Origin of the sequence: uncultured Arthrobacter sp. (assembly GCF_902805515.1) — a bacterium.
Classification (GTDB): Bacteria; Actinomycetota; Actinomycetes; order Actinomycetales; family Micrococcaceae; genus Arthrobacter_D.
In genome coordinates this window covers 1-54,398 of the sequence record NZ_CADCTE010000016.1, presented here as the reverse complement: position 1 = coordinate 54,398, position 54,398 = coordinate 1, and the positions used below count along the sequence as shown (strand labels likewise).

Genomic DNA, 54,398 nt, shown 5'->3' with positions numbered 1-54,398 from the left:
GGTAGAGGAGGTTGCAGCCCCCTGTCGTCATCATGTCGCCGACGATGTGCACGACGACGCCGAGCCCGACGGCGATCGGAAACCAGAACTGCTCCTCGGGTGCGAAGGCGGTGACGAAGGCACCGGCGGCCAGGCCCACCGCCCAGGGGAACTTGCGCATGGTATCCGGGATGATCTTCAGCGCCTTGGCGGCGAAGGAGACAAGCAGGACGGTCAGCACGCCCGCTCCGGGATAGACGGTCCCATACGCTGCGGTTTCCGCGGTCCACATGCCTGCCAGCAAGGCCACGCCCACGAAAGCCAGGACGCCGAGCAGGGAGTGGGTGCCGCGGCGGTGCCCGCCGGCGATCCTCCCGATGCCGGTGCAGACGAAGTTCGACACCGGGGGCAGTGAGTTGGCGATCGTCGCGCTGCGGTGGTCCGCGTCCGGGAGCAGTGCGGCCCCGGCGGTCACCAGGGCGCCCGTCACGACGCCGATGGGGCTGACGTCGAACAGGCCGAACCCGAGGCTGAGGGATCCGGGCGGAACCGGAAGCGGCCCGGCCACCTCGATCCGGGTGGTGACAGCGACCCAGGCGGCTGCGCCGCAGGCTGCGTGGTGGGCTCCCATCATGGTGAGCGGTCCCTTTCTGGAGAAACTTCGCCGTGCCGCAGATCTGCGGGCCGGGCGATTGAGCCTCACCATCGTTGCCGCTGCCACTGTCATTGTGCCCGGCATGGCCATTGCCGGTCGAAGAGCGGGCTGGCATTCTTGAGGGAACCGCGGCCGCCAGCAGCACACGGGAGGAACCGAGGATGCCGCTCTATCTGTCGAAATTCAACTACACCCCCGAATCCTGGGCCCGGCTCATCGGCAACCCGGAGGACCGGCGGGAGGCCGCCCGGACCTACATCGAATCGGTTGGAGGAAGCCTCCACGGCTTCTGGTACGCCTTCGGATCGCACGACGGCTACACCCTCTGGGAGGCACCGGACAATGTGTCGATGGCAGCGGTTGCCATGGCCCTCAGCGGAGGCGGCGCCCTCAGTTCACTGGACACGACAGTGCTTCTGACGGTCGACGAAACCCTCACCGCCCTGCGCAGGGCCGGCGAGGTCCGATACCGCCCGCCCGGCGCCTGAACTCCTGGGAACGCCCTCTGGAACGCACGCCCGGAAGTGAAGGGCCAGCGACGCATTGATCGAACTGCACACGGACCAGGAAACCGCCGAAATGGCCGCCGCCGGGGAATTCGTCTCTTCCGGGACGGGGACCTGCTGAGCCTCGACTTCGCGGCCAACGCAAACGGGTGGGTCGCTGACTCCGCCGTCAGCATGGTGGTCGGCACGGCCGACGCCGGTGACCTTGAGCTGATCGAGGTCACCGAGCGCGCGCTGGAGGCCGGGATCGCCGCCGCCGTCCCCGGTAATAAGACCGGGGACATCTCCTACGCGATCGGGAGCATCGCGCGGGAGGCGGGCCTGACGGTCAATCTTGAGTTCGGCGGGCACGGTGTCGGACGGACGATGCACGGCGACCCGCACATCCCCAACGCGGGCCGGCCTGGCCGGGGCTTCCCGCTCAAGCCGGGCCTGGTGCTGGCCATCGAACCCTGGTTCATGCGCGGAACGGACAGGCTCCGCGTCGACCCCGATGGGTGGACGCTGCGCAGCGCCGATGGAAGCCGCGGCGCCCACTCGGAGCACACGATCGCCGTCACCAGCGACCAGCCCATCGTGCTCACCCGGAACCGAGCCACCGGTGGGCAGGCAGCCTGAGACGCAGAGCTACCGCTCCTGCAGCACCGACAGCACGTTTCCCGACGGGTCCTTGAACCAGGCGATGAAGGGGCCGCCCTCCCGCATGACACCGGCGTCGTCCTGGGTCATGCCGTCGTAACGTTCGAAGCGCACACCCCGTTCGGTGAGGGCGCCGACGGCGGCGTCGATGTCGTCCACTTCAAAATTCAGGACCGTGTAGCTCGCCGGAGTCGAGTCGGGTTGCTCGTACACGAGGGTGTCCCGTCCTCCGGCGAGGTGAAGCCACATCAGGCCGTTCTCCTCCGACGTCCTGAGCCCGAGGGTGTCACCGTAGAACCGCCTGGCATCCTCAAGGCTGCGGACCGCCAGGCCGCTGAAGGCCTTGGTATCAGCGAACATGGTTCATCTCCTCCTCATCTGGGCCGCTGCACCGCGGCCGGTAGCCCCAGAATGGCACTGTGCGCGCCCGTGCAACAGGGGATACCGCGCAGCCTTCGGACCACCGCGGCCCGCACGGGGACGGCGTCCGCCAAAATTCTGGCCGTTGCTTGTTGCCAAGGAGCCGCCAAGGGAGTGAAGTAGGTCCCATATTCAAGCCGGAGTCCGGCCGCTGGACGGTGTCGGAACCGCGCACCCGCTAGGGAGGTCACCATGAGCACGACTTCTGAACCAGTAACCGAGCCGGCCCGCGAGGGGGAGGAACCGGCGCTTAAGCGGGTCCTCGGGCCAAAACTCCTGCTCCTGTTCATCGTCGGGGACATTCTGGGTGCCGGCGTCTATGCCGTGACCGGCACCATGGCCGGGACGGTCGGCGGCATCGTGTGGCTCCCGTTCCTCCTGGCCTTCGTCGTCGCGACGATGACCGCGTTCTCCTACCTCGAGCTGGTCACGCAGTACCCCCAGGCGGCGGGGGCGGCGCTCTACTGCCACAAGGCATTCGGGATCCATTTCATCACCTTCCTCGTCGCTTTCGCCGTCGTCTGTTCCGGCATCACCAGCGCCTCGACCTCCGCGAACGTCCTCGCCCAGAACTTCTTTGGCGGGCTCGAGATCAACGGGTGGATGGACGTGCCGGGTCAAGGCGTCATCACGGCGGTCGCCATCGGCTTCATGCTGCTGCTCGCGCTGATCAACCTGCGCGGGGTGGGGGAGAGCGTCAAGTTCAATGTGGTGCTCACCGTGGTGGAGATGACCGCCCTGTGCATCGTGATCGGGGTCGGCTTCTTCGTCATCGCCCAGGGCGGAGGGAACCTCGAACAGATCACCGTTTTCAATGACTACGAGGACAAGGGCCTGTTCCTTGCGGTCACGGCAGCCACCTCCATCGCCTTCTTCGCGATGGTCGGCTTCGAGGATTCGGTGAACATGGTCGAGGAGGTCAAGAATCCGGAGCGGATCTTCCCGCGGACCATGCTGACCGGCCTGGGCATCGCGGTGATCCTCTACATGCTGGTGGCGGTCTCCGTCGTGACGGTGCTTACCCCCACGGAGCTCGAGGGGATCCGGGAGGCCGAAGGCGCCGCGCTTCTCGAGGTGGTGGAGAAAGGCTCCCCGGACTTCCCGATCGACAACATCTTCCCGTTCCTTGCCGTCTTCGCCGTGGCGAACACCGCCCTGATCAATATGCTGATGGCCAGCCGGCTCATCTACGGCATGGCCCGCCAGAACGTCCTGCCGCGGCCCCTGGGCAAGGTGCTCCCGGGACGCCGCACCCCGTGGGCCGGCATCTTGTTCTCCACGGTTCTCGCCCTGGGGCTGATCCTGTACGTCACCAGCGACCCGGACAGCAACGTCGTCGCGAACCTCTCCGGAACCACCGCGTTCCTGCTGCTGTGCGTCTTCACCGTCGTGAACGTGGCCTGCGTGATCCTGCGGCGCAAGCGGGACCCCAACCGCAAGGTGTTCTTCACCTCGCCGGGCCCGCTGCCTCTGATTGCTGCAGTGCTGTGTGCCTTCCTCGCCGGACCCTGGGTCGGCCGTGACGTGATCCAGTACCAGATCGCCGGCGGATTGCTGGCGATCGGCGTGGTGCTGTGGGCTATCACCTGGTTCGTCAACAAGAGGACGAACGCCGCCGTGGACCGGCAGGAGTAACCTTCCGCACGGACCTGCAGACCGTAGACCCGGCAAGCGTCTGATTTGACTCTCGATCGGACAGAATGCAGGGTTTTAGGTCTGTCATGTTCGTCACAAATCGCGCAGGCGGCGAGTGCCCGGCACCACCCGCCTGCTGAAGGAAACCTCTCCATGCCCGAACCCACAGCCAACGCTGCGCCCGTATCCGCGCCTGCCACCGCAGGCTCAAGCAGCAACCAACCCCACCTCTCGCGGGCCCTGAGCAACCGCCACATCCAGCTGCTCGCCATCGGCGGGGCGATCGGCACCGGTCTCTTCATGGGATCAGGAAAGACCATCTCCCTCGCCGGTCCCTCGATCATCTTCGTCTACATGATCATCGGCTTCATGCTGTTCTTCGTCATGCGCGCCATGGGCGAGATCCTGCTGTCCAACCTCAGCTACAAGTCCTTCAGCGACTTCGCCGGCGACCTGCTCGGCCCCTGGGCCGGGTTCTTCACCGGCTGGTCCTACTGGTTCTTCTGGGTGGTCACCGGCGTCGCCGACATTGTGGCAATCGCCAGCTACGTCGATGTGCTTGCCCCCGGAACGCCGCTGTGGATTCCCGCACTGATCACCCCGGTGGTCCTGGTGCTCCTGAACCTTCCGACGGTGAAGGCCTTCGGCGAGGCGGAATTCTGGTTCGCCATCATCAAGGTCGTCGCGATCGTGGCACTCATCGTCACCGGTGCAATCATGATCCTCACCAACTTCACCTCGCCCAGCGGCCAGGAGGCCAGCCTGGCCAACATCTGGAACGACGGCGGCATGTTCCCGCACGGGATCTTCGGCTTCGTCCTCGGTTTCCAGATCGCCATCTTCGCCTTCGCGGGCATTGAACTCGTCGGCACCGCGGCCGCCGAAACGAAGAACCCAGAGAAGAACCTGCCCCGGGCGATCAACTCCATTCCGGTCCGCGTGCTCCTGTTCTACGTGGGAGCGCTCGTGGTCATCATGGCCGTCAACCCGTGGCGCAACATCGACCCGGCCACCAGCCCGTTCATCGGCATGTTCTCCCTCGCCGGCCTCGGCATTGCGGCAGTGGTGATCAACCTCGTGGTCCTGACCTCCGCCGCCTCCAGCGCCAACTCCGGAATCTACTCCACGTCGCGCATGGTCTACGGGCTCGCCCAGGACGGCAACGCGCCGAAGGCCTTCGGCCGGCTCAGCCCGCGCAAGGTCCCGCAGAACGCGCTGCTGTTCTCCTGCATCTTCCTCCTGGCCGGACTCGTCCTGCTCTACTCAGGCGATTCGGTGATTGAGGCGTTCACCGTCGTCACCTCGGTGGCCTCGGTGCTGACCATGTTTGTCTGGTCGATGATCCTCATCAGCTACATCGTGTTCCGCCGCCGCCGCGCCGCGCTGCACGAAGCATCGGCCTTCAAGATGCCCGGATCGGCGTTCATGCCCTACGTGGTGCTGGCATTCTTCGGCTTCATGCTCGTCGCCCTGGCCCAGGCGGCCGACACGCGGCTGGCCCTCGTCGTCGCGCCCGTCTGGTTCCTGATCCTCGGTGTCGCCTGGTACTTCAACCGGCAGACCCCGGTGCAGCAGGCACGGATCGAGGAGCACAAGGCAGTACGGGCCGCCGAGCTCGAAGGCCTCTCCCGCTAGGCCCCCAGGCGCCCGCGCCGGTCACCGGCAAGGCACCGCGCACACGAAGGACCGCTCCGGCTCTGGGGCGGTCCTTCGTCGTTTCCGGCAGCCGGCGGGGTGCCACTGTTGAACCCCGAACGGGCCTAGACGACGAGGAACACCGCCAGCGCCGCCATGAGAACGGCGATCGCCCCGTCCAGGACGCGCCAGGCGCTGCGGCGGCGGAAGACGGGTGCGAGGAACCGGGCGCCCACGCCGAGGGCCGAGAACCACACGATGCTGCCCAGGCCCGCACCCGCGGCGAACCACCACCGTCCGTCGGCGCCGTGGGAGCTCGCCAACGACCCGAGAAGAAGCACCGTATCCAGATAGACGTGCGGGTTAAGCCAGGTGAGCGCCAGGCACGTTCCCAGGGCGGCCTTCCAGGTGCGTTTCTCCTGCGCGCCGGCGACGTCGAGATGCTCCCCGCGGATGGCCCGGACGGCGGCAAGGACCGCGTAGCCAAGCAGGAATGCCGCACCGGCCCACCGGACGACCTCGAGAAGCAGCGGGGCCCGCTCGATGGCCACGCCGAGCCCGCCCACGCCCAGCACGATGAGGACCAGATCCGACAGGGCGCAGACGGCGACCACCAGCGCGACATGGGAGCGTTGGAGCCCCTGCCGCAGGACGAAGGCGTTCTGGGCGCCGATGGCAATGATGAGGGACAGGCCGGCGGTCAGGCCGGCCGCAACAGGAAGGATCACCCTTCTACGGTAGGCACCGCTCGAAGATTAGAACAGCTCATCTTTCTAAAGGATGATAAGAAGAGCTAATGAAGGAAATCGACCCGCATCAGGCGCGCACGCTGGCCGCCATTATCTCGACCGGCAGCTTCGAGGGGGCCGCGGCCGCCCTGTCCGTGACGGCGTCTGCGGTGAGTCAGCGCATCCGGGCCCTCGAAACCGCCATCGGGCGGCCGGTGCTCCGGCGGACCCGTCCCGTCGAACTGACCGACGCCGGCCAGGCCGTGGTGCGCTTTGCCCGGCAGCTCGAACTGCTCTCCGCCGATGTCCTCACCGAGCTGGGATCAGACGACACGGCCACGGGCCGCGGGCTCACGATCGTCATCAACGCCGATTCCCTCAACACCTGGGCTCTGCCTGCCCTGGCGCCACTGGCCCGGACCCTGCAGCTTGAGGTGCTCCGGGAGGACCAGGAACACTCGCTCGAGCTGCTGCGCAACGGTGCAGCCGCTGCCGCCATCACCTCCACCGGCGTCCCGATCCAAGGCTGCTCCGCCCGGCCGCTGGGCGTGATGCGCTACCTCCCGGTGTGCACCGCGGAGTTCCGGCAGGAGTGGTTCGCGGACGGAGTGACTTCCGGGGCACTCACCCGCGCCCCGGTGGTCGTCTTCGACCGGAAGGACGATCTGCAGGACCAGTACCTGCGGGGCCGGGGCATTCAGCCCGGGAGCACGCCCCGCCACTACATTCCGGCTGCCCATGAATTCGGGGAGGCCATCGCCCTGGGCATGGGGTGGGGGCTGCTTCCGGAACTGGAGCTGGCCCGCGATCCCCGCCGGCGGGCCCTTGCCGCCTTCGACGGCGGGGCATTCGTCGACGTTCCCCTGCATTGGCAGCAGTGGCGTCACGGCTCGGCGGCGCTCGATGAGGTGGCTGCGGCCATCCGCGGCGCGGCAGCGGTCCTCCGCTAAGGGGGACGGCCGGGGAGGGCTGAAGATTCCTGCGTCCACCCGCTTGTGCGAGCACGCACCCGCAGTGCGCCGTGGTGCGGGCGGTGCTTGGGATCTCCCGGGGGGCGGCGGAGGATGGATCGGAGACCACAAAGTCTGGACACCGAAAGCTGGTGCAGGCAGGCTGGGCCACGCAGCCGGGACGACCTGGACCACCGAGGCCCGGACCACCGGAGCCCGGACAACAGACGAGAGGGAGCAGCAGATGGCGCGCATCACCGTACTTGGGGGAACCGGCTATACAGGAAGCGCCGTCGCCGGGGAGGCGCAGCGGCGCGGCCACGACGTCGTCGTAGTGAGCCGGAACCGGCCGGCGGACCCGCTTCCGGGGGTCACTTATACTCCTGGATCGGTGCTTAACCCGGATTTCCTCGAAACGGTCGTGGCCGGAAGTGATGTCGTCTTCGAGAGCGTGGCCCCCCGCGGAGAGATGGCGGGCCAGGAGGAAGGTCTGGTGGAGGGCCTGATCGCACTGACCGCCGGAACCGGGATCCGCCTCGGCGTCATGGGAGGCGCTTCCTCGCTCCTTGTCGCACCGGAGGGGCCCCGGCTCTACGACGTCAGCACGGTGCCCGAGCCCGTGCGCCTGGAGGTGGAGACCGGCATCGCGCTCCTTGAGATGCTCAAGAATTCGCCGGAAAACGTCGACTGGTTCTACGTCAGTCCTCCGGTGAGCTTCGGCGCCTGGGCCCCCGCGGAGGAAAAGGGCAGCTACCGTCTCAGTGACGACGTCCTGCTCGCCGACGCGGAGGGGAAATCGACAATCTCCGCGGCCGACCTCGCCCTGGCGGTCCTCGACGAGATCGAGGAGCCCCGGTACCGCCGCCGCCGCTTCCACGCCGCCCACTGATCCGGCGGCCCCCCGGGGCGGGCGCCGCCCGGGCCAGCCGGACCGCCCCAGGACCACCCCGTCAGGCGGTATCGACTAGGTGCCGCTGGGCCAGGTTTCCAACTCGCCGGAGCGGTCCGCTCCCGTCTTGGAGGGTTCCTGCAGCGGTGCCAGCGCCGTCGTCTCATCGAGCCACAGGAAGGCGTCATACCGTCGGTTGAGCACGGTCGGCACGTAGTTTCCCCACCGCTCCGCATGGGGGTGGTAGACCACACCGATGGCTCGGTGGCCCCTGAAGTCCGCGGCCCATTCGGCTTCCCCGCCATCGAAAACGAAAAGGGCCGAACTGCCTGCCCCCAGGACATTGTGGAGGAGGCGTTCGACGCTTCCCTTCCGCGCCGCCGGCAGAGTCATTGATCGGACGGGTGCGCCCCACCGTGAGGCGGCGAGCACGTGTCCGGAGTGGGTGCCGAAACCGACGAGCACCACGTCCTCCGGGGCATGGGCCTCGCGGACCAGCTGGCCGACGTTGACCATGCCTGCGTCGGCCATGTCCGTCCAGCGGGCATCACCGATGTGGGTGTTGTGCTCCCACACGATGGCCCTGGCATCGGGGCCGTGATGCTTCATCAGTTCCTCGAGCGTCTCCACCATGTGCCGGTCCCGCACGTTCCAGGAATCGGGTCCGCCCTTCACCATCACCCGGTAGTAGGCCTCCGCCCCCGCTGCGGACCGGGCGTTCTGTTCGGCATTGAAGCGGCTGGACCGGTCGCCTCCGCCGTCGTCGGCGATGGAGGAACGGAGTTCAGCCAGCAGTCTCAGGACCTCGGGCTCGCACCCATCGGGAACCCATTGCGCGGCGCGGGCATAGGACTGGGGATCTTCGGCGTAGGGCTCAAGGCAGCGGAAGGCCTCATGTGCGGCCCCGACGTGCTGCGGGTGGTGCTCCTCAAGGTATTCAAGGGCCGCCCGAAGCGACTCCCACAGGCTGTAGACATCGAGACCGTAGAAACCGACCCGCCGGTCCGGCTCACGGGCGGCATTTCCATTCCGCAGCCACCGGGCGAAGTCCGCCACCTCGTCATTGGCCCACATCCAGGTCGGCCAGCGGTCGAAGCCCCTCAGGGCCTCACGCGGATCCTCCGGCGCCTCCTGCGCGCAGGTCACAGAGCGCTGGACGGCGTAACAGTCCGGCCAGTCGCCCTCCACTGCGACGAAGGAGAATCCCTTTTCCTCGATCAGGCGCCGGGAGAGCGCCGCCCGCCAGGCATAAAACTCGTGGGTGCCGTGCGACGCTTCACCAATAAGGACGTACCGGGCATCGCCGATGCGCTCCAGCAGCGGGTCAAGGTCGGTCTCCGAGGACAGCGGCCGCGCCGCTGCCCGGATCGATGCTGCCTCTTCATCCATGGATCTCACCTTCCCGGTAAGGGCTCTTCAAGGGTGTGCCCGGGGCTCCGACGCTACCGACCCTAGCCCTCGCGCCCACCACGTGTGCCCTTGTTTTTCCCTTGCACACCGGCTGGAGAGGGCCTAACCCGAGGGCCCCCAACTACGCGATGCGGAGCACAGGAATCCGACCACCTGCCCGCGCACGCAGTTTCCGAAATCTGCTGGCAGCGCAGGGCGCCGATGGCTACCGTGGTGGCCACGGGCGGCCGGATCCGCCGGCCACACCCCGGACTTCCGCAGAAGGAGCAGACCCATGAGCACCATTGCCGCAATGCTTGAGACGTACCCCAAGGACCTGGGAGGTATCGACCGGGACCGGCTCATCGAATGCATCACTGCGTGCTTCGAATGCGCCCAGACCTGTACCGCGTGTGCCGACGCGTGCCTGAGCGAGGACTCCGTGGCGCACCTCACCAAGTGCATCCGCACGGACCTCGACTGCGCCGATATCTGTGCAGCCACCGGCAAGGTGCTGTCCCGCCACACCGCCTACGACGCCAACCTCACCCGGGCGGTACTGGCCGCCTGCGAGGCGGCCTGCCGCACGTGCGCCGACGAATGCGAAACCCACGCCTCGATGCACGAACACTGCAGGATCTGCGCCGAGGCCTGCCGACGGTGCGAGAACGCCTGCCGGGAACTGGCCGCAGCCCTTGGCTGACCCGCTCAGGCGAAGCCGAAGATGGGCGGGAAGGCCAGGACCACGACGGCCGCCCACAGCGCATACACCGGCAGATATCGGGTCTGCCAGCGCTCCAGGGCGGTGAACGGGCGGCGTCCGCGCAGGAATCCGACCGTCAGCCACCCGGTCCGGGCAAGCTGGATCAGCAGCAGCAGGTTCAGCCCGAGCGCCGCGATCTTATTGGGACTGAAGCCGAACTCCGCAATGCGCGTCAGCATCGCCGTCAGCATCACGGCGTCGACGGCGAGGGCTGCGGCGACAAGCACCAGCTGCAGCACGTCGAACACGCCGGGGGGCGCCAGCGAGTTACGGGCCGAGATCGCGTAGAGCAGCAGGCAGAGCACCAGCACGAGGATCGCATCCATGAGGATCAGCAGCCCGCGGTCGACTTCCGCGAGTCCGCCGACGGCGGCGAGCACGGCCAGCACCGCCAGCAGCATGGCGATTGTCAGGGGGGTGAAGACCCGGGTGAGGACCGGGGCGATGTTCTCCACGACGTTCTGCTTGGCCTCAACGAGCCAGGCCGCCACGACAAGCGCCCCGGGCACGGCGAACGGCAGAATCCAGTTCTCGAGGACCGGTTCAAGGTCGGCGCCAACCAGCTGCAGGACGGCGAAGGTGAGCCCGGTCAGGACGGCCCCGCCGAGGGCCAGCAGGGTGAAGTAGATGACGAGCTCGCCGGTGAACCGGGCGAAGTCCATACGCCGGCCATCCGAGCGCCACCTGCCGCCGACGTAGGCGATTCCGGCCAGCAGCCACAGCACCACCGGGGCGTGGAGCACGGCCAGCATTTCGGTTGAGCCACCGGAGGCGAACGGGTAGGCGTTGAGGACGACGGCCAGGACGGCGAAGGGGACGAGGATGCCCACCACCACCCGGGCGTTCAGCCGCCGCTTCCACGCGAAGTATCCGGTGAGGAACGGCAGGACGAGCAGCCCGAGGTTGCGGGCCAGCACTCCGCCACCCTCGATCCACGTGAGGCCGGCCTTGACGGCGAGGCCGGCGCCGACGGCGAGCGCGAGCACGATGGCCAGTTCGCGCCACGGCGGTGCCCCGGCGTCCGCCGGATCCTCGGGCATCAGGACGAGCTGCTTCCACAGCCGGTCGGAGTGTTCCCGGGCGAATTCGCGGGAGACGGCATCGAGGTTTCCCAGGCGCTTGATGGCCACCAGGAAGGCCTCCTCGTCGTCCAGTCCGGTGGCCTGCCGGTCGGCAACCTGTTCCCTCAGGTGGTCCTCCAGCTCATCGACGTCGGCGGGGGAGATGGCCTGGCGCCGCTGGACGTAGCCGCGCCACCTGTCGATCTGGGCCTCAAGTTCCGCGTGCTCCATCACGCCCACCCCTGCACGACGGCGGGCGGGCGTTGCGCGGTGTGCCAGACCTGGCGAAGGGCCTCCGCCACGACCGTCCACTGCTCCTGCCGGTCGGCGAACGCCTCCCGGCCCGCGGGGGTGATGGCGTAGTGCTTGCGGCGGCGTCCGGCCTCCGAGGTGCCCCATGAGGATGAGACGTAGCCGAGGCGTTCCAGCCGGTGCAGCAGGGGATAGAGCATCCCGTCGGTCCACTGCATGCCCCCGCCGGACAGCTCGCCCACGCGTTTCAGGATCGCGTACCCGTACAGGTCGCCGTCCGACAGAATCCCCAGCACCAGTGGGGTTGCCGAAGCGGCGACCAGGTCCTTGTCGATGCGCACTGCGCCTCCATACCTAGAAGTAAAGGGTATCGAACCATAGCAGTGCTAGGTATGACAAGTTCCGGGAGCCGCTCCTAGCCCCCAGCACCGTCCGGAGGCAGCGCCTCGACGACGGCGCCTTCCTGCGGCAGGCCGGCATCGCGGATCCGGGAGGAGCCCGGTCCGCGGGGCCATTCCCGGAAGCGGGCGAAGGCCATCGGAAGACCGCGGGCGGTGGAGGCGTCCGGGCCGTCCATCACCTGGAGGTGGAGGTGCGGCTGGGTCGAGTTGCCCGAGTTCCCGCAGGCGGCGAGGTGCTGACCGGCGGAGACCTCCTCGCCGGGGGCCACGTCGATGGATCCGGCCCGCAGATGCGCCAGGGCGACGAAGGCCGGCGCGTGCCCCAGGCGGATCACGACGTGGTTGCCCGCCACCGGGGCCACGCCCTGGCGCAGGCGCGCAGGCTGGCCCAGCGCATAGGGCAGGAGTGCAAGCTGCGAGCGCCGGGCGGCGTGGTCCGGTTCGCCGTCGTGGACTCCGACGACGACGCCACCGGCAGGGGCGAGCACCGGCTGGCCCCAGGCGACGAACCGGTCGGGGGGTTCGGTGGCGGCGAAGGTCCGCCAGTCGCTGGAGAATGCAGTCCGGTGGCGGGAGTCGACGCCGACGAAGTCGATGGCGTACCGCCCGCCCAGCAGGTCCGTACCGTGGCTGGGCACCCGCCGTGCGGGACTGTTTTGTGCCAGCCACCTTCCGTCAAAGGGCAGGCGGAGCAGTACCGGCTCACCCTGGCCGCCCGGCGGATTCCGCTCCATGGACGGCAGTCTATGTCCACCGTGCCGCCGACGCCCGTCCTGATCCGGCGCGACCTTCCCGGCTGCCGGTCTCAGCTCCCGCCGGAGCCCTCCGTGACGGGGGAGTAGGCGCTGCCGGTCCGGGTCCTTTCAAGGAGTTCGGCATCCACCAGGTAGCGGCGCAGCGTGACGTGGTCGGAGGTGTACCCCTCAAGGCGCTCGTTGACCTCCCTCTCTGACAGCTCCTCCCCGGGAGTGAACGCCTTCCCGGCGATCCACCGCAGCAGGTCGTGGCGCTGGCGCTTGTTCGCCGGGTACTGGTCGATCCTGCCGGCCACGAGGAAACGCTCGATGCCCTCCCTGCGTGCGGTGCCTCCGGAGGCCTCGAGGAGCGCCCGGAAGATCGAGGGGTTGGGGGACCAGCCGTCCTCCCGGACCGCAAGACCGGCGGCAGCGAGCTGGTCCAGCGCCTTGGTGCGCTTCGCCCCGGGCACCGCAATGCCCCTTCGGCGAGCGTCCTCAAGCACCAGTTCGGCAAACACAATGCGGACTTTTTCATTGGCCAGGGCGGCCAGGACCTGTTGCCAGCTGTTCACTGTGGATGACCCGTTCCTGGAGTGATCTTCCCGCCCGGCGGTCCGGTGCGGCATCGCCGGGCGGTTCCCGGCGCGGTGCGTCCCGTTAAATGTCCGGCGGCCCGGGAGGAAAGTAAAGCGGCACGCCGCACGTAGGGACTCCTGCCATTGCCCGCGCCGTGCGGCAAGGGAAATCGCGTCCGCCCGGCGCCCGGACCTGCGGGCTGCGGCGTGCGAGGCTGGGAAAGGGCCGGCCCCGGTGGGAGGCCGGGGTGAGCTGCCGGGCGGCGCGGGATCGACGCAGGCCCCGGAGGGAGGACAGAGGATTGCCAACCGATGCCAAAGAGCGCCTGCCGCTGCGCCGGGACCGTTCGATGTGGGCGGGAGTGATGATCGGGGTGGGGGTGATGGCCGCCGTGGACGAAATCGTCTTTCACCAGCTGCTGGCCTGGCATCACTTCTACGACCGGGCCGGAGGCACAGTCGGCCTGGTGTCGGACGGGGTGCTGCACGCCCTTGAACTGTTCCTGCTCATCGCCGGATTCTTTCTGCTGGCCTCCACACTCCGCCGTGGAACGGCGTCGGCCGGCGCCGCCCTGGCCGGGCTGTTCCTTGGCGCCGGCGGGTTTCAGCTGTTCGATGGGCTCATCAACCACAAGGTGCTCCGGTTTCATCAGATCCGGTATGGCGTGGACGTGCTTCCCTACGACCTGGTCTGGAACGCGGCGGCCCTGGCCCTGCTGCTGTTCGGCGCCGTCCTTGCCGGAGTCATTGCCCGCCGGCGCCGGAGGACCGGAAGCGGCACGAGGGCGGCCCGGCCCGATGCATGAGCACTCCGGCGCGGGTCCCGGCTTCCTGCTGCTTGGAGCCCTCCCGTTCCTGGCCGCGCTGGCGCTCTATCTGGCAGCGGCCGCCGGAGCCCGGCGCGCGGGACGGCCCTGGCCGGTGTACCGCAGCGTGCTCTGGTCGGTGGGGGTAGGCGCGGCCGCCCTCGGTTTCCTCAACCCGGCCGCAGGTCCGACCACAGGGAGCTTTCCGGCCCATATGGGCTCCCATCTTCTGGTGGGCATGGCAGCCCCGCTCCTGCTGGTTCTGGCCGCACCGGTCACGCTGGCCCTGCGGGCGCTCGCCGTCGGGCGCGCCCGCCGGCTGTCCGGCCTCCTCAGATCTCCGCCCCTGCGCGTACTTGCCCATCCGGTTTCGGCCGGCGTCCTGAACACCGGCGGGCTCTGGCTTCTGTACACCACGCCGGCTGCGGCTCTCCTCGGCTCCGGGGCCGGGCATGCGGCGGTTCAGCTTCATTTCCTCCTGGCGGGGTGCCTTTTCACCAACGCGCTCATCGGCGTCGACCCGAACCCGCACCGGGCCGGGTTCCCCCTGCGGACGGCGGTGCTCCTCGCCGCGCTCGCCGGGCACGGCGTCCTCGCGAAATACCTCTACGCGTATCCACCGCCGGGGGTTCCCACAAGCCAGGCCGAAACCGGGGCCTACCTGATGTACTACGGCGGCGCACTGGTCGAGGCGGCACTGATTACCGTGTTCTGCGCCCAGGAGTATGTCCGCAAGCACCGTGACGGGCTCGGGACTGCCGGCGGTCCGGTCAGCTCCAGGGTGTCCGGCGGCGCGGCTGCGGCACGCCGTCCAGCAGCAGATCTACCCGTTCTTCGAAGAAGCAGACGAGCCCCTGAAGATCAGCGGTTTCGATGAACGGCTCGGCATAGGTCCAGGCGAGGTCGGGGTAGGTCCGTTCGGGCAGCTCGGCGTTCAAGTAGCGGGCCCGGCCCTTGTACGGGCAGATCGAGCGGGTGTCACTGGGGACAAGCGGCACCCGGACGGCGTCTGCCGGGAAGTAGTAGCGGGCAGCATCGTCTCGAACACCAGCATCGGGCGCTTCGTCGAGGCGAGCGTGTGCCCGTCGAGCCGCAGTTCGACCTCAAGGGAACTGCGGCGCCGGTCGACCCGCCAGTAGGGATCCCGCGGATGCCCGATGATCTCCTCATCCTCTTCAAGCCACGCGTCGAGCGAGTCGAAGGAAAAGAGAACGTAATCCCGCAGGTCCGCATCGTCCGGGCGGAATGCCTCGGCGGCTGCGGCGCTTCCGGGCATCCGCCCCGTCAGCGGAACGCCGGCACCGGCGTGGACCCGGAACGGGACGGTGGGACTCAGCACCGGAGCGCTCGTGGCGACGTCGGGAAGTTCAATCTTCGCCTCGGGGCCCGACACAGCCGGAGCGGGGGCCTCCGGCACCAGCTCGCAGGCAACATCCCCCACCGGGACTGCATAGGTGGGAAGGACACGCCGTGGTTCCCAGACGAGCAACGCCTTCCGGCTGTCGAAGAGGGTCTGGCCATCGAGCATCCCCCGGATGCGCTTGGCGGTCGGTTCATACCGCAGCTCGCCCAAGTGCCGGCCCAGCAGGTCCCGAACGCGTACGCCCATCCTCTTTCGCCACCCTCCGCGATGATGGTTTCGAGCCCGGGATACCGGAGACCGGACCGCAAACCAAGCCTACGCCGGTTCCTCCCGGTGCGCCCCGATGGGGCGTTCGCTTCCCGGCGGGCTCAGGGGCACGCGCCGGAAGCGAGGGTGATCCCGAAGTCGTACGTCAGCGTGTAGCTGCGGAATCCGGTGGAGTAGGTAATCCGGGCACCTTCGGTGACGCCGCCGCCCCCGCCGGCGCCGTCGGTGACCGCCAGGATGAGGTTCCCGGTGGCCCCGGCAGGAATTTCGCTGCCCACGGCCGGCTCGGCCGCGGCCCACCACCGGCGATGCTGATCATCGCGTGGAACTGTCGACCCGGCACCGAAGGTGGCACCAGCGCCCTCCGGCACCATCAGCAGGTGTGCCTCGACGAGGTCGAGGCCCTGCGGCTCCTGCAGTTCGACCTTCTCCAGCGTCACGGGGTGCCGCGAACTGTTGACCAGGAAAATCTGGCCCGCCGCCGCAGAGCCCTGGTCCGGCTTCGGCATGCAAACGCCTGCACCCGAGTTATGGGTCCTTCCCAGCGGTCCGGGATCAAGCAGCAAGGCGGCGGTCAGTCCCGCAGCGGCAAGCCCCACTGCCGGGAGGACCCGTCGGAACAGGGCTTTTCGGGACAGGGCCTTTCGGAAGGGCGGAGGAGGGGGCGCCGGTGCAGCGCCCGAGGCCCCGCCAGCCGTTGGAGCCGTGCCTGTCCCGTGCCCTGCGCTCATGGCTTCCCCTCGTGCCCGGATGAGTCGGCGGTACGCGCCGGACGGCCACCGGACCGCCCGGTGTGCCGAAGCATAACGGCACGGGCGCCGAAAGCCTACGGCCCGGGCCGTCGGCCACGAGCTCCCGCCGTGGGGAGCGGGTATCGTGTGGCGGGTGGAGATGCCAATCCGTCCAGTCCTCCCCGCAGGGACCGCCTCCGGCAGCCGGCCGGGCGGCGCAGGCGCGGGGGCACCGCCGGCGTCCGATGGCCGCCGGATGCTCCTGGCCCGCCGGATCCGTTTCCTGGTGGCGGCCACCATCACCTACAACGCGATTGAAGCGGTGGTGGCGCTCGGCGCCGGGACCGTCGCCTCCTCCGGAGCGCTGCTGGCGTTTGGGCTCGACTCGGTGGTCGAGGTGCTCTCCGCAGCGGCCGTAGCCTGGCAGTTCGCCGGACCCGACCCCGACGCCCGCGAACCGAAGGCGCTGCGGTTCATCGCGTTCTCCTTCTTCGCATTGGCCGCCTTCGTCACGGTTGACGCGGTGCGCGCGTTCGCCGGCGGCAGCGAAGCCCAGCACTCACCGGTCGGCATCACCCTGGCCGTGGCGAGCCTCGTCGTGATGCCGTTCCTGTCCCTGGCGCAGCGCCGGGCCGGACGCGAGCTCGGGTCCCGCTCCGCCGTGGCGGACTCGAAACAGACCCTGCTGTGCACCTACCTTTCCGCGGTCCTGCTTGGAGGCCTGCTGCTCAACTCCACGCTGGGTTGGTCCTGGGCCGATCCGGTCGCCGCGCTGATCATCGCCGCGGTTGCAGTTAGAGAGGGCCGGGAGGCGTGGAAGGGGGACACCTGCTGCGCGGCCCCGATGGCATCGGCGGCGGCACCGGCGGCGGCACCGGTGGCGGAACCGGCGGCCCCCACGGCCGGCGGCCCGCGGGAGGGGCCGGTCCCGGCAGCCACCGACGCCCCGTCGTGCTCCTGCTGCCCCGACGAGCGGGCGGAACCCTCCACATGAACGCCATCGGTCCCGGTTCGTCCGGAGTCTGGTGTTTCCGCGATGACGTGGACACCGTCCTCGCGCTGGCCCGGTCTGGTTTCGACTGGGTGGCCCTCGACGCCCAGCACGGCAGGTTCGACCGGCGCTCGCTGATCGCCAACGGGCGCGCCCTGACCGCTGTCGGTCTCGCTTTCGCGGTCCGCACCGCGGGCCCCGACCCGGCCGGCATCGGTCTTGCCCTCGATGCCGGCGCCTCCACAGTGATCGTTCCCCAGGTCGACACCTCCGACGAGGCACGCCGGGTCGTGGACGCGGGCAGGTATCCGCCAGGGGGCTCCCGCAGCTGGGGGCCGCTGGCACCGCTGTGGGGCCACGAGGCAATACCGCCTGCTGCGGCTGCTCCCCAGCTCGGCGTCATGATCGAATCCGCAGCGGCGCTGGAAAACGTCCGTGTGATCGCCGAGGTGCCCGGCGTCGACCTCCTGTTCGTCGGGCCGTTCGACCTTGCCCTGTCCCTGGGCACCACCGTTGACGCCCTGCTGGCCGAAGAGGACGGGCCCCTGGCCGAAATCGCCGCCGCGTCGTCCGCGGCCGGGAAGGCGGCAGGCATCTTCGCCGGCGATCCGGAGCGCGCCCGTATCCTGCGCGCCCGCGGTTTCGACCGGATAGTGGTCGCGACGGACTCCGGCGTCATCGCGGCAGGGGCACGCGCGATCCTCGGCGGCCCCTGACCGGACAACCCTGACCCGACCACTCTGGCTGGACCGTTCTGGCCGGACCGGCTTGGCTGGACCGGCTTGACCGGACCGCACTGACCGGATCACACCTCGGCAGCGGGCCCGGATCCCACTGCGGCAGCGGGCCCGGATCTCAGCAGGGGGCCCGGAGCGCAGGGGCACGTTCTCAACCGGAGGGTACGCCCTCAACCGGTGCTCGCCGCACTGCCACTGGCCGAAGCCATGTGGCTGGCGAATGGCACCCTCAGGTGCAGTAGAACCAGCCGGGCGGCCGCCACCCGGAGGGGACCTCATGTCCGCGGGCCGTCCCGCAGCGCGTACACGTGTAGAAGGCCTGTGCCGGCTCGGTGCCTCCGTCCGTCGCCTTTGCGGCCGGCAGATAGGAGGAATAGGTCAGGAAGTTATCCGTGCCGCACTGTGGGCAGGACGGAACCCACGCCTGCGGCGTCGGGCTTTGTCGGGTTGGGCTTTGTTGGGTGGGGCTTTGTTGAGTTGGCGCGGGCCGGGTACGGGGCGCGGTGAGTGCGCCGTTGGAGGAGGGCATGGAAGCGGCGTCCGATCCTATGGTTTTCGGTTCTGCGGATCCGGGAAGCCAGGACCCGCACTGGAGTGTCGACCAGCGGTCCGGTATGAGACCGGACCGGTCCCCTGGATCAGTATCGCCTTCCCGGGCGACAATCAGGAGGGCCATTGGTCCCGATTCGCCGTCTTCCGGATGGTGCCGCCTGACACCAGTTTGAGGGGATCGGTGACCTTAGGCCCTAGGCGGTGATGCGCGACAGAGTCACCCTGTGAGGACGGGCCACCGAGGACGGAAAGTCCGCTGCGGAAGGAGCAGTCATGGAGCGTGGGGTTCGGGGACGTGTTGTGGTGGGCCTTGATGGCTCCGCCCAGTCAGTGAAAGCGTTGCGTCTTGCCGCGCGGATCGCTCCCGCCCTGGACGCCGACATTACGACCGTGGGCGCCTGGGAGTACCCGGAAGAGTACGCCGGCTACGTCCCGCTGGGCAGCGACAACTTCGCCGAAGTGACGAAAAAACGGATGGACGACGCCATCGCCGAGGCCTTCGGAGAGGAGGTCCCCGCTCAGCTTGAGCGGAAGGTGGTGTTCGGGCGGCCGTCGAAGGTCCTGGTGCGGGAGGGCAGGGATGCCGACCTGCTGATCGTCGGGCGCCGTGGACACGGCGGCTTCCGGGGCCTTCTTCTGGGCTCGGTCAGCGCCGCCTGTGTCTCGCATGCGGCGTGTCCGGTGCTGGTTGTCCACGAAGAATCCGAGTAACGCTCCCGCCCCGGCGGCCGGGGAGGCCTCGCTGAGGTCCGTGGCCGGCAGCCCGGGGGCGCCCTACAGTTCGTCGAAGGGGTTGGGGAAGGCCGCGGTCGGGGCGCCGGTGATGGCCTGGCGGTTGGAGGAGGGCAGGTGGCCATTCTCGTCGCGCACCCCGTAGGCCGCGGCCGCCTCTGCAGCGACCAGGGCAAGGCCGCTGAGGCGCAGGATGTGCGGGTCGGCGGCCAGCGCGGCAACGGTCCGCCCGACGAACAGCGGAGTCTCCCGGTTGGTCTCGTGCTCGAAGTACTGAAGGTTGGCGACCACGCTCTCGGTGAGGACCAGCCCCGGATAGAGGGCGATCGAGGCGACGCCGTGATCACGAAGGTCGACGGCCATGTCGGCGGCCAGGCGGTCGATCGCCGCGTGGGCGACGCCGTAGGGAACCGGAGGGACGAAGACCTGCCCTGCGAAGGAGGAAAGGGTGACGATCAGGCCCCTCCCGGCGCGCACCATCAGCGCCGCGGCGAGGGACGAGGCGGCGTAGTGGGCCCGCAGGCCCGCCCGGTGCATCGAATCCCAGAGGCCGAGCGGCTGTTCCCAGAACGGGCCTGGATTGAACTCGCTGCCGTCGGTGAACCGCTCGTACCCGCCCCAGGCGGTGTTGGCGAGGACGTCAAGCCGGCCCTGCTCCGACTCGATGCGGGCGAACGCCTCAGAAAGCTGGTCGGCGTCGGTGACATCCAGGCGCAGCGGGATGCCGGTGCCACCGGCCTCGGTGACGAGCCGGGCCGTTTCGGCAATGGTCCCGGGCATCCGCGAGGGCGCGGTTCCCTCCTCGGTGGTGCGCCCGCCGACGTAGACGGTGGCACCGGCCTCACCGAAGGCGCGGGCGATGCCGCGCCCCACGCCGCGGCTGGCCCCAGTGACGAAGACGATCTGCCGGTCGGTGCTGATCATGGGGCTCCCTCGTCGGTGGTGCTGGCTACCGCACCAGCATGGCGCACCTCCCTCCGGCGGCCAACCCGCCCGGGTCAGGGCCCGGTGTTGGGGGCGGTCCCGGCCACCGGTGTGCCGCCGGAGAGGACGGTGGCGAGGTCGAAGCGCACGGGTTCCTCAAGCTGGCCGAAGGTGCAGGAGGCCGGATCCCGGTCCGGGCGCCAGCGGTTGAACTGGGCGGTGTGGCGGAACCGCGCGCCCTCCATGTGGTCGTAACGGACCTCGAGGACCCGCTCGGGGCGCAGGGGAGTGAAGGACAGGTCCCGGCCGGCGGCCCAGCGGCTGCCTTCGGCGTTGAAAGGAGTTCGGATTCCGTCGTCCTCCCGGGCGGCGGCCCAGGGATGCTCCTCCGGCGAGGTGACCAGGGGCTGAAGTTCCCGGAACAGCTCACGGCGGCGTGCGGCCGTGAAGGCGCCGACCACCCCAACGGCCATCAGGTCACCCTCGTCGGTGTAGAGCCCCAGAAGCAGGGAACCGATGCCTTCGGCGTCGGCCTTGTGGGTGCGGTAGCCGGCCACCACGCAGTCGGCGGTGCGCTCGTGCTTGACCTTGAACATCGAACGCTTGTTCGGCTCGTAGGGCCCGTCGAGCGGCTTGGCGACGACCCCGTCCAGGCCGGCACCCTCGAACTGGGCGAACCACTCCGCGGCCACGGCGGAGTCGGTGGAGGCGGGCGTGAGGTGCACCGGCGGACGGGCGGCGGCAAGGTGCTTCTCGAGCAGCGCCCGGCGTTCCCGGAAGGGCCTGCCCGTGAGGTCCTCGTCATCGAGGGCGAGCAGGTCGAACGCGACGAAGTGGGCGGGGGTCTCGCCGGAAAGCAGGGCGACGCGGCTTGCCGCGGGATGGATGCGCTGCTGGAGCGCTTCGAAGTCGAGCCGCGCCCCGCGAACGACGATCAGTTCACCGTCGAGGACGCAGCGCGCCGGGAGGCTGGCCCGGACCGCCTCGACCACCTCGGGGAAGTACCGGGTCATCGGGTTGCCGTTGCGGGAGCCGATCTCAACCTCGTCTCCGTCGCGGAAGACGATGGAGCGGAACCCGTCCCACTTCGGCTCGTACAACAGCCCGCCCTCGGGGATTCGAGCAACCGACTTGGCGAGCATCGGGGTCACGGGCGGCATCACGGGTAGCTGCATGCTGATCGTTCTCCTCGGAAGACGGTGGCGGGGCTGGGGTTCAGCGGTTGGGGTCAGGGGCTCAGGTCCGGAGCCCGGAAGGTGTCGCAGGCGTTGATGTCACCGGTGCGGTAGCCCTCGAGGAACCAGGCCTGGCGCTGCTCACTGGAGCCGTGCGTCCACACCTCGGGGTTGACCTGGCCGGTCGCGGCCTCCTGGATCCGGTCATCGCCAACGGCCGATGCCGCCGACAGTGCATCGCGCAGGTCCTCGGTGGTGAATTCCCGCAGGAACGGTTCGCCCGTCTCCGGGTCGGGGGTGCTGGAGGCGTGTGCGGCCCGCAGCCCCGCGTAGCAGTCGGCCTGCAGTTCGACCCGGACGGCGTCGGACTCCGGCCCCTGGGGGTCCTGCCGGCCGGCCTCGAGGGTGTTGGTGAGGTTCTGGAGGTGGTGCCCGAACTCGTGGGCGATCACATACTCCTGCGCCAGGGGCCCGCCGGAGGATCCGAACCGGGTGACGAGGTCGTCGAAGAACGCGGTGTCGTAGTAGGTCTGCTGGTCCACGGGGCAGTAGAAGGGCCCGACGGCGCTGGTGGCGCCGCCGCACCCGGTGTCCGTCTGACCGCTGAACAGGGCCACCCCGGGTGCGCTGTACTCGACGCCGTACTGGTCCAGGTAGGGCAGCCAGAAACTGTCGAGGCTTTCAGCGGTGGCGAGGATGCGGCAGTCGAGGCGTTCATTGGCGTCGGCACCGGTCTGGCACGAGGTGATCGTCTCCGGCGCGCCGGCGCCGCTGCCCTGGCCGGTCCCGTCGTCGAGGCCGAGCTGGCCCCCCACCTCGGGTCCGAACAGGAGGGAGAGGATCAGGACCAGCCCGCCGCCGAGGCCGCCGGCCACGGCCAGGCCGCGGCCGCGGCCGCGCCGGTCGCTGACGCGCGAAGGGTCGAGGCGGACGTTGTCGTTGAAACTCATGGAACCAACCATAAGCCAACTGATGATTCTATGGACGGAGTTGTGCGGCGGCCGCGCCGCAGGGAAACGGCATTGTGCCAGTGCAGCTCCGTTGCACCAAGGGAAATTTAGCTTCGGTCCGACGGCTTGCGGCCCAGCGGGCGCCACGGACAATAAGGGTTACCGCCCTGCGGTCTCCCGGCTCGAGGGAGCCCTGCGTGCGCCGCCGACCCGAAGGAGATCCCCGTGAACCTGCTGCACTCGATGGTCGAAGCCCTTGAGAAGTTCAAGCCCCTCGATACCGTCGCAGCGCCGGTCGCCTCGGCCGTTGAGAAGACCCTGAGGCCGCGCCTCCTGCGCAACGCCCTGAGCGGCACCGCCCTGGGGCACCGGCTGCACCCGGTGCTGACCGACATCCCCACCGGGGCCTGGACCATGGCGACGCTGCTCGACCTGGTGGGCGGCCGGGACTCGGAGCACTCTGCGGACCTCCTCGTGGGGGTGGGTATCGCCTCAGCCGTGCCGACGGCGCTCACCGGAGCAAACGACTGGGCGGACACCGTTGGCAAGGACAGTCGAGTGGGGCTGGTCCACGCTATCGGGAACAGCACCGCCCTGACCCTCTACAGCCTCTCGGCCGTGGCCCGGCGCCGGGGCAGCCGCACCGCCGGCACCCTGCTGGGTGTCGGCGGGTGCGGGGCCCTGTTGTTCAGCGCCTACCTGGGCGGACACCTGAGCTATGCGCGCGGCGTGAACGTCAACCGCACCGCCTGGCGGGAAGGCCCGGAGGCGTGGACGCCTGTGCTGACCGACGGGGAGCTGGCCGACGGCGAGCGCCGGGTGGTGGAGGCCGACGGCGTCTCGATCCTGCTGTACCGCGACGGCGGAACCGTCCGCGCCATGGACAGCGTGTGCAGCCACCTTGGCGGACCGCTCGAGGAGGGCGAGATCGCCGATGGCTGCGTCACCTGTCCCTGGCACGGCAGTACCTTTCGGTTCGACGACGGAACCGTGGTCCGCGGCCCGGCGAGCAACCCGCAGCCCGTGTACGAGGCGCGGGTCGACGACGGCATGATCACCGTCCGCCGGGCCGCTGCGGAGGAGAGCATCAGCTCCTCCTAGGCCGGAGCCTAGTGCGCCGGCACGGCCGAGGGGTCCGGCGCGTTCTCGGGTTTGCGCACGAAGATGGCCGCGATCACTGCGGCCAGGGAGATGACGGCTCCCCAGATGAAGGCCACCTGGATGCCGCCGTCCAGGGCCGCGGTCTCCGACTGCCCCGCGGCCGCCAGGTTGCCCGCGACGATGGTGGTCACCGAGATGAACAGTGCCGTGCCGACGGCGCCGGCGATCTGCTGCACGGTGCCGAAGACGGCGCTGGCGTGCGAGTACAGGTTCGGCTTTACCGAGCCGAGCGCCGAGGTCAGCAGCGGCGTCAGCATCAGGGCCAGGCCCAGGCTCCAGACGATGTGGGCGATCAGCACGAGGTAGATCGGCGTGGATTCCGAGGCGAAGCTCAGGGCCACGAAGGAGACCCCGATCAGCAGCGCCCCCGGCACCAGCAGGACGCGCGGTCCACGGCGGTCGAAGACCCGTCCCGTCCACGGTCCGAGGACACCGATCAGGACGCCACCGGGAAGCAGCAGCAGACCCGCGACCAGCGGCGACTCACCCAGCACGCTCTGGACGTAGATCGGCAGGAGGATGATCGTCCCGAACAGGCCCATGAAGGCGAGGAACGTGGTCAGGATTGCGAGGGTGAAGTTGCGTGAGGTGAACGTGCGGAGGTCGAGCAGTGCGCGGTCGGCGCGCTGGAGCCGGAGCTGGCGCGTGATGAACAGCGCCAGGAAGACGATGCCGGCCGCCAGGGGGAGCCAGGCGGGAACCGCGGCTTCGGCGCCGGCCTCACCGAGCCGGCTGAAGCCGTAGACGATGCCGCCGAAGGCCAGGGCCGAGAGGATCACCGACAGGACGTCGATTGCACTCTTGCGGGGGGAGGTGACGTTCGTCATCTTGGTGGCGCCCAGGAAAAGGGAGACCAGCGCGATGGGCAGGACGAGCCAGAACATCCAGCGCCAGTCCAGGACGCTGAGGATGGCGCCCGCGGCGGTGGGCCCGACGGCGGGGGCCACGGAGATCACGATCGAAATGTTCCCCATCGTGCGCCCACGGGAGGCGGCCGGTACCAGGGTCATGACGGTGGTCATGAGCAGGGGCAGCATGATTGCGGTGCCGCTGGCCTGGATCACCCGGCCGGCCACGAGGGTGGCGAAGCCCGGCGCGAGGGCGGCGAGCAGCGTGCCGGCGCTGAACAGCGACATGGCGACCAGGAACAGTGGCCGGGTGTTGAAGCGCTGCAGGAGGAAGCCCGTGATCGGGATTACGACTGCCATCGTCAGGAGGAACGCGGTGCTGAGCCACTGGCCGGCGCTGACGGTGATGCCGAGGTCCTGGACCAGGCGCGGAATCGCGACGCCGGTGATCGTTTCGTTGAGGATGACGACGAACGCCGAGACGATGAGGAGGCGGATGACCAGGCGGTCCTTCGCCGACACCCCGGGCTCGGCCGGCAACGGTGCCGGTTTTGCCGAAGGTGGATCTTGGGACACCTGTGGTGACGTGCTGCGAGGCATGAGTTCTCTTTCTTCTAAGACGGCGCCTACTTTTGCTTCTGCCGCGCATACCGCGGCGGCCCCTGTACTCCCGGGCGGGAGCGCCGGCACAAGGCTGGGCCTATTTTTCGACAACCCCGCAATCCGCCGCTCTATTCCGGCAACGGCAGATCGGTTCCCGGCCACAGTCGCCGGAAACGGGGCCGGCACCCGTGTCCCGGTCCGGGCCGGACGGGGGTGCCCGCAGCCTGCACTAGCATGGTGCGGGTGCGCCGGAGCACCGCCCAGCGCTTTCCACCTGCAGATCGCCGAAGGAGCAGCGCATGTCCGGCTCGTACTACCGCTCGTTGGGGGAGGGCCGGTACGAGTCGACCGTCCACGCCCAGGGAGCCTGGAATCCCGGGGAGCAGCACATGGCGCCCGTGGCGGGACTGCTCGTGCAAAACCTGCTCGACTGCGAACCCCGCCCGGACCTGCAGCTGGCCCGGGTGGGCTTCGACATCCTGGGCATGATTCCCGGCGGCGAGTTCGAGATCTCCACCCGGGTCCTTCGGCCCGGACGCACGATCGAGCTGCTCGAGGCCGAGCTGCGCGCCCAGGGCCGCACGGCGGTCACCGCGAGGGCCTGGCGGCTGGCGCGGACCGACACCGCCGAGGTCGCCGCCCTCGAGGATGCCGACATGCCCGGGCCGGACGAGGCGGGTCCCTACGACGGCATGACGCAGTGGCCCGGCGGCTTCATCGAATCCCTCGAGTTCCGCGTGGTGCCCGGCCACCGCCCGGGCCGTGGCCGCATCTGGCTGCGGACACCGCTGGAGCTCGTTGATGACGGGCCGACGCCGGACCTCGTGCGCCTGTGCGGAATGGTGGATGCGGCCAACGGGATCGCGGCCAGGGTCCGGCCGGGCACGGGCAGCTGGATGTTTCCCAACGTCGACCTCCAATTACACTTCCACCGCCCGCCATCCGGGTCCTGGCTGGGCCTGGACACGAGGGTGACGTTCGGGGCGGACGGGGTGGGGCTCACCTCCAGTGTCCTGCACGATCTGGATGGGCCCTTCGGCCGGTCCGAGCAGATCCTCACGGTCCGCCCGCTGTGATTCCGGAATGGTCAGTGATTCCGGAATGGTCAGTGATTCCGGAATGGTCAGTGCCGTCCGGTCGTTGGGACAAGTGGGCCGGAACGGTCCGTGCGCACCAAACGCAAAGGAACAGGAACTATGCCAAAGGCAGTCTGGAACAACCAGGTCATCGCGGAATCCGCAACTACGGTTCTGGTCGAGGGTAACCACTACTTCCCGAAGGACTCCGTCAAGGAGGAGTTCTTCCGGCCGAGCCCCACACAGACCACCTGCCCGTGGAAGGGCCAGGCCCACTACGTCACCCTCGAGGCGGACGGCAAGCAGAGCGTCGACGCCGGATGGTTCTACCCGCAGCCCAAGGACGCGGCCCAGAACATCAAGGACCACTACGCGTTCTGGCGCGACGTCGTCGTCACTGACTAAGGTCGGAAGCAGCGGGAACGCCCGGACCCAGCCCGGGCGCCACCGCGCCACCGCACCACCGCACCACCTGCTCCGCCCCGGCCCCCGGGCCGGGGCGGTGGCATGGTGCCGCCCCGCAGGAGAAGTGCAACGGAAGGGATCGCATGGAGTACCGGAAACTTGGCAGCAGCGGCACCTCGGTATCGTCGCTGGCCCTTGGCACGATGACTTTCGGGGCGGAAGCCGACGAGGCGGAGTCCCACCGCATCCTCGACGCCTACGCCTCCGCCGGCGGAAACCTGATCGACACCGCGGACGTCTACACCGCCGGCACGTCCGAGGAAATCATCGGGCGGTGGCTGGCTCGAAATCCGGCCGGGCGTGACTCAATGGTGATCGCCTCCAAGGGCCGGTTCCCCATGGGCAAGGGGGTCAATGACCTCGGCCTGTCCCGCCGGCACCTGCGCCGGGCACTCGACGCCTCACTGACCCGCCTCGGCGTTGACCACCTCGACCTCTACCAGGTGCACTCCTGGGACCCCCACACGCCGCTCGAGGAAACCCTCGGATTCCTCGACGAAGCGGTGCGCAGCGGCAAAATCTCCTACTACGGCTTCTCCAACTACACCGGGTGGCAGCTGACGAAGGCCGTGATGCTCGCACGGGCCGCCGGGTACAGCGCGCCGGTCACGCTCCAGCCGCAGTACAGCCTGCTGGTGCGCGAGATCGAAGCCGAGATCGTCCCGGCCACCCTTGACGCCGGCATGGGCCTGCTCCCGTGGTCACCGCTCGGCGGCGGCTGGCTGAGCGGAAAGTACTCGCGGGACACCCCGCCCACGGGAGCCACCCGGCTGGGAGAGAATCCCAAGCGCGGGATGGAGGCCTGGGAGCAGCGCAACGCCCAGGAGCGCACGTGGCGGATTATTGACGCCGTCTCAGAGACCGCGAAGGCCCGCGGCGTCAGTGCCTCGCAGGTGGCCCTGGCCTGGGTGGCGCGCCAGCCGGCCGTCACCTCGGTCATCCTTGGGGCGCGGACGGTGGACCAGCTGAACGATAACCTCGCCTCCGCCGGGCTGGAGCTGACCCCGGAGGAAGCCGGCCGGCTCGACGCCGTGAGCGCCCCCCGGTTCAGCGACTACCCCTACGGCGGACCGGCGCTGGAACAGCGCAGCCGGACGCTCGACGGAGGGCGCTGAGCCGAGCGCAGCGGGTCCGCCCGCTGCGCCGGCCGGTGCCTACCGGTGCCTACCGCCGACCGGTGCCTACCGCGGCCGGACCCGACCGGTGCCTACCGCGGCCGGACCCGGCCGGTGCCTACCGCGGCCCGGCCGTACTCGGTCCGCCGGCCAGCAGCGTGCGGGCGACCGCCGCCAGGGGCGCCCGGCTCTCGCGCGCCAGGGAGATCAGCCGCAGCAGCGACTCGTCTTCGGTCAGGTGCAGGCGGGCCATCAGGACCCCCCGCGCCATGGCGACGGCGTCCCGGCTGCGCAGGGCGGCCGCGAGCCCGGCGCTGATCCGCTGCGGCGTCTCGGTCGTCTGGATATGGCCGAGCAGGGCCGCGGCGGACGCGGCGAACCGGGTCAGCAGGGCCGCGGTGCCGGCGTCGAACGCGGCAGGGGCTGCCGAGTACACCTTCAGGGCACCGATGGTGGTGCGGCCGCGCTGCAGGGGGACGCTCACGCAGGACCGGATCGGGATCCCCGCGGCGGCGGCACTCCACCGCGGCCAGCGCGGCTCCGTCTGGGTGTCGTCGACCTGAACGGGTGTTGCCTCCGCCCAGGCGGTGAGGCAGGGGCCTTCGTTCAGCCGGTATTGCAGGGCGTCGACCCGTGCCACCAGCGGGTCGGTATAGCCGGTGCTGGTGGGGGTGCCGGCGGCGATCAGGGTCACACCGGCGCCCATGGCGCCGGGGATGGTGTCGCGGGCCGCCTCGGCCAGGAGGTCGACCGCGTGGCTGGCCGTTTCCCGGGTCAGGAGCAGGCCCTTGACCCGCCCGAAAACGACTTCAAATTCGTTCAGCGTGGGTTCTGGTGCCACGGTTTGCCTCGCGTCATGGTGCCGGGCGCTGTGCCCGGCTTGAGAGGCCCTCTGCTGAACCTTCGGATCTGCGGAGTTCTCCGCGGACCGGTACCTTCATCCTAGTTCCCCCGCCGCGGCGTTCTCAATAAACTTCTCCAGCGCCCATCCCCGCGCCGGGCTGAACCGCGGCTCAGCCGAGGACGGCCAGTGCGCGGGGGGCGGCCTCGACCAGAACCTTCGTCTCGGCCGGGGCAGACTTGACCTCGCCGTCGAGCTGGTATGGCATCGGCTTAACGGTGGTGAACTCGTACCTGCTGACGCTGGGCTGCTTTCCGAGCCCCTTGGAGGCTGCACGCAGTGCCGTCAGCAGCACCTTCCACTTGGCCATATGGGGAAAGACCACCACTTCAAACTGTCCGTCGGACGGGTGGTCCTCTGCCTCGCTCAGGGTTGCATACTTCGCCATCTCCGGGATGTTCGCCAGCACGAGGCTGTCGAACCTGCGGTGGACCCCGTCGGTCTGGCGGATCTCGAAGGGCTTGAACTTCGCGAAGGTACGCACCGCGGTCACCATTTCCTTGAGGGCGCCCTTGCTTCCCTTTTCAAGGTCGATCGCCACCACGGGCGTGAGCCCGAAACCGATGTAGGAGTGGGCGTAGTTCGTCTCGGCCTCCGCTCCATCGCCAATCGTGATTTTCAGGAGGTCGAGGCGCCGCACCTCGCCCTCGGCGATCGCCTCGGGAAGGGGTTTGGTCGCGGTGGTGCGGCGGTGGTCGTTGGCGTTTCCCGCGGCCAGAACGGCGCAGACGACGTCGCTGCTGCCGCTCTGCATCACCCCGTTGACCACCTCGTTGTACCCGCCGTCGCCGCTGACCGAGATCACCAGGGCGTTGCCCCGCCGAGCGGCCTCGCGGGCGAGTTCAACGGCGTGACCGGCGCGCTCGGTGGGCCGCAGGGTGATCTCCGGAGAGTAGGACAGGAGCCGGGTCAGGTCGTCGTGGAGCCCGTTGGCGAGCCGTGGCGCGTCCCCGGTGCTGTTGGGGTTGAAGATGATCGAAACGGAATCGAAGGTGCGCGCTGAGTCCATGAAGTGCCCCCGGTGGAGTTCGGTGCTGCGGAACGGTTCCGGTGCGCCGCCGGCACTGCACCGGGGCGGCCCGGACCTTACAACTCCAAGACTGTCATATAGATTGGGCGCGGGCCCGCTGCCGGGCGCAGGCGGCCCCGAGGCGGGTCGACCAGCCCGCTGGAGAGCCGGAGCGCAGGTGGACGAGGCGGAACGAACGAACGGACGGAGCCGGAGGCCATGGGGAACCCCTGGGACGGAGCGGACACGCTTGAGGTGCACCAGCTGCGCCGCACGGCGGGTGCCGCAGAGGACCTCGACGCGGGCATCGGGCTCCTGAGGGAGGTGGCGGCAGGGCAGCGCGGCCCCACCCTGCGGCTGTACCGGCCGGAGCCGACGGTGGCCTTCGGGCAGCGCGACGCGCGGCTTCCTGGATTTCCTGAGGCCAGCGGCAAGGTGCGGGCGGCCGGGTTCGAGCCGGTGGTGCGCCGGGCCGGCGGAAGGGCCGCCGCATACCACCGGGGCTGCCTGGTCGTGGACCATATCGAACCGGCGTCCGATCCGGTGGCCGCCACCCGCGCCCGCTTCGAATTCTTCGGGGGCCTCTTCGCCCGGGCGCTGCGGGACGCCGGCGTCTCCGCCGCGGTGGGCGAGATCCCGGGGGAGTACTGTCCCGGGGAGTTCAGTGTCCACGGCCCGGCGGGCGGTCGGGGGCAGCTCAAGCTGGTGGGAACGGCGCAGCGGGTGGTGGCCGGGGCGTGGCTGTTCTCGTCGGTGCTGATCATTGAGGACGCGGCGCCCCTGCGGGCTGTGCTCACCGATGCGTACTCGGCCCTTGACCTGAAGTGGGACCCGGCCACCGCGGGAGCGGCCGAGGATCTTCGCCCGGGCATTCGGGTCCGGGACCTTGAGGAAACGGTTCTCGGTGCCTACGACCGGCACGTGCGGCTCGTACCGGCGCCGGATCTGTAGAACCACAGCTGTAGAACCACAGCCGTAGAACCGCATCCGTCGCGCCGGGTCTGGAAGACCTGACCTGCTGCTGGACGGCCTGTAGGGACGGCAGCTAGGCCCGGACCTGGTGTGCCGGACCTGTCGGGCCGGCAGCGCGGCAGCCGGCGGGACGCGCCCGCCGGCCGGCCGCTGCGGCCTAGACGCCGAGGCGGGTCTTGACCTCCGCCACGGACGGGTTCGTCGCCGTGGAGCCATCGGGGAAGATGACGGTGGGAACGGTCTGGTTTCCGCCGTTAAGCGAGGCGACCAGTTCGGCCGTCCCCTCGGTCTCCTCGATGTTGATCTCGCGGAAGCCGATGCCCTGGGCTGTGAGCTGGGACTTCAGCCGGCGGCAGTAGCCGCACCACGATGTCGAGAACATGGTGATGGTCCCGTTTTCTGGTGTGTAATCCACGGTGCTCCTCCTGGGATGGCTGCAAAATGTGGTGCTGTTGTGGTTTCAGTACCTACTGATGCAACGCCGCTGCACCGGTTTCGATTCCGTCAGGCGATTTCGACGATGGAAACGGTTCCGTCCGGCTCCACCCTCAGGCCGGGGTTGTAGCAGACCTCCCACCGGAATCCGTCAGGATCCGCGAAGTACCCGGAATACCCGCCCCAGCTCATCTGGGTGCCCGCAGCCACGATCGTTCCGCCGGCGGCTGCAGCCTCGTGGAGCACCGCATCGACCGCCTCCGGTGAGTCAACATTGTGGGCCAGGGTGAACAGCTGCGGGTTCCCCGGCCCGCCTCCGCCGGCCTCCGCGGCGAGGTGGTCGAGGCGGAACAGAGACAGCAGCAGCCCATGGCCCACCTGGAAGAAGGCCACCTCCTCCGGGACGGAGAGTTTGGGCGCCCAGCCCAGCCCGTCCGCGTAGAAGGCGAGGGAGGCCCCGAGGCTGCGCACCCCGAGGGTGATCACATTCACCGTTGAATCCATTCCCCGATCCTCTCACCGCCTCCGCCCGGTTGCCGGACGGACGCCCGGGCGTGGCGCGGCGGTTGTTGGTCGCGCCCGAGCGCAGCGGATACGATCAGAGGACCGCGGCGACGCCCGATTTCGGGCGCGCCGGCCCCGGATGCACGCCAGCCATAAGCTCGTACCTCTTTCGCAAGGAGACCACTGTGTCAGCGCCCCTACCAATCACCCTCATCGTCGATGGCGAAGAGAACCAGGTGACCGCGGGCACGACCGGTGCCGACCTCTTCCGGGAACGCCGCGACGTCGTCGTGGTCCGGGTCAACGGTGAATTGAAGGACCTCGACCAGCCGCTGCCCGAGGGTGCGCAGGTCGAGGCAGTGACAATGGGCTCGCCCGAGGGCCTCCAGGTGCTGCGGCACTCGGCCACGCACGTGCTCGCCCAGGCGGTGCAGCAGCTGCGGCCCGGTGCCCGGCTCGGCATCGGGCCGTACATCACCGACGGCTTCTACTACGACTTCGACGTCGAGGAGCCGTTCACCCCCGACGAGCTCAAGCAGCTCGAGAAGATGATGCAGAAGATCGTCAACGCGAACCAGCTCTTCGTGCGCCGCGAGGTGTCCGAGGACGAGGCGCGCCTGGCCATGGCCGACGAGCCCTACAAGCTCGAACTGATTGGCCTCAAGGGCGATGCCTCCGACGAGGAGGGCGCCTCCGTTGAGGTCGGTGCCGGCGGGCTGTCGATCTACGGCAATGTCGACCGGAAATCGGGCGACGTCATCTGGGAGGACCTGTGCCGCGGGCCGCACCTGCCCAACACCAAGTTGATCTCCAACGCCTTCGCGCTCACCCGGTCCGCGGCGGCCTACTGGCGCGGCAGCGAGAAGAACAAGCAGCTGCAGCGGATCTACGGAACCGCCTGGCCCACCAAGGATGACCTGAAGGCCTACCAGGAGCGCCTGGCCGAGGCCGAGCGCCGCGACCACCGCCGGCTGGGCACCGAGCTCGACCTCTTCTCGTTCCCGGACGAACTCGGCTCGGGCCTGCCCGTGTTCCACCCCAAGGGCGGCATCATCCGCAAGGCCATGGAGGACTACTCCCGCCAGCGCCACACCGAGGCCGGGTACGAGTTCGTCTACACCCCGCACATCACCAAGGGCCACCTCTACGAGGTCTCCGGCCACCTCGACTGGTACCGGGACGGCATGTTCCCCCCGATGCACGTTGACGCGGAGCTCAATGAGGACGGGTCGGTGCGCAAGCCCGGGCAGGACTACTACCTCAAGCCGATGAACTGCCCCATGCACAACCTGATCTACAAGTCCCGCGGGCGTTCCTACCGGGAACTGCCGCTGCGGCTCTTCGAATTCGGTTCGGTGTACCGGTACGAGAAGTCAGGCGTCATCCACGGCCTCACCCGGGTCCGCGGCATGACCCAGGACGACGCCCACATCTACTGCACGCGCGAGCAGATGAAGGAGGAGCTGACCGGGACGCTGAACTTCGTGCTGGGGCTGCTCAAGGACTACGGGCTCGACGACTTCTACCTCGAACTCTCCACCCGGAACGAGGAGAAGTCCGTCGGCGCCGACGACATCTGGGAGGAAGCGACCCGCACCCTCGCCGAGGTGGCCCAGGAGTCAGGCCTCGAACTGGTTCCCGACCCCGGGGGAGCGGCCTTCTACGGCCCGAAGATCTCCGTCCAGGCCAAGGACGCCATCGGCCGCACCTGGCAGATGTCGACCATCCAGCTCGACTTCAACCTGCCCGAGCGCTTCGAGATGGAGTACCAGGCCGCCGACGGCACCCGCCAGCGCCCCGTGATGATCCACCGCGCCCTGTTCGGCTCGATCGAGCGGTTCATGGGCGTGCTCACCGAGCACTACGCCGGCGCGTTCCCGGCCTGGCTCGCACCGGTGCAGGTCCTCGCCGTTCCCGTGGCGGAGGCCTTCAATGACTACCTGTACGACGTCGTCGACCGGCTCAAGGCTGAGGGCATCCGCGCCCAGGTGGACGCCGGCACGGATAGGTTCCCCAAGAAGATCCGCACGGCGAGCAAGGAGAAGGTGCCCTTCGTCCTGATCGCCGGCGGTGAGGACCAGGAGGCCGGCGCCGTCTCGTTCCGCTTCCGCGACGGAAGCCAGGAGAACCAGGTGCCCGTTGAGGATGCCGTGAAGCGCATCGTGGACACGGTCCGGACCCGGGATAAGTCTCTCTGATGGAGCGGACCCCAGACGCCGGAGCGGACTACCCCGGGGATGCCGCGGCGACGGATGACTTCCAGCTCGCCGGCGTGCCCGATGCCTTCCAGCGCCTGTGGACCCCGCACCGCCTCGCCTACATCAAGGGCGGCCAGGACCAGGTCACCGGCGAGAACGACTGCCCGTTCTGTGTGGCCCCGACCCGCAGCGACGAGGAGTCCCTCATCGTCCACCGGGGCGAGCACTGCTATGTGGTGCTCAACCTCTACCCCTACAATCCCGGTCACCTCCTCGTGGTTCCCTACCGCCACCTTCCGGACTACACCGATATCGACGGGCCCGAGACGGCGGAATTCGCCGACCTGACCCAGACGGCGATGCGGGTGCTCCGGACGGTGTCCAACCCCACCGGCTTCAACATCGGCATGAACCAGGGCCGCACCGGGGGCGCGGGCATCGCGGCGCACCTGCACCAGCACGTCGTCCCGCGCTGGGGCGGGGACGGGAACTTCCTGCCGATCATCGCCCAGACCAAGGCGGTGACGCAGACCCTCGACGAGGTGCGCCGGCAGGTGGCCGCAGGCTGGCCCGGCTCCGGTGCCGCCGCGGGTGTGCGGAATGCCGATGCTGCGGAAGGGCGTGCCTGAATCATGCTCAACAAGTACGCCAGGACCTTCTTTACGACCCTGTTCACCCCGCTGGCTGCCCTGCTGCTGCGGTGGGGGGTCAGCCCTGACGCCGTGACCATCACCGGCACGGCCGGCGTGGCCGTCGGCGCCCTGGCCTTCTACCCGCAGGGCGAGCTCTTCTGGGGCACGCTGTTCATCACCGCGTTTGTCTTCTCCGACGTCATCGACGGCATCATGGCCCGGCTGCGGGGACCCAGCGGCCCGTGGGGGAGCTTCCTCGATTCCACGCTCGACCGGGTGGCCGACGGCGCGGTGGTCGCGGGCCTGGCCATCTGGTACTTCACCGGCGGGGACTCCGTCCCGACGGCGGTCGCGGCCCTGCTGTGCCTCGTCCTCGGAATGCTCGTCTCCTACGCCCGGGCCAAGGCCGAGGCGCTCGGCTTCGACGCCAGCGTCGGCATCGCCGAACGCGCCGAGCGGCTCGTGTCGGTGCTCGTCACCGCCGGACTGACCGGCCTTGGCCTGCCGGGGGAGTTCCTCCTCGGCGTCCTGGTCCTGCTCGCCCTCGCCAGCGGAGTCACAGTGTTCCAGCGGGTCGCCGCCGTGCGGCGCCAGTCGATGGACCCCCGCCCCGCCGGGCAGGGCTGAACCCGGTGCCTGCCAGCGGCCGTACAGTTCGATGAGCGTGCCGCCGGCCGCCGCGCCCGCCCCGCCGCGGGCCCTGCTGATCGTCAACCCCACCTCCGGGCGCGGCCGCAGCATGAGATTCCGGGCCGGGGTCCGCAGCGCCCTGGCCGGGCAGGGCTACGACGTCGTCGAGCATGTGACTGAAGGACTGGCCGACGCCCGCACGGCCGCCGCCACGGCCGGCCCGGACACCCTCGTCGCCTCCCTCGGCGGCGACGGCCTCCACGGCGCCGTGGCCGCCGGCATCCGCGGCACCTCGGCGGTGCTGCTGACCCTTGGCGGCGGGCGGGGCAATGACACGGTCCGCCGGCTGGGTCTGCCGGTCAACCCCGTCCGGGCCGTTCGCTCGCTCTCAACCCTGACGGTGCGCCCCCTCGACCTCGGCTGCGTGAACGGGGTCCCGTTCCTCGGCGTCGCCCACATCGGATTCGACGGGCTCGCGGCGGAACTGGCCAACGCCGCCCGGGTCGGCCTGGGCCCCCTGAGCTACCTCGCCGGGGGAGTGCGGGCACTTCTCACCTGGAAGGGCGTCGGTTTCGGCGTCGAGGTCGACGGCGACCGGGAGGACTTTCCCGGTTGGTTCGTCGCGGTCGGCAACGTCGGCCAGTACGGCGGCGGCATCCGCATCGCCCCCGACGCCGCCGCCGACGACGGCCTGCTCGACGTCGTCCGCCTGCGTGGCGGCGGCAGGGTCCGCCTCGCCTCCGTGTTCCTCCGCGCCTTCCGCGGCGCCCACCTGACCCAGCCGGGCGTCGCCTCCTCCCGGGGCCGGCTGGTCCGCCTGACGGCGGCGCCGGGCCTGAATGTTTACGCCGACGGGGAACTGGTCGGGCCCGTCCCCGCCGAGGTCACCCTGCTGCCCTTGGCCGTGCTGGTCCTGGTGCCGCGATCCTCTCCGGCGCTTCGGGAAAACCAGGCCGCGGCGCCCGGGCGCCCGCGCGCCGGCGCGGAAGGATAGCCGCCCTTTCCGGACGGGCCCGCCGGAACCGCCGGACGGGAACGGAACGGGCAGCGGTGCGCCGGCCCGTCCGGGCGTATTATGGGATGCGTTACCTTTTACCAATCTTTAGGGGCTTTCTGTGTCCACCGTTGACGACAATTCAACAACCGCCGCTTCGACCGGCGGCAGCCGCGTCAAGCGCGGAATGGCTGAAATGCTGAAGGGCGGCGTGATTATGGACGTTGTCACGCCGGAGCAGGCCCGGATCGCCGAAGATGCCGGCGCGGTGGCTGTCATGGCCCTCGAGCGGGTCCCGGCCGACATCCGCGCCCAGGGCGGGGTCTCGCGCATGAGCGACCCCGACATGATCGACGGCATCATCGACGCCGTGTCCATCCCGGTGATGGCCAAGGCCCGGATCGGGCACTTCGTCGAGGCGCAGGTGCTGCAGTCGCTCGGCGTCGACTACATCGACGAGTCCGAGGTGCTGACCCCGGCCGACTACTCCAACCACATCGACAAGTGGAAGTTCACGGTGCCCTTCGTCTGCGGCGCCACGAACCTGGGGGAGGCGCTGCGCCGCCTCAATGAGGGCGCGGCGATGATCCGCTCCAAGGGCGAGGCCGGCACCGGCGACGTCTCCAACGCGACGATGCACATGCGCAAGATCCGCTCGGAGATCGCCCGGCTTTCCTCAATGGCCGAGGACGAACTCTACGTCGCCGCCAAGGAACTGCAGGCGCCCTACGAACTGGTCAAGGAGGTCGCCCGGGAGGGCCGCCTGCCGGTTGTCCTCTTCACCGCCGGCGGCATTGCGACCCCCGCCGACGCCGCCATGATGATGCAGCTCGGCGCCGACGGCGTGTTCGTCGGTTCGGGCATCTTCAAGGCCGGAAACCCCGCCGAGCGGGCCGCCGCCATCGTCAAGGCGACGACCTTCCATGACGACCCGGACATGGTCGCCAAGGTCTCCCGCGGCCTGGGCGAGGCCATGGTCGGCATCAACGTCGACGAGCTGCCGCAGCCGCACCGCCTCGCCGAGCGCGGCTGGTAGCAGCCGGCGCAGCAGGCTCAGGGCATAAAAGAACAAGGCATAAAAGAAGGGGCACCGCCATCAGGCGGTGCCCCTTCTGCGTTCCCCGGAGGGCCGGGAATCAGTGCCGGCCGCGGCCGAGATCGCCGTCGGGCTCGATCTGCTCCTTGCGGACCTCCTCGTTGACGGTGTGCTGCTCGGTCACCGTCTCCTTATCGAGGCGGACGCGTTCGACCGGAACGGCTTCCTTCTCCACGACGGGCCGCTCCTCGTGCAGGACGACCTCGTGCTCCTCCTCGCTGATGGCCGGGCCGGCCATTGCGGCACCGCGGTTGGCGTCGGTGATCGGCTCACGCTCGAGGCGGACCTCCTCACGCTGCACCGGAACCGTCTGGCTGACGTTCTCGGACACGACGAACTTGCGCAGGCGCACCCGGCCGGCTTCGCGCGACTCGGTGCCCACGCGCAGCTGCTCCTCCGAGCGGGTCATCGCCTCGTCGGTGGTGGGGCCGGAGGTGTCGTGGCCGACGGCTTCGCGGCCGGTGGTCGTGCCGGCGGTGTCGTAGTCGACGCCGCGCGTCCCGTCGGAGCCGCCGTTGAGGCTGTAGTGCCGGTACAGGCGGTCCTCCTCCTCGGGGCTCAGGTGGCCGTCCTTGTCCACCTTGGGAGCGTCCTTAACGAGGTCCTTGCTGTAGGGGACGCGGACGTCGTTGCCGTCAACCGATGCCGCCTGGAGCGGAACGAACGACTCGGAGGTGCCGAAAAGGCCGGTGTTGACCGTGACCCAGCTGGGCTGCCCGGTCTCGTCGTCAACATAAAGCTGGCCGATCGAGCCGAGCTTGCTGCCGTCATTGGTGTACACGTTTCCGCGGCCGGCGGCCAGGTCGTTCAGGTTTTCCTGGGTAATCATGTTTCTCCTTGGTGTTCACGAAGGTGTTCACTGGCTCCGCCGCGGTGGGCGGCGCCGTAGTGGAGGTCATGGGCACGAGGCCCCGGGCTGCTTGCACCGCCCACTCTAGGGGCGCATGTGAGAAATGGCAAGCTTACTTACTACTAGTCCATCTAGCGGTTGGCTACTAGCGTTGAATCAGCGATCGGCACCGCGCGTGCCGGTTGGATCAACACACACGCACCGCATGTTGAAGGAGATTTTCATGGCACAGCACAACACCTCCGGTTCGAGTACACCGAAGGGTAGACGTGACGAGATGGTCGCCGAGGAGCGCCGGCAGTTCGGCGGAATGAAGTTCGGCTCGGCCTTCTTCGGCTGGATGACGGCCACGGGCATCGCGGTGGTCCTCACCGCACTTCTCGGCGCGGTCGGAGCAGGAGTTGGGGTCGCGAACAACGCCGACGCCGGACAGGTCGCCAACCAGGCCTCCCAGGACCTGCAGACCGTGGGCATCGTCAGCGGACTCGTGCTCGCGGCAATCCTTTTCATCGCCTACTACTGCGGCGGGTACGTCGCCGGGCGCATGGCGCGCTTCGACGGTGCCAAGCAGGGCCTCGCGGTCTGGCTGTGGGCCATCGCCGTAGCCATTCTCCTTGCCGTCCTCGGCGCCGTCGCCGGCAGCCAGTTCAACGTCCTCGGCAGCCTCAACGGCTTCCCCCGCATCCCCGTCAATGAGGGCGCACTGACCACCGGCGGAATCGTCGCCCTCGTCATCGCCGTCATCGTCCCCCTGATCGGGGCCGTGCTCGGCGGCAAGGCCGGAATGCGTTTCCACCGCAAGGTCGACCAGGTCGGCGCGAACTCTGCGGCCGGCCTGAACGTTTAGCTGACACAGGCCGGCGCAACGACCCGTCGATAACGGGTCTTTGATCCAGCAACCGGCACTCGACTGGCCCCGCTGCCGCTCCCGCCCCAACGCGGGAGCGGCAGGCGGGCCAGTCGGATTCGGCCATCCGGCAGGCCGGTAAGGCCGGCGCTCATCCGGTGCCGGCGCAGGAGCAGGCGGAAACTTCGGAGGTTTCGAATGGCGCGGTTTGGAGGACGGACCCGGCCCCGGGGCGCAAAACGTGTGGCCGGGCTGGTCGTGGGCTGGCTCCTCGTGGCCATTGGGCTCGCTGCCCTCGTCCTCCCCGGCCCCGGCCTGCTGGCACTCGTCGCCGGACTCACGGTGCTCGCCCAGCAGTACGAATGGGCCCGCCGGTGGCTGCAGCCGGTCAAGACCCGGGCCTTCGCGGCCGCCGCCCATGGAGTTCGGACCCGGCGCAATATCGCCCTCAGCTTCACCGCCGCCCTCGTGCTGGCCCTCGTCGGCGTGCTCTGGGGAATTCAGCCGCCCGCGCCCGGGTGGTGGCCGCTCGAGGCACAGTGGTGGCTGCCCGGCGGCTGGAGCGTCGGCTCGGGACTGATCGTTTCGGCACTGCTCGCGGCGGCGTTTATCGCTTACAGCATCCGGCGGTTCCGGCCCCGGCCCGCGCCGGAAGCCTAGGGCTGCCGTCCCCCCTGTCGTCCACCCTGCCGGCCAAGGCCTAGAGCGCCATCCACAGGGTCTTGCCGCGGCCCACGAGGTCGAAGCCCCGGGCCGCGAAGAACTCGGACCCGGAGGGTGCCGCATTGACCGCCAGGTGCCGGGCCCCGGAGGCGGCCGCCGTCTTGGCCGCGCGGCTCAGCAGCGCGGTGCCGAGGCCGCGGTGGCGGTACTCCGGCAGGACCTCGAGCGAGAAGATCCCGCCGAGGCCCCGCAGCCCCGGAACCCCGGAGGGGTAGAACGCGTAGGCCGCGCCGACGACGTTCCCGCCGACCCGTGTCTCGGCGTGCCAGGCCTGCCGTGGCTGGGACCGCACCACCCGCAGTTCCCGGGCCAGCGGCCCCAGATACTCGGGCACGTCCGTCGACAGTTCGGCGGCGCCGTCCTCATAGGCGGCCGGAATCCCGACCGGCGCGGCCATCCACCACGGCTGCCACCCCGGGGAGAACCCCAGGGACGACAGGGCGCTGCTGCGCACCGCGCCGTTCAGCCAGACGCCCACCGTCTTCGCTCCCAGCCTGCTGCCCTCGGCGAGGCCCGGCCGGATGCCGGCCAGCGAGACCTCCTCCGGGAACAGGAGCAGAAGCTGTGACCGCGCCGGAAGCCACGCCCACGTGCACCCGTGGGTGGAGAAGGTCTTCCCGCCGGTGGCGGTCGCAAGCGCCGCGAACCAGGCGGTGTGCAGGCGCTGGACCTGGGCAATTGTGACCATCCGGGTTCAGGCCAGGCCCCGCCGCTTCAACAGCGGCTCCAGTTCGGCATCCCGGCCCCGGAAGTTGCGGAACGCCTGGAGCGGGTCGATGCTGTTCCCTCGTGAAAGCAGCTCGGTGCGGAAGGTGTCGCCGTTGGCCCGGGTGAGTCCTCCCGAGGACTTGAACCACTCGACGGTGTCGGCGTCGAGGACCTCGCTCCAGATGTAGGCGTAGTAGGCGGCGGCATAGCCGCCGGCGAAGATGTGCTTGAAATAGCCGGTCCGGTAGCGCGGCGGAACCAGGGCAAAGTCGACGCCTGCCTCGTGGAGCGCCCGCTGCTCGAAGGCCGCAGGGTCCTCAACGGGAGTGCCGGGCGTCAGGGAATGCCAGGCGAGGTCGAGCAGGGTCGCTCCGAGGTACTCGGTGGTGGCGAAGCCTTCGCCCCATGTCGACGCCGCTGTGACGCGGTCGATGACCTCCTGCGGGAGGGCCTCCCCGGTCTCATGGTGGCGGGCGTAGTTCGTCACGACCTCGGGCCACAGCATCCACATCTCATTGACCTGCGAGGGGTATTCGACGAAGTCGCGCGGGACGCTGGTGCCTGAAAAGGTGGGGTAGGTGACGTTCGAGAACAGGCCGTGCAGTGCGTGGCCGAACTCGTGGAAGGCGGTGACGACCTCGTCAAAGCTGAGGAGGGTCGGCTCCCCGGGCGGAGGCTTGGGAATGTTCAGGTTGTTCACCACGATGGCGCGGGTGCCCAGGAGCTGCGACTGGTCAACGAATGAGTTCATCCAGGCGCCCCCGTTCTTCGTGTCGCGGGTGTAGTAGTCGCCGAGGAACAGGCCCAGGCCGGATCCGTCCTCGTTGAAGACCTCCCACACGCGCACCTCGGGATGGTAGCCGATGAGGTCCGGGCGTTCGGTAAAGCGCAGCCCGTACAGCTGACCGGCCGCGAAGAAGACGCCGTCCTTCAGGACGCGGTCCAGCTCAAAGTAGGGCCGGAGCGCGGCGAGGTCGACGTCGTACTTCGAGCGCCGGACCCGCTCGGAGTGGAAGGCCCAGTCCCATGGCTCCAGCGGGTGCCCGGCGTCGGCCTCGAGCTCGGCGGCCTCCGCCCGGGCGTTGCGCACCGCGGGGCCGGCCAGGGCGGCCAGGCGCTCCCGGATGGCCCCGAGCGAGGGTGCGGTCTGGTCGTCCGTGGCAGCCGCGGCGTACGTGTCGAAGCCCAGGAGGGCGGCGCGGTCCGCGCGCAGGGCCGCCATGCGTGCGGCCAGCTCAAGCGTGTTGTCCCGGCCGTCGTGGAAGCCGCGGTTCACCGACAGTTCGTAGAGCCGCCGGCGCACCGCGCGGTCGGTCAGCAGCGCCATCGCCGGCTGGTTGGTCGGAAGGATCAGGGTGAGCAGGTATTTGCCGGGGTGGCCTGCCGCAACGGCGGCGGCTGCGGCGGCTGAGATGTCATCGGCCGGGAGGCCGTCGAGCTCGGCAGCGGTGTCGAGCAGGAGCGCGGAGGCATTGGTGTCCCGCAGCAGCCGCTGCTGGTACTCGGTCGACAGTTCGGACAGCTCGGCGTTGAGCCCGCGCAGCCGGGCCTGGGCGGCGTCGTCGAGCTCGGCGCCCGCGGCCGTGAACCGCCGAAGGTACTCGGCCAGCAGCCGGGCCGGTTCGGCGTCGAGGCCGTCCGCGGGGACCGCCTTGAGGCGCTCGAAGAGGGCGCGGTCGAGGTGGATATTGTCCGAATGCTCGGCAAGGCGCGGCGCGATCCGCGTCTCGATCTCCTGGATGGCGGCCGTGGAGTCGGCCGAGGAACGGTTGGAGAATGCGGCCGCCACCCGCTGCAGGACCTGCCCCGAACGCTCAAGGGCGCCGATGGTGTTCTCGAAGTCTGCGGGCTCCGGGGTGGCGGTGATGGCCCCGATCTCGGCGAGCTGCTCCGCGAACCCCGCCTCGAAGGCCGGCAGGTAGTGCCCGTCCTCGATGCGGTCGAAGGGCGGCAGCTGGTAGGGGAGCGTGCTCGGCTCGAGGAAGGGGTTGCTCATAAGCCTTAACTTTTGCATGCCGCGGCGCCGGCCGGGAACTGGTTCCCCTCCGGCGCCCCTACCGAGCGGTCCGGGAACCGGATGAGCTGCCTGACTGGCCTGCCTGAATGACCTGCCCGGATGACCCCGCTGGCTTACTGGGCGGAGCCAAGGGGCGGGGCCAACGGACGCGGGTCAGCGCGGGCGGGAGTCAGCGCGGACGGCTGCCCGCATGGCGCCGGGCGAGGTCGGCGAGGGTGTCGTCAACCTCGCCTGGCTCGAAGGTCCCGTACTTCCGCTCGACTGCGGTCCGGATAAGGAAGTCAGCGATCGCCGGGTTTTTCGGGAGCAGCGAGCCGTGGAGGTAGCTGGCCACCACATTGTGGTGGCGCGCGCCCTCGTGGTTGTCGCGGGCGTTGTTGCCCTCACCCTTGGTGACGGTGGCAAGCGGCGTCACTCCGGCGCCCAGGAAGGTCTGCCCGCTGTGGTTCTCGTACCCGTGGATCTCGCCGAACTCCCCGCTGGTGGCGACGACGTTGCCGATGAGGCGCTCCTTTCCACCGTGGGTCTCAAGGTCGAGCACCCCGATGCCCGGGATCACCGTGCCGTCCACGGTCCGAAAGAATTTGCCGAACAGCTGGTAGAGCCCGCAGATGGCAAGCATCGGCTGCCCGTCCTCGGCCAGTCCGCGCAGGCGGGGCCCAATGGCCTGAAGGTCCTCCTGGATCACCAGCTGGCCGCTGTCCTGCCCGCCTCCGCCGATGATCAGGTCGGCGTCGTCGGGGAAGCTGTCGCCGGCGTTGTGTTCGGAGATGACGGCGTCGTATCCGTGCCAGGCCAGGCGCTGCTTGAGCACCAGGACGTTGCCCCAGTCACCGTAGATGTTCATCTCGCGGGGGTACAGCTGAAGGATGGATATCGTGCCCTTGGACATCAGGAAACCACCTCGACGGTCGTGATCTTGGACAATTCGCGCCGCACGGCGAGCATCGCCGTGTAGGTGCAGAAGATGCGTTTTGGCTGACCCGGGCTGCCGGCGATGAACTCCTTGAGCGCCGCCGGGATCTCGGGCTCGATGCCGCGGACCTCGACGTCGTCGTATTTCAGGCGCAGCGCCATGTCGTAGGCGCGCACCCCGGTGACGAGGTCGACGCCGGCGGCGCGCAGCGAGTCGAAGTCAACGTCCCACAGCCACGACATGTCGCGGCCGTCGGCGTAGTTGTCGTTGATCGCAATCATGGTGGCGTGTCCGGCCGGATCGAAAGACTTGAGTCCAAGCCGGAAGCCGCTGGGGTTTTTCACCAGGACCAGTTCGAGGGGCTGGCCGTTCACGGTGAGGCTCTCGCCGCGCCCGAAGGCCGGTTCGACGGCCGACAGCGAGGCGAAGAGGGCGTCCTCGTCGGCGGCCCCGCCGAGCACGGTGCGGGCCGCGGCCAGAGCGGCGGCCGCATTGAAGATGTTGTAGACCCCTCGCAGGCGCAGGTCGGCCGGCACCGACCTCCCGCCGACGCCGAACACCGCGCCGTTGCCTTCGACCTGCTCCAGCACGACATCGGCGGGGAGGTCCGACGGCGCCGGAACGCCGGTGGCGCCCCGGAGTTCGTCGTCGTTCGGGAAGGTGCTGCGAAGCGAGGGGTCGAGGCCGAAGTAGACGACGCCGGCGTCCCGCACCGTCGGCGCGAGGCCGGCCACCCGCGGGTCTTCGCGGTTGAGGATCACCGTCCCGGCGGTGGCGGCGGCGATCCTGCCCAGCAGGCGCGTGGTCGCGTCGATCTCCCCGAACCGGTCGAGCTGATCCCTCAGGACGTTCAGCAGCAGGGAGTACTTCGGGCGGACAAGGTTCACGAAATGCACGGCGTGGGCCTCGTCGAGTTCAAGGACGGCGATGTCCGCGTCGAGGCGTCCGCGCCAGTCCACCTCGCCGAGCAGGGCCGCGGCGACGCCCCGGGTGAAGTTGCTGCCCGTGCGGTTCGTGAAAACCTTGAGGCCCTGACCCTCGAGCAGTTCAACGACCATCTTGGTGGTCGTGGTCTTGCCGTTGGTGCCGCTGACCACCATCACGCCGTGCTCAAGGGTGGACAGGGCCCGGCCCATGAAGCCCGGGTCCATCCGTTCGACGACGAGGCCGGGAAGGGCCGAGCCGCCACCCCGCAGTTTCGAGGCGCGGCGCACCGCTTTGCCGACCAGCACGCTCAAGGGATTCATGCTGTTAAACGTAGCGCAAGCACCGGGGGGAACCGGTCAGCCAAGGTGCACCGCTTCGCTCGAGGTGGAAAACATCCTCCGGTCCACCCGCACCATAAACCAGCTGATGGGCGCGGCTGCCGCGAGGGCGACGGCGGCGGCGAGGAAGACGCTCGAGTAGCCCTCGACCAGTGGAGCCAGGGTGGCCGGTTCGCCGCTGCCGGTAGCCGCGGCGGCCGCATAGAGGGCGGTGAAGACGGCGGTTCCGATCGATCCGCCGATCTGCTGGGTGGCGGTGACGGCGGCGCTGGCCACCCCGGCGTCGCGGGATTCGATGCCGGCCAGGGCGACGTTCTGCAGGGGCACGAAGACCAGGGCCAGTCCGATGCCCAGCAGCAGCTGGCCGGGCAGCACCTCGAGGACGTAGTTGCCCTCAACGCTGATCCGGCTCAGGTAGAGCAGCCCGGCGGCGGCGGTGAGCGGGCCGGCGGTCATCAGGATCCGCGGCCCGACGACGGGGAGCGCCTTGGAGACGAGCGCCGCGCTGACGATGATGGCGGCCGTCATGGGCAGGGAGGCGAGGCCGGAGGCCAGCGGGCTGAGGCCGAGCACGATCTGGAAGTAGAGCGTGAGGTAGAGCAGGCCGCCAAGGAGTGCGGCCCCGACGAGGATCGAGACGAGGTAGGCACCCCCGCGGACCCGGTCGGCAAGCACCCGCAGGGGTAGCAGCGGGTGGTTGGAGACCGCCTCGACGCGGAGGAAGACGGCGAGCAGGACGGCGCCGGCCGCGAGGAAGGCGATGGTGTCGGGCCGGGCCCACCCGTATTCCGCCCGGGAGAATCCGTAGACGACGGACGCGAGGCCCGCGGTGACCAGGACGGCGCCGGGGAGGTCGTACCGGGTGTCCCCTTCGGCGCGGCTTTCCTTGAGCAGCGGGATTCCTGCGGCGATCGCGACGGCGGCGATCGGCACGTTCACGAGCAGGCACCAGTGCCAGCTGAAGTATTCGGTGAGCACGCCGCCCAGGAGCAGGCCGATGGCGGCGCCGCCTCCGGCGATCGTCCCGTAGACGGCGAATGCCTTCACGCGGTCCCTGCCCCCGGGGAAGGTGACCGAAAGGATCGCCAGCGCGGCCGGGGCGAGCAGGGCCGCGAACGCGCCCTGGAGGCCGCGCGCGGCCAGCAGCATCTCGGGGGTCGTCGCCACGCCTCCCAGGGCGGAGGCGAGGGCGAAGCCGGCCATGCCGGTGAGGAATGACCGCTTGCGTCCCCAGTAGTCGGCGACGCGCCCGCCCAGGAGCAGGAGCGCGCCGAAGGCCAGGGCGTAGAGGGTCACGACCCAGCTGCGGTCGCTGTCGCTCATGCCCAGCGCCTGCTGCGCCTGGGGGAGGGCGATGTTCACGATGGTGCCGTCGAGCACCACCATCAGCTGGGCAAGGGCGACGACGGCCAGGACGATCCAGCGTGCGCGGGTGCTGCCGGTGGTGCCCGGCGGAAGTGATTCCGCCGGGGCGGGGGCAGGGGTGGACATGGTGCTCCTGTCGGATGCGGTGGGGGAAGGGTCCCAGCTTAGGAAGCAGATTCACCGACGTCAAACGAACTAGTTCGTTCGGTGCGTTGTGCGGAACTATAGTGAAGGGATGGAACACGCCCCGACCGACGTCCGCACCAGGGTGGTCCGCGCTGCCCGCACCGAGTTCGCCGCCAAGGGACTGGCCGGAGCGCGGATCGACAGCATCGCCCGGGGCGCCAGCGCCAGCAAGGAGCGGCTCTACGCGTACTTCAGCGACAAGGCGAGCCTCTTCCAGGCCGTCCTCGACCTCAACGCCTCCGAATTCCACGAGGCGGTCACCCTGGACCCTGCGGATCTTCCCGGCTTCGTGGGTGCCGTGTTCGACCACATCCACGCGAATCCCGAGAACCTCCGGGTGATGACCTGGGCTCAGCTTGAGGGCGTCGACTACCGGCTGCCCGCTGCGGTTCCGTCTCCCCAGCAGAAGATGGAGGCCATTCGGGACGGCCAGCGGCGCGGGCTGATCGATCCGGGGTGGGCCGCCGACGAGCTGCTGCACCTGCTCTTCTCCCTCGCCCATGCCTGGGCGCAGGCGCCGCTGATGGCCCGGGGCGCCGGAGACGACCCTCGAGCCCACCGGCGTGCCGCCGTCGAGGCAGCCCGCCGGCTTGTGGTGCCACCTCCGGCAGCCGGCGCGTCCGCCTAGCCGTCCGCCCGGCTGGTGCTCCAAAGAACTGGTGCTCCAACCAGTTGGTGCTCCAACCCGCGGCTCGGTTCACCGGCAGCGCGGCCTCCCGCCTAGAATTGGAGGATGGCCACTTCCTCACCTTCGCCCTCCTCCGGCGTGCGCATCGGCGTGCTGGCCGTCCAGGGGGACGTGCGCGAACACATCCGGACCATCGAAGCCCTCGGCGGCACCGCCATCGCCGTCCGGCGGCCCTCCGAGCTGGAGGGCATCGACGGGATCATCATTCCCGGCGGCGAATCGACGACGATCGACAAGCTCAGCCGGGCCTTCGACCTTACCGAACCGCTGCGCGCGCTGCTGAAAGGCGGCCTGCCAGCCTACGGTTCCTGCGCGGGCATGATTATGCTCGCCGACGTCATCGCCGACCCCTCCACCGACCGCCAGGGCAACCCGCAGCAGACCCTTGGGGGACTGGACATCGTGGTGCGGCGCAACGCCTTCGGCCGCCAGCGGGAATCCTTCGAGACCGACCTCGCCTTCACCGGGCTCGCCGACACCGTCGGCGCCGGCGGAGACGACCCGGTGCGGGCCGTCTTCATCCGCGCACCCTGGGTGGAGAAGGTCGGTCCCTCGGTGGAGGTCCTCGCCGAGGTGCCGGCGCCGGAGACGCCCCCGCCCGGCGGGTCCGACGACGGCGGCCCGGATAAGTCCGGGACGGTCGCTAGAATTGTGGCAGTGCGGTCAGGCAACCTGCTCGCGACGAGTTTCCATCCGGAAGTCACCGGCGAGCGGCGGGTCCACGAATTGTTTATTCGAATGATCAGAGGAGAAGCGTAGGCATGTCGGGGCACTCTAAGTGGGCTACAACCAAACATAAGAAGGCCGCGATCGACGCCAAGCGCGCGAAGTCCTTCGCCAAGCTGATCAAGAACATCGAGGTGGCGGCGCGGGCCGGAGGCGCGGACCTCGCCGGCAACCCGGGCCTCGAGCTCGCGGTGTCCAAGGCGAAGAAGACCTCGGTCCCCATCGACAACATCAACCGCGCCGTCAAGCGCGGTGCCGGGCTCCTCGGCGACGCCGTCGACTACCAGACCATCATGTACGAGGCGCGCGGGCCCCAGGGCTCGGCCCTGCTCATCGAGTGCCTCACCGACAACAAGAATAGGGCCGCTTCCGAGGTCCGCCTCGGGATCACCCGCAACGGCGGCAGCGTCGCCGACCCGGGCTCGGTGGCCTACCTGTTCACCCGCAAGGGCGTCGTCACGCTGCCGAAGAACGGCCTGTCCGAGGACGATGTCCTGATGGCGGTCCTCGACGCCGGCGCCGAGGAGGTCAAGGAGTCCGCCGACACCTTCGAAGTGATCTCCGAGCCCCAGGACCTGCGGGCCGTCGTGGCCGCGCTCGAGGAGAACGGCATCGAATACGACACCGACGAGGCCGAATTCGTTCCCTCGATGCAGGTCGAGCTGGATGTCGACGGCGCGAAGAAGTTCCTCAAGCTCGTTGACGCCCTCGAAGAGCTCGACGACGTGCAGAACGTGTACTCCAACGCCGACCTCTCCGAAGAGGTCCTCGCCGAACTCGAGACCGACGATTAGCACCGTCCGGGCGGGCCTGCGGGACGGTGAGCCGTGACGATCCGCGTCATGGGCATCGACCCCGGGCTGACCCGGTGCGGCCTGGCCGTCGTCGACGTCGAACCGAACCGCCACTCGACCCTGGTCGCCGTGGGCGTGGTGGGTACGGAGGCCGGGCGCAGCCTCGACCAGCGGCTGCTGGTCATTGCCGAGGCCGTCGACGAGTGGCTCGACCTTCACTCCCCGCATGTGCTGGCCGTCGAACGGGTGTTCAGCCAGCTCAATGTCAGCACCGTGATGGGAACCGCTCAGGCCTCCGGGGTGGTCATCGCCGCCGCAGCCCGGCGCGGAATCCCCGTTGCACTGCACACCCCCACCGAGGTCAAGGCCGCGGTGACCGGCAACGGGCAGTCCGACAAGGTGGCCGTCACCAAGATGGTCACGAAGATCCTGCGCCTTGACGCCCCGCCGCGGCCGGCCGACGCCGCCGATGCCCTGGCCCTGGCCATCACCCACGCCTGGCGCAGGGGAGTGGGCCTGCAGGGTGCGGCCGCCGCCTCCGGTGCGGGAGCCGCCACGCCTGCCCAGCGGATGTGGGCCGAGGCCGAGGCGAGGGCCCGGCGCCGCTGATCGGCACCGCGGGGGACCCGCCGAAGGATCGGCCCGCTGAGGGGCACCGCGGAGGATCCCGCAGCGCGAACGGCGATGGTCCGGTGTGGCGTTGTACGTCCGGAGCCCCGGAACGGTAACGTAATAGAAAGTATGTTCGGACGCTGGTTCGGGCGATCGATCCCACCACCTCTTTGGAGCTCCCCGACATGATCAGTTCCCTCCGCGGCACGGTGGCCTCAGTGGGCCTGCAGTCCGCCGTGCTCGACGTCAACGGTTTCGGCATGCAGGTCCAGGCGACGCCGCAGACCCTGGCCACGCTCCGGGTCGGCGGCGAAGCCCAGGTCTTCACCACCATGGTCGTGCGCGAGGACTCGATGACCCTCTTCGGCTTTGAGGACGCCGAGCAGCGCGAGGTCTTCGACACCCTGCTGGCCATCAGCGGCGTCGGCCCGCGGCTCGCCCTGGCCGTGCTCGCCGTGCACGCCCCCGAAGCCATCCGCATCGCCGCGTCCTCTGGGGACGACAAGGCCTTCAGCAAGGTGCCCGGCATCGGGCCCAAGGGGGCGCGCCGGATCGTCCTCGAACTCGCCGGCAAGCTGGTGCCCCTCGAGGCGCCCGGCGTTCCGAAGAACACCTGGCAGGGCCAGGTGCTCAACGCCATGGTCGGCCTTGGCTGGTCCGAGAAGGACGCCGGCGCCGCCATCGACGCCGCCACCGCCGAGGCGCCCGAGGTCGCGGCCACCGGCGACGTCGCCCAGATCCTCAAGCTCACCCTCCGCCGCCTCGGCTCCGACGGCGCACGGAGCTCGGCCCGGGCGAAGAGCCTCTGATGGCCTCCGCGCAGCAGCCCGGCGACGCACCCCTGGTCGCGGCCGGCTCCGACCCCGAGGACCGCGCCGTCGAGGCCGCCCTGCGGCCGAAAAATCTCGACGACTTCGTCGGCCAGAAGCGCGTGCGCCGGCAGCTGTCCCTCGTGCTCGAGGCCTCCCGGCTCCGGGGCCGCAGCGCCGACCACGTGCTGCTGTCCGGCCCGCCCGGGCTGGGCAAGACCACGCTCGCCATGATCATCGCCGCCGAGATGAACGCGCCGCTGCGCATCTCCTCGGGGCCCGCGATCCAGCACGCCGGCGACCTCGCCGCGATCCTCTCCTCGCTCACCGAGGGCGAGGTGCTGTTCCTCGACGAGATCCACCGCATGTCCCGCCCGGCGGAGGAAATGCTCTACATGGCGATGGAGGACTTCCGCGTCGACATCGTCGTCGGCAAGGGCCCCGGCGCCACGGCCATCCCGCTCGACCTTCCCCCCTTCACCCTCGTCGGGGCCACCACCCGCGCCGGGCTGCTGCCCGGGCCGCTGCGCGACCGCTTCGGCTTCACCGGCCACCTCGAGTTCTACTCCACCGATGAGCTCGAACTGGTGCTGCGCCGCTCGGCCATGCTCATGGACATGAAGGTCAACTCGGCCGCCTTCGCCGAGATCGCCGGCCGCTCCCGGGGCACCCCCCGCATCGCCAACCGCCTGCTGCGCCGGGTGCGCGACTGGGCGCTCGTCCACGGCATCGACCTGATCGACGCGTCCAGCGCCGGGGCGGCGCTGGACATGTACGAGGTCGACGAAAAGGGCCTGGACCGGCTCGACCGCTCCGTGCTGACCGCGCTGATCACCAAGTTCAACGGCGGACCGGTGGGCCTGTCGACGCTCGCCATCGCCGTCGGGGAGGAACCGGAAACCGTCGAGACGGTCGCCGAGCCGTACCTGGTGCGCGAGGGCATGCTCGGGCGCACCCCGCGCGGCAGGATCGCCACCGCCGCGGCCTGGCACCACCTCGGGCTGGTGATGCCGCCCTCGGTGGCCGCAGCGATGCCCGAGGACCTCTTCACCGCCGCGCAGGAGGACGAAGTTTCAAGCGGGGACCCGGCCGAGGACTGGATGACCTGACCCCGCCTGACCGGCCGGGGGCCGGTTTCCCTTTACACTGGGAGGACACGCGGCGTGAGCCGGCTGAACCTGCGCCGGCTGTGCCGACCCCAGTTATAGGAACGGAACTTTTCTGTGTTCGCAAACGTAGTAGCTTCGACCGCGACGGAAGCCGGCGATGCCGCCGGTTCTTCGTTCGACATCTTCAACCTGATCCTGCCGCTCGCGCTGGCGTTTCTGATCTTCTCCATGTTCCGCCGGCAGCGCAAGGCCAAGCAGCAGGTCACCGAGATGCGTTCGCAGATGGAGCCCGGCGCCGAGGTGATGACCCAGTTCGGCCTCTTCGGGACCATCGTGTCGATCGACCAGGAGAACAACAAGGCCGTCATCGAACTCTCCCCGGGCAACACCGCCACCGTGCACACCCAGGCCCTGAGCAAGGTCGTGAAGCAGGAGCCGGCAGGGGACCTCGATGACGAGCCCTCCGTCGCCGCGCCGGACACCATCGCCACGACCGGGACCGCCGGCACCGCGGGAAGCACCGCCGCCGAAACCCCCGAGGAAACGGTGGCGCGGCTGAACCGCGAGAACAACAGGAACAACGACAACTAGCATTCAGTCCCGGCCCCGGGCAGCCCCGGCGGCCGGGTTCCACCGGCACGGCGCGGACACCGCGCTCCACTCCTAAGGACAATCGACAATGCCACGTACCGGCCCCGGCACGGCAGCCAAACGAACCCTCGTCTGGCTGGGCGTACTTCTTGCTCTGCTCGCCGCGCTGCTGGGCGCCGGCTCCGTCTGGAGCAACGCGAGCTGGACCCCGAAGCTCGCCCTCGACCTCGAGGGCGGCACGCAGCTGATCCTCTCGCCCAAGCTGCAGGGCGGCGGCTCCGAGATCAGCCCCGAACAGCTGGACCAGGCGGTCGAGATCATCCGCCAGCGGGTCGACGGCAGCGGCGTGGCCGAAGCCGAAATCTCCACCCAGTCAGGCCGGAACGTCATCGTCTCCCTCCCGGGAACCCCCGACTCCGAGACCCGTGAGCTGATCCGGGCCTCGGCGCAGCTTGAATTCCGCCCCGTGCTCGCGGGCGGACCGGGCCAGGCGCCCGCCGCGGAGACTCCCACCCCCGCCGACCAGCTGCCCAAGCCGACCGCGGAACCCGCGGACGCCAGCGACCCCAACTGGATCACCCCGGAGATCTTCACCGCGTTCGAGACCCTGGACTGCCTCGACCCCGCCGCGCTCGAGCCGAGGACCGAACCGGCCCCCGCCGACCAGCCGATGGTCGCCTGCGAGCCCGAAACCCAGGGCAAGTACATCCTGGGGCCCGTCGAGGTGCCCGGCACCGACATCGACGGCGCCACCCACGGGCTCGCCCGCGGCCAGCAGGGACAGTCCCTCAACAGCTGGGTCGTCAACATCGACTTCAACGACGAGGCCACGAAGGTCTTCCGCGGCGTCACCGAGCGGCTCTTCGCAATCGGCCAGGGCGACCCGCGCAACCAGTTCGCCATCGTCCTCGACGGCCGGATCGTCTCCGCCCCGACGACGAACGCCGTGATCCCCGACGGCAACCCGAGCATCAGCGGCAGCTTCACCGAGGAATCGGCCGCCACCCTCGCCGAGCAGCTGAAGTACGGCGCCCTGCCGATCAGCTTCGAGATCCAGAGCGAGCAGCAGATCTCCGCGACCCTCGGCGCCGACCAGCTGCGCCTTGGCCTCATCGCGGGCCTGATCGGCCTGGCGCTGGTCGCCGTGTACTCGATGTTCCAGTACCGCATGCTCGGCCTGGTCACCATCGCCTCGCTCGTCGTGGCCGGCGTCCTGACCTACCTGGCCATCGCCATCCTGGGCTGGACCGAGAACTACCGGCTGTCGCTGGCCGGTGTGGCAGGCCTGATTGTGGCCATCGGGCAGACCGCGGACTCCTTCATCGTGTACTTCGAGCGGATCCGCGACGAACTGCGGGACGGCAGGGGCATGATCTCCGCCGTGGAGAACGGGTGGCGCCGCGCCAAGCGGACGGTGCTCGCCTCCAAGGCGGTCAACCTCCTCGCCGCCCTTGTCCTCTACTTCGTGGCCGTCGGCAACGTCCGCGGCTTCGCCTTCACCCTGGGCCTTACGGCCATCGCGGACCTCGTCGTCGTCTTCCTGTTCACCCACCCGGTCCTGCGCCTGCTGGCCCGTACCCGCTTCTTCGGCGAGGGCCACAAGTGGTCCGGGCTTGACCCGGAACGCCTGGGCGTGGCGCCGCTCTACCGCGGGGCCGGACGCTTCCGCAGCCCCGCCGAGACGGCCGCCCGGCCGGCCGTTGCGGCCAAGACGAAGAACAAGGCGGCCGCCGGCGAGGCGGAACGCCGCATGACCATTGCCGAGCGGCGCATCGCGGAGCAGCAGAAGGCACTGGCCGGACGCGGCCCCGCCGAAGAGAAAGAAGAAAACCGATGAAGCGCAGCAGCTTCGCCGACTTCGGTAACGAGCTCTATTCCGGCAAGCGGTCCTACCCCTTCGTCGCCAAGCGGAAGCTCTGGTTCATCATCTCCGCAGCCGCCGTGCTCCTCGCCCTGATCATTCCGGTGGTCAAGGGCGGGTTCAACCTGGGCATCGACTTCCGCGGCGGCTCCGAGTTCACCGTCTCCGACACCGCGAACACCGACATCGCGGTGGGGGAGAAGGCGGTCACTGACGTCGTGCCCGAGGCCGTCCCGCGGGTCACCAACATCGCGGCCGAGACCATCCGTGTCCAGACCGAGCGGCTCAGCGACGACCAGACGCTGAGCGTGCGCGACAACCTCATCGCCGGTTACGGCGTCGGGCCGGAACAGGTCACCTCGAGCTTCGTCGGGCCCACCTGGGGCGAGGACGTCAGCCGGCAGGCACTGATCGGCCTGGTGGTGTTTGTCCTGCTGGCCGCCGTGCTCATGGCCCTGTACTTCCGCACCTGGAAGATGTCGCTGGCCGCCATGAGCGCCCTGGTGGTCGTCATGGTCGTGACCGCCGGGCTGTACTCCCTCAGCGACTTCGAGGTGACCCCCTCGGCGATCATCGGCTTCCTCACCATCCTCAGCTACGCCCTGTACGACACGGTGGTGGTGTTCGACAAGATCCGGGAGAACACGGCGGAACTGTCCGTGACCTCCAAGCGCACCTTCGCCGAGCAGGTCAACCTCGCGGTCAACCAGACGTTGGTGCGCTCCATCAACACCTCGGTCGTGGCGGTGCTGCCGGTCGCCTCCATCCTGTTCATCGGCGCCTACCTCCTCGGCGCCGGAACGCTTCGGGACCTGTCCCTGGCGCTGTTCATCGGCATCATCCTCGGCACCCTGAGCACCATCTTCGTTGCCGCGCCGATGTACGCGTGGCTGCGGCTGAATGAGCCGGAGATTAAGGAGCAGGAAAAGAAGGTCCGCCAGCGGCGGGCCCTCGAGGCCGCAAACGCCTGATCCTGCGGTGCCGGCGGTGCAGCTCCTGCGCCGCCGGCACCGCTAGACTTAACGGTGTGCACTCCCGAAGGGCATGAGAGGTAGCCGACGCGCTGAGGATAAGGGCTGAAATGGCTGAAGCGGTAACACCCGCAGAGCGGTCCACCACCGGCCGGACATCACCGCCGGCCGCTCCGCCGCGTCCGGTGCCCGGCCCGCCGCCCGCAGCTCCGGCCGCCGGTCCGAACTGGAGCGCGGCGCCCGTCGCGCCGCCGGCCGCTCCGGTCGCTCCGGCAGCCG

General features: G+C 69.4%; 58 protein-coding genes (1 of these 58 running past the window's edge). 33 read left to right on the top strand and 25 right to left on the bottom strand.

Going from position 1 to position 54,398, the window contains the following annotated elements; genetic code table 11:
• Positions 1 to 613, bottom strand: the 5' portion of a protein-coding gene (locus QZX79_RS01955; RefSeq protein ID WP_294563889.1) for a metal-dependent hydrolase. Its footprint begins 239 nt before the window's first position; the window shows 613 of its 852 coding nt (coding positions 1-613); the start codon lies at positions 611 to 613; its stop codon lies beyond the left edge, outside the window.
• Between the two features lie 182 nt (positions 614 to 795).
• On the opposite strand from QZX79_RS01955, the gene QZX79_RS01950 reads away from it, so the two are divergent.
• Entirely contained in the window at positions 796 to 1,122 is a 327-nt protein-coding gene (locus QZX79_RS01950; protein WP_294563886.1) for a GYD domain-containing protein, read from the top strand.
• A gap of 54 nt (positions 1,123 to 1,176) precedes the next feature.
• Positions 1,177 to 1,758, top strand: a complete 582-nt coding sequence (locus QZX79_RS01945; protein WP_294563899.1) for a M24 family metallopeptidase — start codon at positions 1,177 to 1,179, stop codon at positions 1,756 to 1,758.
• 9 nt (positions 1,759 to 1,767) lie between these two features.
• On the opposite strand, the gene QZX79_RS01940 is transcribed toward QZX79_RS01945, so the two are convergent.
• The gene (locus tag QZX79_RS01940) at positions 1,768 to 2,139 is read right to left on the bottom strand and encodes a VOC family protein (protein WP_294563884.1); all 372 of its coding nucleotides are present in this window, start codon (positions 2,137 to 2,139) and stop codon (positions 1,768 to 1,770) included.
• Between the two features lie 252 nt (positions 2,140 to 2,391).
• Between QZX79_RS01940 and QZX79_RS01935 the strand changes: the two genes are divergently transcribed.
• Both QZX79_RS01935 and cycA read left to right on the top strand, forming a co-directional pair.
• Positions 2,392 to 3,834 carry an APC family permease gene (locus tag QZX79_RS01935; protein WP_294563882.1) on the top strand — a complete coding sequence of 481 codons (1,443 nt, stop codon included), beginning with the start codon at positions 2,392 to 2,394 and terminating at the stop codon, positions 3,832 to 3,834.
• 153 nt (positions 3,835 to 3,987) lie between these two features.
• Positions 3,988 to 5,469, top strand: coding sequence for a D-serine/D-alanine/glycine transporter (cycA, locus tag QZX79_RS01930; RefSeq protein WP_294563880.1), 1,482 nt, complete (start codon positions 3,988 to 3,990; stop codon positions 5,467 to 5,469).
• 125 nt (positions 5,470 to 5,594) lie between these two features.
• Here the strand turns inward: cycA and QZX79_RS01925 are convergent, their stop codons facing one another.
• Complete coding sequence (locus QZX79_RS01925) at positions 5,595 to 6,197, bottom strand: LysE/ArgO family amino acid transporter (protein ID WP_294563878.1); 603 nt, start codon at positions 6,195 to 6,197, stop codon at positions 5,595 to 5,597.
• A gap of 68 nt (positions 6,198 to 6,265) precedes the next feature.
• Between QZX79_RS01925 and QZX79_RS01920 the strand changes: the two genes are divergently transcribed.
• Both QZX79_RS01920 and QZX79_RS01915 read left to right on the top strand, forming a co-directional pair.
• Positions 6,266 to 7,147, top strand: a complete 882-nt coding sequence (locus QZX79_RS01920) for a LysR family transcriptional regulator ArgP (protein WP_294563875.1) — start codon at positions 6,266 to 6,268, stop codon at positions 7,145 to 7,147.
• Positions 7,148 to 7,391: 244 nt separating this feature from the next.
• Positions 7,392 to 8,036, top strand: coding sequence for an NAD(P)-dependent oxidoreductase (locus QZX79_RS01915; RefSeq protein ID WP_294563873.1), 645 nt, complete (start codon positions 7,392 to 7,394; stop codon positions 8,034 to 8,036).
• 75 nt (positions 8,037 to 8,111) lie between these two features.
• Here QZX79_RS01915 and QZX79_RS01910 read toward each other — a convergent pair whose 3' ends face one another.
• On the bottom strand, positions 8,112 to 9,425 hold the full coding sequence (locus QZX79_RS01910) for an erythromycin esterase family protein (protein ID WP_294563870.1): 1,314 nt from the start codon (positions 9,423 to 9,425) through the stop codon (positions 8,112 to 8,114).
• Positions 9,426 to 9,720: 295 nt separating this feature from the next.
• Here QZX79_RS01910 and QZX79_RS01905 point away from each other — a divergent pair, with 295 nt between their 5' ends.
• Positions 9,721 to 10,128 carry a four-helix bundle copper-binding protein gene (locus QZX79_RS01905; RefSeq protein ID WP_294563867.1) on the top strand — a complete coding sequence of 136 codons (408 nt, stop codon included), beginning with the start codon at positions 9,721 to 9,723 and terminating at the stop codon, positions 10,126 to 10,128.
• Between the two features lie 5 nt (positions 10,129 to 10,133).
• Here QZX79_RS01905 and QZX79_RS01900 read toward each other — a convergent pair whose 3' ends face one another.
• The 4 genes from QZX79_RS01900 to QZX79_RS01885 all read right to left on the bottom strand — a co-directional run bounded on the left by QZX79_RS01900 (position 10,134) and on the right by QZX79_RS01885 (position 13,211).
• Positions 10,134 to 11,480, bottom strand: a complete 1,347-nt coding sequence (locus QZX79_RS01900) for a permease prefix domain 1-containing protein (protein WP_366484658.1) — start codon at positions 11,478 to 11,480, stop codon at positions 10,134 to 10,136.
• Positions 11,480 to 11,842 (bottom strand): PadR family transcriptional regulator, encoded by a 363-nt coding sequence (locus QZX79_RS01895; RefSeq protein ID WP_294563862.1) that lies wholly within the window; start codon positions 11,840 to 11,842, stop codon positions 11,480 to 11,482. Before QZX79_RS01895 ends, QZX79_RS01900 begins: the two co-directional genes overlap by 1 nt.
• 74 nt (positions 11,843 to 11,916) lie before the next feature.
• The gene (locus QZX79_RS01890) at positions 11,917 to 12,636 is read right to left on the bottom strand and encodes a M23 family metallopeptidase (RefSeq protein ID WP_294563859.1); all 720 of its coding nucleotides are present in this window, start codon (positions 12,634 to 12,636) and stop codon (positions 11,917 to 11,919) included.
• 71 nt (positions 12,637 to 12,707) lie between these two features.
• Positions 12,708 to 13,211 carry a DUF2087 domain-containing protein gene (locus tag QZX79_RS01885; protein WP_294563850.1) on the bottom strand — a complete coding sequence of 168 codons (504 nt, stop codon included), beginning with the start codon at positions 13,209 to 13,211 and terminating at the stop codon, positions 12,708 to 12,710.
• A gap of 305 nt (positions 13,212 to 13,516) precedes the next feature.
• On the opposite strand from QZX79_RS01885, the gene QZX79_RS01880 reads away from it, so the two are divergent.
• On the top strand, positions 13,517 to 14,020 hold the full coding sequence (locus tag QZX79_RS01880; protein ID WP_294563847.1) for a DUF2243 domain-containing protein: 504 nt from the start codon (positions 13,517 to 13,519) through the stop codon (positions 14,018 to 14,020).
• Positions 14,013 to 14,897: a cytochrome c oxidase assembly protein gene (locus QZX79_RS01875; protein WP_294563844.1), complete on the top strand. Its 885-nt coding sequence runs from the start codon at positions 14,013 to 14,015 to the stop codon at positions 14,895 to 14,897. Before QZX79_RS01880 ends, QZX79_RS01875 begins: the two co-directional genes overlap by 8 nt.
• Here QZX79_RS01875 and QZX79_RS18530 read toward each other — a convergent pair.
• The 3 genes from QZX79_RS18530 to QZX79_RS01865 all read right to left on the bottom strand — a co-directional run bounded on the left by QZX79_RS18530 (position 14,791) and on the right by QZX79_RS01865 (position 16,159).
• Positions 14,791 to 15,018 carry a DUF427 domain-containing protein gene (locus QZX79_RS18530; RefSeq protein ID WP_366484655.1) on the bottom strand — a complete coding sequence of 76 codons (228 nt, stop codon included), beginning with the start codon at positions 15,016 to 15,018 and terminating at the stop codon, positions 14,791 to 14,793. The two genes, QZX79_RS01875 and QZX79_RS18530, sit on opposite strands and share 107 nt — an antisense overlap.
• Positions 14,955 to 15,629: a hypothetical protein gene (locus QZX79_RS01870; RefSeq protein ID WP_294563841.1), complete on the bottom strand. Its 675-nt coding sequence runs from the start codon at positions 15,627 to 15,629 to the stop codon at positions 14,955 to 14,957. Before QZX79_RS01870 ends, QZX79_RS18530 begins: the two co-directional genes overlap by 64 nt.
• Positions 15,630 to 15,751: 122 nt before the next feature.
• Positions 15,752 to 16,159 (bottom strand): hypothetical protein, encoded by a 408-nt coding sequence (locus QZX79_RS01865; RefSeq protein WP_294563838.1) that lies wholly within the window; start codon positions 16,157 to 16,159, stop codon positions 15,752 to 15,754.
• Between the two features lie 478 nt (positions 16,160 to 16,637).
• Between QZX79_RS01865 and QZX79_RS01860 the strand changes: the two genes are divergently transcribed.
• The 3 genes from QZX79_RS01860 (at position 16,638) to QZX79_RS01850 (ending at position 19,372) form a co-directional block, all read left to right on the top strand.
• Positions 16,638 to 17,375, top strand: coding sequence for a cation transporter (locus QZX79_RS01860; RefSeq protein WP_294563896.1), 738 nt, complete (start codon positions 16,638 to 16,640; stop codon positions 17,373 to 17,375).
• A complete protein-coding gene (locus QZX79_RS01855; protein ID WP_294563835.1) occupies positions 17,372 to 18,088 on the top strand; it encodes an HpcH/HpaI aldolase/citrate lyase family protein in 717 nt (238 codons plus the stop codon). Before QZX79_RS01860 ends, QZX79_RS01855 begins: the two co-directional genes overlap by 4 nt.
• Before the next feature lie 846 nt (positions 18,089 to 18,934).
• Complete coding sequence (locus QZX79_RS01850) at positions 18,935 to 19,372, top strand: universal stress protein (protein WP_294563833.1); 438 nt, start codon at positions 18,935 to 18,937, stop codon at positions 19,370 to 19,372.
• 63 nt (positions 19,373 to 19,435) lie between these two features.
• On the opposite strand, the gene QZX79_RS01845 is transcribed toward QZX79_RS01850, so the two are convergent.
• The 3 genes from QZX79_RS01845 to QZX79_RS01835 all read right to left on the bottom strand — a co-directional run bounded on the left by QZX79_RS01845 (position 19,436) and on the right by QZX79_RS01835 (position 22,442).
• Positions 19,436 to 20,317 (bottom strand): SDR family NAD(P)-dependent oxidoreductase, encoded by an 882-nt coding sequence (locus QZX79_RS01845; RefSeq protein ID WP_294563830.1) that lies wholly within the window; start codon positions 20,315 to 20,317, stop codon positions 19,436 to 19,438.
• Positions 20,318 to 20,391: 74 nt separating this feature from the next.
• The gene (locus QZX79_RS01840) at positions 20,392 to 21,492 is read right to left on the bottom strand and encodes an ATP-dependent DNA ligase (protein ID WP_294563826.1); all 1,101 of its coding nucleotides are present in this window, start codon (positions 21,490 to 21,492) and stop codon (positions 20,392 to 20,394) included.
• Between the two features lie 53 nt (positions 21,493 to 21,545).
• Entirely contained in the window at positions 21,546 to 22,442 is an 897-nt protein-coding gene (locus QZX79_RS01835) for a neutral zinc metallopeptidase (protein WP_294563824.1), read from the bottom strand.
• A 225-nt stretch (positions 22,443 to 22,667) separates the two neighbouring features.
• On the opposite strand from QZX79_RS01835, the gene QZX79_RS01830 reads away from it, so the two are divergent.
• Positions 22,668 to 23,543, top strand: coding sequence for a Rieske (2Fe-2S) protein (locus tag QZX79_RS01830; RefSeq protein WP_120169099.1), 876 nt, complete (start codon positions 22,668 to 22,670; stop codon positions 23,541 to 23,543).
• Positions 23,544 to 23,551: 8 nt separating this feature from the next.
• Here the strand turns inward: QZX79_RS01830 and QZX79_RS01825 are convergent, their stop codons facing one another.
• Entirely contained in the window at positions 23,552 to 25,051 is a 1,500-nt protein-coding gene (locus tag QZX79_RS01825; protein ID WP_294563819.1) for an MDR family MFS transporter, read from the bottom strand.
• A gap of 302 nt (positions 25,052 to 25,353) precedes the next feature.
• Here QZX79_RS01825 and QZX79_RS01820 point away from each other — a divergent pair, with 302 nt between their 5' ends.
• The 3 genes from QZX79_RS01820 to QZX79_RS01810 all read left to right on the top strand — a co-directional run bounded on the left by QZX79_RS01820 (position 25,354) and on the right by QZX79_RS01810 (position 27,710).
• Positions 25,354 to 26,130, top strand: coding sequence for a thioesterase family protein (locus tag QZX79_RS01820; RefSeq protein WP_294563816.1), 777 nt, complete (start codon positions 25,354 to 25,356; stop codon positions 26,128 to 26,130).
• A gap of 120 nt (positions 26,131 to 26,250) precedes the next feature.
• On the top strand, positions 26,251 to 26,535 hold the full coding sequence (locus QZX79_RS01815) for a DUF427 domain-containing protein (RefSeq protein ID WP_120169103.1): 285 nt from the start codon (positions 26,251 to 26,253) through the stop codon (positions 26,533 to 26,535).
• Between the two features lie 143 nt (positions 26,536 to 26,678).
• Positions 26,679 to 27,710: an aldo/keto reductase gene (locus QZX79_RS01810; RefSeq protein WP_294563814.1), complete on the top strand. Its 1,032-nt coding sequence runs from the start codon at positions 26,679 to 26,681 to the stop codon at positions 27,708 to 27,710.
• 118 nt (positions 27,711 to 27,828) lie between these two features.
• Here QZX79_RS01810 and QZX79_RS01805 read toward each other — a convergent pair whose 3' ends face one another.
• Both QZX79_RS01805 and QZX79_RS01800 read right to left on the bottom strand, forming a co-directional pair.
• Positions 27,829 to 28,551, bottom strand: coding sequence for a GAF and ANTAR domain-containing protein (locus QZX79_RS01805; protein WP_294563813.1), 723 nt, complete (start codon positions 28,549 to 28,551; stop codon positions 27,829 to 27,831).
• A 172-nt stretch (positions 28,552 to 28,723) separates the two neighbouring features.
• Positions 28,724 to 29,620, bottom strand: coding sequence for a diacylglycerol kinase family protein (locus QZX79_RS01800; RefSeq protein ID WP_294563811.1), 897 nt, complete (start codon positions 29,618 to 29,620; stop codon positions 28,724 to 28,726).
• A gap of 219 nt (positions 29,621 to 29,839) precedes the next feature.
• Here QZX79_RS01800 and QZX79_RS01795 point away from each other — a divergent pair, with 219 nt between their 5' ends.
• Positions 29,840 to 30,571, top strand: coding sequence for a lipoyl protein ligase domain-containing protein (locus tag QZX79_RS01795; protein WP_294563809.1), 732 nt, complete (start codon positions 29,840 to 29,842; stop codon positions 30,569 to 30,571).
• 178 nt (positions 30,572 to 30,749) lie between these two features.
• Here the strand turns inward: QZX79_RS01795 and QZX79_RS01790 are convergent, their stop codons facing one another.
• A complete protein-coding gene (locus tag QZX79_RS01790) occupies positions 30,750 to 31,007 on the bottom strand; it encodes a mycoredoxin (protein WP_294563806.1) in 258 nt (85 codons plus the stop codon).
• Between the two features lie 89 nt (positions 31,008 to 31,096).
• Positions 31,097 to 31,531, bottom strand: coding sequence for a VOC family protein (locus tag QZX79_RS01785; protein ID WP_294563804.1), 435 nt, complete (start codon positions 31,529 to 31,531; stop codon positions 31,097 to 31,099).
• Positions 31,532 to 31,716: 185 nt separating this feature from the next.
• Here QZX79_RS01785 and thrS point away from each other — a divergent pair, with 185 nt between their 5' ends.
• From thrS to pdxS, 5 genes are all read left to right on the top strand, one after another.
• Positions 31,717 to 33,729: a threonine--tRNA ligase gene (gene thrS, locus QZX79_RS01780; RefSeq protein WP_294563801.1), complete on the top strand. Its 2,013-nt coding sequence runs from the start codon at positions 31,717 to 31,719 to the stop codon at positions 33,727 to 33,729.
• The gene (locus tag QZX79_RS01775; RefSeq protein WP_120169112.1) at positions 33,729 to 34,358 is read left to right on the top strand and encodes an HIT domain-containing protein; all 630 of its coding nucleotides are present in this window, start codon (positions 33,729 to 33,731) and stop codon (positions 34,356 to 34,358) included. The genes thrS and QZX79_RS01775 overlap by 1 nt, the downstream gene beginning before the upstream one ends.
• Positions 34,359 to 34,361: 3 nt before the next feature.
• The gene (pgsA, locus tag QZX79_RS01770; protein WP_294563797.1) at positions 34,362 to 34,988 is read left to right on the top strand and encodes a phosphatidylinositol phosphate synthase; all 627 of its coding nucleotides are present in this window, start codon (positions 34,362 to 34,364) and stop codon (positions 34,986 to 34,988) included.
• Positions 34,989 to 35,019: 31 nt separating this feature from the next.
• Entirely contained in the window at positions 35,020 to 35,985 is a 966-nt protein-coding gene (locus QZX79_RS01765; RefSeq protein ID WP_294563794.1) for a diacylglycerol kinase family protein, read from the top strand.
• Positions 35,986 to 36,106: 121 nt separating this feature from the next.
• Entirely contained in the window at positions 36,107 to 37,021 is a 915-nt protein-coding gene (gene pdxS, locus QZX79_RS01760) for a pyridoxal 5'-phosphate synthase lyase subunit PdxS (RefSeq protein ID WP_120169118.1), read from the top strand.
• 100 nt (positions 37,022 to 37,121) lie between these two features.
• Here pdxS and QZX79_RS01755 read toward each other — a convergent pair whose 3' ends face one another.
• Positions 37,122 to 37,910 (bottom strand): PRC and DUF2382 domain-containing protein, encoded by a 789-nt coding sequence (locus QZX79_RS01755; protein WP_294563790.1) that lies wholly within the window; start codon positions 37,908 to 37,910, stop codon positions 37,122 to 37,124.
• 244 nt (positions 37,911 to 38,154) lie between these two features.
• Between QZX79_RS01755 and QZX79_RS01750 the strand changes: the two genes are divergently transcribed.
• Both QZX79_RS01750 and QZX79_RS01745 read left to right on the top strand, forming a co-directional pair.
• The gene (locus QZX79_RS01750) at positions 38,155 to 38,778 is read left to right on the top strand and encodes a hypothetical protein (RefSeq protein ID WP_366484654.1); all 624 of its coding nucleotides are present in this window, start codon (positions 38,155 to 38,157) and stop codon (positions 38,776 to 38,778) included.
• Between the two features lie 198 nt (positions 38,779 to 38,976).
• Entirely contained in the window at positions 38,977 to 39,438 is a 462-nt protein-coding gene (locus QZX79_RS01745) for a PGPGW domain-containing protein (RefSeq protein WP_294563784.1), read from the top strand.
• Between the two features lie 40 nt (positions 39,439 to 39,478).
• Here the strand turns inward: QZX79_RS01745 and QZX79_RS01740 are convergent, their stop codons facing one another.
• From QZX79_RS01740 to QZX79_RS01720, 5 genes are all read right to left on the bottom strand, one after another.
• The gene (locus QZX79_RS01740) at positions 39,479 to 40,189 is read right to left on the bottom strand and encodes a GNAT family N-acetyltransferase (protein WP_294563781.1); all 711 of its coding nucleotides are present in this window, start codon (positions 40,187 to 40,189) and stop codon (positions 39,479 to 39,481) included.
• A 6-nt stretch (positions 40,190 to 40,195) separates the two neighbouring features.
• Positions 40,196 to 42,205: a M3 family metallopeptidase gene (locus QZX79_RS01735; protein ID WP_294563778.1), complete on the bottom strand. Its 2,010-nt coding sequence runs from the start codon at positions 42,203 to 42,205 to the stop codon at positions 40,196 to 40,198.
• A gap of 190 nt (positions 42,206 to 42,395) precedes the next feature.
• Positions 42,396 to 43,118, bottom strand: coding sequence for a type 1 glutamine amidotransferase (locus QZX79_RS01730; protein ID WP_294563775.1), 723 nt, complete (start codon positions 43,116 to 43,118; stop codon positions 42,396 to 42,398).
• The gene (locus QZX79_RS01725; RefSeq protein ID WP_294563772.1) at positions 43,118 to 44,389 is read right to left on the bottom strand and encodes a Mur ligase family protein; all 1,272 of its coding nucleotides are present in this window, start codon (positions 44,387 to 44,389) and stop codon (positions 43,118 to 43,120) included. Before QZX79_RS01725 ends, QZX79_RS01730 begins: the two co-directional genes overlap by 1 nt.
• A 36-nt stretch (positions 44,390 to 44,425) precedes the next feature.
• Positions 44,426 to 45,898: an MFS transporter gene (locus QZX79_RS01720; RefSeq protein ID WP_294563770.1), complete on the bottom strand. Its 1,473-nt coding sequence runs from the start codon at positions 45,896 to 45,898 to the stop codon at positions 44,426 to 44,428.
• A 109-nt stretch (positions 45,899 to 46,007) separates the two neighbouring features.
• Between QZX79_RS01720 and QZX79_RS01715 the strand changes: the two genes are divergently transcribed.
• From QZX79_RS01715 to secF, 9 genes are all read left to right on the top strand, one after another.
• Entirely contained in the window at positions 46,008 to 46,586 is a 579-nt protein-coding gene (locus QZX79_RS01715) for a TetR family transcriptional regulator (protein WP_294563767.1), read from the top strand.
• A gap of 105 nt (positions 46,587 to 46,691) precedes the next feature.
• Entirely contained in the window at positions 46,692 to 47,405 is a 714-nt protein-coding gene (pdxT, locus tag QZX79_RS01710) for a pyridoxal 5'-phosphate synthase glutaminase subunit PdxT (RefSeq protein WP_294563764.1), read from the top strand.
• 2 nt (positions 47,406 to 47,407) lie between these two features.
• Positions 47,408 to 48,166: a YebC/PmpR family DNA-binding transcriptional regulator gene (locus tag QZX79_RS01705; protein ID WP_294563762.1), complete on the top strand. Its 759-nt coding sequence runs from the start codon at positions 47,408 to 47,410 to the stop codon at positions 48,164 to 48,166.
• A gap of 33 nt (positions 48,167 to 48,199) precedes the next feature.
• On the top strand, positions 48,200 to 48,775 hold the full coding sequence (ruvC, locus tag QZX79_RS01700) for a crossover junction endodeoxyribonuclease RuvC (RefSeq protein WP_120169138.1): 576 nt from the start codon (positions 48,200 to 48,202) through the stop codon (positions 48,773 to 48,775).
• A 188-nt stretch (positions 48,776 to 48,963) separates the two neighbouring features.
• Complete coding sequence (gene ruvA, locus QZX79_RS01695; protein WP_294563755.1) at positions 48,964 to 49,587, top strand: Holliday junction branch migration protein RuvA; 624 nt, start codon at positions 48,964 to 48,966, stop codon at positions 49,585 to 49,587.
• Complete coding sequence (gene ruvB / locus QZX79_RS01690) at positions 49,587 to 50,696, top strand: Holliday junction branch migration DNA helicase RuvB (RefSeq protein WP_294563752.1); 1,110 nt, start codon at positions 49,587 to 49,589, stop codon at positions 50,694 to 50,696. Before ruvA ends, ruvB begins: the two co-directional genes overlap by 1 nt.
• A 114-nt stretch (positions 50,697 to 50,810) precedes the next feature.
• Positions 50,811 to 51,287 (top strand): preprotein translocase subunit YajC, encoded by a 477-nt coding sequence (gene yajC, locus QZX79_RS01685; protein WP_294563750.1) that lies wholly within the window; start codon positions 50,811 to 50,813, stop codon positions 51,285 to 51,287.
• Positions 51,288 to 51,375: 88 nt separating this feature from the next.
• The gene (gene secD, locus QZX79_RS01680; protein WP_294563747.1) at positions 51,376 to 53,124 is read left to right on the top strand and encodes a protein translocase subunit SecD; all 1,749 of its coding nucleotides are present in this window, start codon (positions 51,376 to 51,378) and stop codon (positions 53,122 to 53,124) included.
• A complete protein-coding gene (gene secF / locus QZX79_RS01675; RefSeq protein ID WP_294563744.1) occupies positions 53,121 to 54,119 on the top strand; it encodes a protein translocase subunit SecF in 999 nt (332 codons plus the stop codon). Before secD ends, secF begins: the two co-directional genes overlap by 4 nt.
• Positions 54,120 to 54,398: the final 279 nt, after the last annotated feature.

Bases quoted from the DNA above. Each gene is read 5' to 3' on its own strand.
- QZX79_RS01920 (WP_294563875.1), top strand. From the start codon at position 6,266: ATGAAGGAAATCGACCCGCATCAGGCGCGCACGCTGGCCGCCATTATC.
- QZX79_RS01810 (WP_294563814.1), top strand. From the start codon at position 26,679: ATGGAGTACCGGAAACTTGGCAGCAGCGGCACCTCGGTATCGTCGCTG.
- QZX79_RS01755 (WP_294563790.1), bottom strand. From the start codon at position 37,910: ATGATTACCCAGGAAAACCTGAACGACCTGGCCGCCGGCCGCGGAAAC.
- QZX79_RS01815 (WP_120169103.1), top strand. From the start codon at position 26,251: ATGCCAAAGGCAGTCTGGAACAACCAGGTCATCGCGGAATCCGCAACT.
- QZX79_RS01845 (WP_294563830.1), bottom strand. From the start codon at position 20,317: ATGATCAGCACCGACCGGCAGATCGTCTTCGTCACTGGGGCCAGCCGC.
- QZX79_RS01875 (WP_294563844.1), top strand. From the start codon at position 14,013: ATGCATGAGCACTCCGGCGCGGGTCCCGGCTTCCTGCTGCTTGGAGCC.
- QZX79_RS01720 (WP_294563770.1), bottom strand. From the start codon at position 45,898: ATGTCCACCCCTGCCCCCGCCCCGGCGGAATCACTTCCGCCGGGCACC.
- QZX79_RS01835 (WP_294563824.1), bottom strand. From the start codon at position 22,442: ATGAGTTTCAACGACAACGTCCGCCTCGACCCTTCGCGCGTCAGCGAC.
- QZX79_RS01950 (WP_294563886.1), top strand. From the start codon at position 796: ATGCCGCTCTATCTGTCGAAATTCAACTACACCCCCGAATCCTGGGCC.
- QZX79_RS01750 (WP_366484654.1), top strand. From the start codon at position 38,155: ATGGCACAGCACAACACCTCCGGTTCGAGTACACCGAAGGGTAGACGT.
- ruvA (WP_294563755.1), top strand. From the start codon at position 48,964: ATGATCAGTTCCCTCCGCGGCACGGTGGCCTCAGTGGGCCTGCAGTCC.
- QZX79_RS01870 (WP_294563841.1), bottom strand. From the start codon at position 15,629: ATGGGCGTACGCGTTCGGGACCTGCTGGGCCGGCACTTGGGCGAGCTG.
- QZX79_RS01825 (WP_294563819.1), bottom strand. From the start codon at position 25,051: ATGCCTCGCAGCACGTCACCACAGGTGTCCCAAGATCCACCTTCGGCA.
- secD (WP_294563747.1), top strand. From the start codon at position 51,376: ATGCCACGTACCGGCCCCGGCACGGCAGCCAAACGAACCCTCGTCTGG.
- QZX79_RS01725 (WP_294563772.1), bottom strand. From the start codon at position 44,389: ATGAATCCCTTGAGCGTGCTGGTCGGCAAAGCGGTGCGCCGCGCCTCG.
- QZX79_RS01890 (WP_294563859.1), bottom strand. From the start codon at position 12,636: ATGGAGCGGAATCCGCCGGGCGGCCAGGGTGAGCCGGTACTGCTCCGC.
- QZX79_RS01795 (WP_294563809.1), top strand. From the start codon at position 29,840: ATGGGGAACCCCTGGGACGGAGCGGACACGCTTGAGGTGCACCAGCTG.
- QZX79_RS01855 (WP_294563835.1), top strand. From the start codon at position 17,372: ATGAACGCCATCGGTCCCGGTTCGTCCGGAGTCTGGTGTTTCCGCGAT.
- QZX79_RS01840 (WP_294563826.1), bottom strand. From the start codon at position 21,492: ATGCAGCTACCCGTGATGCCGCCCGTGACCCCGATGCTCGCCAAGTCG.
- QZX79_RS01800 (WP_294563811.1), bottom strand. From the start codon at position 29,620: ATGGACTCAGCGCGCACCTTCGATTCCGTTTCGATCATCTTCAACCCC.
- QZX79_RS01935 (WP_294563882.1), top strand. From the start codon at position 2,392: ATGAGCACGACTTCTGAACCAGTAACCGAGCCGGCCCGCGAGGGGGAG.
- pdxT (WP_294563764.1), top strand. From the start codon at position 46,692: ATGGCCACTTCCTCACCTTCGCCCTCCTCCGGCGTGCGCATCGGCGTG.
- QZX79_RS01865 (WP_294563838.1), bottom strand. From the start codon at position 16,159: ATGCCGAAGCCGGACCAGGGCTCTGCGGCGGCGGGCCAGATTTTCCTG.
- QZX79_RS01820 (WP_294563816.1), top strand. From the start codon at position 25,354: ATGTCCGGCTCGTACTACCGCTCGTTGGGGGAGGGCCGGTACGAGTCG.
- QZX79_RS01735 (WP_294563778.1), bottom strand. From the start codon at position 42,205: ATGAGCAACCCCTTCCTCGAGCCGAGCACGCTCCCCTACCAGCTGCCG.
- pgsA (WP_294563797.1), top strand. From the start codon at position 34,362: ATGCTCAACAAGTACGCCAGGACCTTCTTTACGACCCTGTTCACCCCG.
- QZX79_RS01775 (WP_120169112.1), top strand. From the start codon at position 33,729: ATGGAGCGGACCCCAGACGCCGGAGCGGACTACCCCGGGGATGCCGCG.
- QZX79_RS01860 (WP_294563896.1), top strand. From the start codon at position 16,638: ATGCTCCTGGCCCGCCGGATCCGTTTCCTGGTGGCGGCCACCATCACC.
- QZX79_RS01715 (WP_294563767.1), top strand. From the start codon at position 46,008: ATGGAACACGCCCCGACCGACGTCCGCACCAGGGTGGTCCGCGCTGCC.
- ruvB (WP_294563752.1), top strand. From the start codon at position 49,587: ATGGCCTCCGCGCAGCAGCCCGGCGACGCACCCCTGGTCGCGGCCGGC.
- QZX79_RS01905 (WP_294563867.1), top strand. From the start codon at position 9,721: ATGAGCACCATTGCCGCAATGCTTGAGACGTACCCCAAGGACCTGGGA.
- QZX79_RS01765 (WP_294563794.1), top strand. From the start codon at position 35,020: ATGAGCGTGCCGCCGGCCGCCGCGCCCGCCCCGCCGCGGGCCCTGCTG.
- cycA (WP_294563880.1), top strand. From the start codon at position 3,988: ATGCCCGAACCCACAGCCAACGCTGCGCCCGTATCCGCGCCTGCCACC.
- QZX79_RS01730 (WP_294563775.1), bottom strand. From the start codon at position 43,118: ATGTCCAAGGGCACGATATCCATCCTTCAGCTGTACCCCCGCGAGATG.
- QZX79_RS01740 (WP_294563781.1), bottom strand. From the start codon at position 40,189: ATGGTCACAATTGCCCAGGTCCAGCGCCTGCACACCGCCTGGTTCGCG.
- QZX79_RS01850 (WP_294563833.1), top strand. From the start codon at position 18,935: ATGGAGCGTGGGGTTCGGGGACGTGTTGTGGTGGGCCTTGATGGCTCC.
- QZX79_RS01785 (WP_294563804.1), bottom strand. From the start codon at position 31,531: ATGGATTCAACGGTGAATGTGATCACCCTCGGGGTGCGCAGCCTCGGG.
- QZX79_RS01900 (WP_366484658.1), bottom strand. From the start codon at position 11,480: ATGGAGCACGCGGAACTTGAGGCCCAGATCGACAGGTGGCGCGGCTAC.
- QZX79_RS01940 (WP_294563884.1), bottom strand. From the start codon at position 2,139: ATGTTCGCTGATACCAAGGCCTTCAGCGGCCTGGCGGTCCGCAGCCTT.
- QZX79_RS01745 (WP_294563784.1), top strand. From the start codon at position 38,977: ATGGCGCGGTTTGGAGGACGGACCCGGCCCCGGGGCGCAAAACGTGTG.
- QZX79_RS01705 (WP_294563762.1), top strand. From the start codon at position 47,408: ATGTCGGGGCACTCTAAGTGGGCTACAACCAAACATAAGAAGGCCGCG.
- secF (WP_294563744.1), top strand. From the start codon at position 53,121: ATGAAGCGCAGCAGCTTCGCCGACTTCGGTAACGAGCTCTATTCCGGC.
- QZX79_RS01915 (WP_294563873.1), top strand. From the start codon at position 7,392: ATGGCGCGCATCACCGTACTTGGGGGAACCGGCTATACAGGAAGCGCC.
- QZX79_RS01910 (WP_294563870.1), bottom strand. From the start codon at position 9,425: ATGGATGAAGAGGCAGCATCGATCCGGGCAGCGGCGCGGCCGCTGTCC.